Consider the following 57,671-nt stretch of genomic DNA (forward strand, 5'->3'; position numbering starts at 1 on the left):
GTTATTGCTGCGTGTTATGGTGTATTCTTTTTCTTGAAGGCGCGTAACACTCCGAAGGGCTCAACTTACTTTAAGCCAAAGAAGTCCGGCGGACTGGAGGTCACTTCAAAGCGCGACTTCTACTTCCTGATCGGTATGACGATCCCGATGTACGCTTGTTTGGCGGTTCTCGCTTGGAAGCTTTCTCCGTCCGGGGTGGCTCTCCTTTCTCAGGGTGCGACCTACGGCATCTACGCTGGTCTCGCGCTGCTCTTCGTTGTTCAGATCACTTCGATCTATAAGGTAAACAAGGAGATGTTGCAAAACGGAGTGGAAGAGGAGCAGCAGTACAAGTTCAAGCAGGTCGCTATTCTCGACATCAACTATTTCGTAACTTTCGGTTCTGAGCTCGCGGTTGTATCCATGCTTCCAGGTTTCTTTATGGATACCTTTGGCCTTTCTCCTCAGGTTGCGGGACTCTTCGGTGGCGGATTCGCTCTCATGAATCTTCTCGCTCGTCCGTTCGGTGGGCTTGTATCCGATAAGTTCGGACGTCGCATGACGATGCTTATCTTCATTTGTGGTCTTGCGGTTGGTTACTCTCTGATGGGTATGGTTGACAGCTCTTGGCCGATCTTCCTCGCGGTGGGTGCGACCATGCTTTGTTCCTTCTTTGTCCAGTCTGGTGAAGGTGCGGTATTTGCTCTCGTGCCGCTCGTAAAGCGTCGCCTCTCCGGTCAGATTGCTGGTATGGTCGGCGCGTACGGAAACGTGGGCGCGGTGACTTTCCTAACGGTTTACAGCTTTGTCGACGCTTCCACATTCTTCTGGGTAATTGGTGGATCTTCCGTTCTCGCGTTCGTGGCTTCTTTCTTCCTCGATGAACCGCAGGGTCACACGGTGGAAGTCAATGAAGACGGCACGGTCGAGAAGATCGAAGTCGCCTAATAACTCTTTAAAACACTCTCATCTGGTTTGTAGCTAATTTAGCTACAGCGGGCGCCCTCTGATCAAGGGCGCCCGTTTTTGCTTTTTCTCATTGAGATGGATATTGCGAATACGCCGCCATTCCTTCTTTCTCAAGTGGTTAGACCTCCTGCTTTTTAAGGTGCGGCAACGACGGAGCGTTGCCCTCCTGGAATCGAAATGGAGGGCAACGATCCGTCGTTGCCTCAACATCTCGTAAAATCTTGTCTTCCTAGACCTCTCTCCGGTTCCCGACCCCATGCAATTACAGTCCGCCCTCAAAATTGAAGCTGGCATGTCCAGCGATGCTGGTCCCAACGAGCAGAACGACGACTGCCTCGGCGTGAGAGTTCCGGAGGGAACGGAGCTGACGACCAAGGGGGTGACGGCGGTGATAGCGGATGGCGTGAGCGCGGCTGAGCATGGCAAGCAGGCCGCGGAGATCTGCGTTCAGGGCTTTCTTAACGACTACTACGATGCTCCGGAGGCCTGGACGGTGGCGACCTGTGGAAACAAAGTAATGCAGTCGCTCAACCGCTGGCTTTATAGTCTTGGGCAAAGCAATTCGGTCGATGGTAGGGGGTATGTAACTACGATGAGTTGTCTCGTGTTTAAAGGGGAAAGCGCTCATATCTTTCACATTGGCGATACGAGAATCTATCGTTTGCGAGAGGGCGATTTTGAGCAGATGACACGTGATCACTCCTTTAGCTACGGTCGAAAAGGGGGGACGGGACTTGCTCGGGCGATGGGAATGGATACGGGGCTCGATGTTGAAACAAGGAGTTCTCCAGCTCGAGTGGGGGATCGCTACCTGATGACCTCTGATGGTATTCACGATTTTGTGACAATGGCTGAATTGAAAGCTGCTGTTGCGGAGGCGAACGCTGAAGATTTTGACGGTGCTTGTGATCAGCTTTGCAAAAAGGCTCTCGATGCGGGGACGAACGATAACTGTTCCGCTGTACTGATCGAGGTGCAGGGAATTGGTGCAGCGAGCAAAAGAGAGCACGAGCGTAATTTTAAGCGCCTGCCGTTTCCGCCGGACCTTGCTCCGGGTATGAAAATGGATGGCTACGAGATCGAGAAGGAGTTACAGGCGACGAGCCGGAGCCAGACGTATCTCGCTCGTGAGTTGGTAGAAGATCGCTTGGTGGTGATCAAGACGCCCTCGGTTAACTTCGAAGACGACAACGGGTACATCGAACGTTTCGTGATGGAGGGCTGGATTGGTAAGAAGCTGAAGCATGAGCGACTGGCTCAAGCCTTCGTGCCGCCCAGTGGTCAGAACTTTTTGTATACGGTGCTCGAATACATTGAAGGCGATTCGCTTGAAGATTGGATGAAAGCGAACCCGAAGCCTGATGTTCGTCAAGTGACAACGATTGTACGCCAAGTGCTGCAAGGGCTACGGGCAATGCACCGCTCCGAAATGCTGCATCAGGACCTGAAGCCGAGTAATGTGATTCTACATCCTGAACGTGGAGCAGTGATTATTGATTACGGGTCGACGTATGTAGCAGGGATTCAGGAAATCGATGCTCCGTTCGAGCGAGAGCTCGCTCTTGGAACTTTAGGCTACAGTGCTCCCGAGTATTTCTTGGGCCGTAAGGGGAATCGTCGGTCGGACCTTTTCTCTCTCGGTGTTATGTTGTACGAGATGCTGACTGGGAAATTGCCGTACGGTGAAAAGTACGAGCGTTGCCAGTCGGTGCGTGACTTTGCTGCCCTGCAGTACACGCCTGCGACCAAGTATAACTCGCATGTGCCAGTGTGGCTGGATGGAGCCATTAAGAAGGCGGTGGCGATCAACTCGCAGCTGCGTTACGAGTCGTACTCCGAGTTTGAATACGATCTCGAACACCCGAACCCGAAGTTTCTGCCTGAGAATGCGGGCGCGTTTGTAGAGCGAAACCCAGTGTTGTTCTGGAAACTTGTCGCGGGTGCTTTGGCAGTCGCCGAGATTGCGACGCTCGTTTGGTTTTTGAGGTAGAGCCCGTTGTCCCCAACGGGCATCGGGTGGGTGGTTGCTTCATGGCCGTTGGGGACAACGGCCGCTATCTGTTGGGGCTGTGTTTTCCAGAAGTAGGCTTATACTTCTGGGCGAACTCTGATGAACACGCTTTTTTCTGCTGCTGGAATTTCGATTGCTACGTCGTGATTGCTTCCGGCTTTTAGGGATTCGGGACCGTTTTCGATCCAGGATTCGGGAATCTCTTTCCAGCTTCCTGCTTGCAGGTTGGTCGAGTACTCGATGATGATGTCGGCGTTTAGGGTATCGGAGTATATGTCTAGTTTTCGTTTGCCGGCACTTGTTCTCCAGTTGAATGGGTAGGTGTGGGTGTCTCCAAGGTTTGGAGACAGGTTTAGGGCGTAGGAAAGTTCGATTGGGATTCCCTTGTTACTAACGGTTCCTCTCTCGTGGGATGGAAATTCGTCGCCGGTTCGCGAAAACCAATTGGCGAATTCCGAGGGGCTTGAGTGCTGTCCAGTCAGGGTGAAGCTGCCCTCGTCGATTCCGTTTAGCGTAGTGCCGAGTTCGGAACTGGTTTCGTTTGTTTCTTCTTTGAACTCAAAGTCGAAATGGAAGAGGTATTTATCTACCATCAGGTTATCGACAAGCTTCTCGATTCTGATTCTTGGTGTTTGGGAGAGTGAGAGTGTCGTAATGCTGTCCGAATAGTCGCCTGATTCGGAAATGGATTCACCATTACCTTTGAATTCAACCGAAGCGGTTCCGCGATATATGTACAGTTCAGCATCGAATTCGCCGTTTTGTTGGTTTACGGCAAGACTCGAGTCTTGAGGGCCGATGTTCACGATGACGTCTTTTGTGGAGAATTTCCACGTGGAGTCGAACGCTGGTGCGTTAGGGGGCTTGAGGCGTGTGTCTACGGAAAGCGCCCAATCCTCCCAGAGGATACCGCCGTAGACTACGATCGATGTGGTATGGAATCTGACGCTGATGGGTTCGAGAGTCTCGTCGTCCCACTCGACCCATGCGCTCATGTATCGGGTTTGCAAACTGGGGTTTGCTCTGGCGGAACCACCTGTTGAGAACGAGATCGAATGTTCTACTTCGTGTTGGGAAACTGCCAGGTCTATGTGTGTGTTCACCACTTCGCAGATGGCTTGTGGCGAGAGTGCTAGGAGGGCTGCGAGAATGGCTGTGCTCGGGAGAGAATTCACTGCCCGATAAGTAACTGTGACGCGAGGGCGGAAAGGCAAGCTATTGGGTTGCCTGGAGCTTTTGTGGCCGTTGGGGACAACGGCCGCTACCTTCAGGTGGTGGGCTGCCAGCTGTGAGCTGGGTTAAGGACGCGGGCTAAAGCTCCGCGCTACGAAGGTCTCTTACCCAAATTGAATTAGGACTTTGCCGTCTTCTTCTTTGACGGGGTAGGTCTTTAGGCAGGAGGTCTCGTTGTCGGTGATGCACTCTCCAGTGTTTAGGGAGAATGAGCGTTTGTGGAGCGGGCAGGTGATCTTGGGCTCTCCGTTGGCGTCTCCAGTGAGTCCGCGGGAGAGAACCATCTTCTTCTCGTGCGGGCACATGTTTTGGGTGGCGTACCATTCGCCGTCGCTGAGTTTGAAGATGGCGATTTGCTCGCCGCCCATCTCGATACAAGAGCCAAGGTCTTCTGCGAATTCCTCGGCTTTGCCGACTACGGTCCAAAGTGTGGATGTCGATTCTTCTGACATTTTCGAAAAGGTGTTTAGCTATTAGGTTTTTAGGCAGTAGGTGTTTTGTGACTACGCCTTTGCGAGTTCTTCCTCGTTGGCGGGACGGATCTGGTCACGCTCGAGGACTTGCTTGATTGTCGGATCGTGGGACTCGCTATTGCTGAAGTGGCGGAAGCGTTTGAGCTTTTCGGGATCCTCGATGGCGTCCTTCCACTCGCAGTGGTAGGTGTCCACAAGGTGCTGCATTTGCTTGTCGAGCTCGTCGCAGATACCGAGGGAATCTTCGATAATGACGTCGCGGAGGTGGTCCATGCCGCCTTCGAGTGACTCTACCCAAACGGACGTACGGGTCAACTTGTCGGCGGTCTTGATGTAGTACATCAGGAAACGATCGATGTACTTGATGAGCGTTTCCTTATCCAGGTCGGAGGCGAAGAGATCCGCATGACGTGGTTTCATACCGCCGTTTCCACCGAGGTAAAGGTTCCACCCGTTTTCAGTTGCGATGATACCGAAGTCCTTGCTTTGTGCTTCGGCGCACTCGCGCGTACAGCCCGAGACAGCGGACTTGAGTTTGTGCGGTGCACGGATGCCTTTGTAACGGTTTTCAACTTCGATGGCGAGGCTGGTGGAGTCTTGAACTCCGAAGCGGCACCAGGTTGAGCCGACGCAGGACTTAACGGTACGAAGGGCCTTGCCGTAGGCGTGCCCGGATTCGAATCCAGCATCGGTAAGTTTCTTCCAGATGGCTGGGAGGTCGTTAACCTTGGCCCCGAAGAGGTCGATGCGCTGACCGCCGGTGATCTTGGTGTAGAGATTGTACTCTTTGGCGACTTCGCCAATGACGATGAGCTTGTCGGGAGTTATTTCTCCGCCTGGTACGCGCGGTACCACGGAGTAGGTGCCGTCCTTCTGGATGTTGGCAAGGAAGCGGTCGTTCGAGTCCTGAAGCTTGTGGTTGTGCTTGGCGATGACCTTGTCGTTATGGACGGAGGCGAGGATCGAAGCGACTGCTGGTTTACAGAGTTCGCAACCGCGTCCGCCGTTGCCGTGTTCCGCGAGAAGGGTATCAAAATCTTCGATATCGGTGGTGCGAACGATTTGGTAAAGCTCTTGGCGGGTGTGGCTGAAGTGTTCGCAGAGGTCGGTGTTAACCTCGTGGCCCATCTCCTTGAGCTGGTGGTTGAGGAGATTTGTAACAAGAGCGGCACAACCGCCACAACCAGTCGCTGCCTTGGTGCACTTCTTGAGTTCCGGTAGGGTGGTTGCTCCGTTTTCGATGGCGGAGCAGATGTCGCCTTTGGTGACATTCTCGCAGGAGCAGATTTGGGCAGAATCGGGGAGGGCTCCAGGGCCGAAGGCGGGTGCGTCGCCGGAACCGGCCGGGAGAATGAGTTGCATCGGATCCTCGGGGAGCTCGATGTTGTTGAGCGTCATCTGGAGGAGGTTGCCGTATGCGTCGGCGTCGCCGATCAGGATGCCCCCGATGAGCTGCTTACCGTCTTCGGAAGTGATGAGGCGCTTGTAGAGGCCCTTGACTGGGTCGGTGATGACGATGTCCTTGTGTGGCTCGGTGGTCTCGATGTTGCCGAAGCTGGCGACGTCGGTTCCGATGAGTTTGAGCTTGGTGGACATGTCTGCACCGGTGAAGGCAGCTTCGCTTCCGGTCAGTTGGTCAGCTACGATTTCGGCCATGTTGTAGCCAGGAGCTACGAGGCCGTAGATGAAATTGTTATAGAGAGCGACTTCGCCGATGGCGTAGATGGATGGGTCGCTGGTTTGTAGTTGGTCGTTGACTACGACGCCGCCGCGGGGACCGACTTCGAGACCGGATTCGCGAGCGAGTTCGTCGCGCGGGCGGATGCCGGCGGATACGACGATCATATCGACGTCGAGTTGTGAACCGTCCTTGAAGGCCATGCCTTCGACCTTGCCGTCGCCGAGGATGTCGGTGGTGGCTTTGTTGAGGTGAACGGAAAGCCCGCGGGACTCGATGATGTCCTTGAGGATCTGGCCGCCTTCTTCGTCAACTTGACGTGGCATGAGGCGAGAGGCGAATTCGACGACATGAGACTCGAGTCCGAGGTCTTGAGTTGCCTTGGCTGCTTCCAGGCCGAGAAGACCGCCACCGACGACTGCTGCTTTGGTCGCCTTTTTGGCGTGCTCCATCATGCCCTCGAGGTCTTCGATGGTGCGGTAGACGAAGACACCTTCTTTTTCGATGCCTGGAACTGGCGGAACGAATGGGGTGGAGCCGGTGGCGAGGATGAGCGTGTGGTACTCGACTTCGAGGCCCTTGGCGGATGTGACCTTCTTGTTTTCGCGATCGATGGATACGGCTTTGTCCTCGAGGTGGATTGTGATGCCGTTGTCAGTGTACCAATCGATCGGCTGAAGAGTTAGGTCTTCAGCGGTCTTGCCGGAGAAATATTCGGAGAGGTGGACGCGGTCGTAAGCAGGGCGTGGCTCTTCACAGAAAGTGATCAAATTGAATCGGCTATCGACGTCCTTCTGCAGCATGGCTGCGAGGAATTTGCAGCCGACCATGCCGTTTCCGATTACTACGATGTTTTCTTTGCTCATCTATGCAGGGTTTTGGTGCTATGAATGAAAAATACTTATCAACCTTGTTTAAAAAGGTGAATAGCATTCATAAGCGGGAACCGTGCCTAATTGAGTTAATTGGCGAAATTGAGCAGCGTAAAAACGGAAGCTTATGTCCGTAGCGCGGTGCTTTAGCCCGCGTTTTATGCCTGCTGATCCTGCATTGGGGACGCTGGCTGAAGCGCCGCGCTACGAGTTTACCCAACCACGATTTGGTCGCCTTCGATGCTGACTTTGTAGCGGGGGAGAGGGCGTGGCGGCGGTCCAGAAATTACGTTGCCGGTGAGGGCGTCGAAGTAGCCGCTGTGGCAAGGGCAGACGAGCTGTTGCTTTGGCGCGTCGTAATGCACTGGACACATGAGATGGGTGCAGGCTTGGCTGTAAGCGGCGTAATCGGTCTCGCTCAATCGAATGAGGATGCAAGGTTGCGTCTCTGGGTATTTGAAAAGCTTGTATCCACCGACCTCGATTTCGCTTGTGGTGGCGACTGTGGTCTTCGGCCCGGAGATCGGGTGAGTAAAGAGCTTGTCCTTTATCAGGTAGCCGCCAGCGGCTGCGAGGAGTGAGGCGCCAATGAGTTTGGTGAATCCGCGGCGCGAAGTCTTGTGTTCAGCGGTCCGACGGATCGGGTACTGAGTTTTCCACGTTGGTTCGCTGGTTGTTGTATTGTCGGACATTTGGAAAATGGTGTCGTTGTTTGCTTAGGCGATGCGGCTCGCCCGGCGGTCGAGCCCTACCTTTTAAACTTGGAGTTCTTCGACTGGCTCGTTTTTGGCGAGTTTGACGATTTCTGGGAGATCGAAGACTGCGGTGTTTGCGACGTCTGGCGCGCCAGTGCGTGTTTCGGGAAGCGTGAATGTTGCTCCTGCCATGAAGTCAGCGACGTCGACCGGGATGTTCTCGTTTTCCTGTGCGGTCATCATGTTGACCTTGGTCTTCACGGTTTGGAGACCGAACTGGAATTCGTTGACTGGCTTCTCCTGGCGGATGCGTTCGATGTCTTCGCGTTTTCCGAAGTAGAGAGCGTCTGATGGGCAAACGGTGGCACACATGGGCTTTTTGCCAAGTGAAGTGCGGTCGTAGCACATGTCGCACTTCATCATGAGCTCGTAGCCGTTGTTCATCTTCGGGACGCCGAATGGGCAAGCGATTACGCAGTTGGAGCAGGAGACGCAGCGTGGTTTGGCAGCCGAGTGAACAATGCCATCGTCGTCTTGCTTGATCGCATCCGCGGGGCAGACCTGAGCGCACGTTGGGTCTTCACAGTGCATACAGACGACCGGTGCGGTTTGAACCCCGGTTGGACGGTCGATGTATTCGAGGTGAATCATCGCGTGGCCACGGTGAGTGTCACACTCGGCGCAAGCTTGCACGCAGGCTTGGCAGCCAATGCAGCGCGACTGATCGAGGAAGAATTCGTTTTCTTGGAAAAAGGAAGGTGAGACCACGGTGAAAAGGGCTTGGTGTAATTCGGGTGGCGTTGCGTATCCGTTTATCGGGCACTCAAGTGCTCGGGCGGCTTCGGGTAGAACTTGATCGGAGAGCTAGGCGGCTTGCCTGCGATCTGTCCGGCGAGTTCGTATTTCTTGTTCGGTGCGTCTTCGATCTTCTCAACCTTGCAGGCGCAGACCTTGAACTCTGGAATCTTGGAAGTCGGGTCGAGCTCTCGGTTGGTGAGCTGGTTGGCGGCTTTCTTATCGGCCCAGTGGTAAGGGATGAAGACGGTGTCCGGGCGGATCGTCTTCACGACTTGGGCGGGCAGGATGATGTGGCCGCGGCGGGAGGATACCTTTAGGATATCGCCATCTTGGATACCTAGGTGATCTGCGAGCATTGGATGGAGTTCGCAGAGTGGCTCTGGGTATTGGTCGACCAGGCTTCCGATGCGACGTGTTTGAGTGCCGCTGAGATATTGGGAAACAACGCGACCGGTGGTGAAGATGATCGGGTACTCGGCGTCCACGTCTTCAGCTGGTGGACGGTACTCGAAGCCCTTCATCTGAGCCTTGCCGTTTGGCGTGTAGAATTTCTTGTCTTCGAAGAGGCGAGGGGTGCCTGGATGGCTTTCGCCCTTACAAGGCCAGAATACGCCGTTCTCCTGCTCGATGCGTTCCCAGCTCATGCCGGAGTAGTCATTCACGCCGCCAGCTGAGGCTCGAGCGAGTTCGTCGAAAATTTGCCCGGGGCCGGTGTAGTCGAAGTAGTCCTTCTTGCCGAGGCGTTCAGCGAGATCGCAAATGATCTTCCAGTCAGCCTTGGCGTCGCCTGGAGGAGTGACGGATTGGTTCAGCTTAACGCAGCGACCTTCGCCGGTGGTGACTGTGCCTTCGTCTTCTTCCTGTAGTGAGCCCGCCATTACAACGTCTGCGTAGCGTGCGGTCTCGTTCATGAAAAAGTCGATACAGCCAAAGTATTCGAGTTTCTCGAGGGCCTTGCGAGTGCGGTTCGAGTCGGGAATCGATACGAGTGGATTGAAGCTGATAGAGAGGAGGCCTTTGATTTTGCCTTCTTCGATGGCGTCAATGATTTCGCAAGCGGTGAGGCCTTCGTAAGGGAGAGAGCTTTCTTCGACGCCCCAGAAATTGGCGATGTGTTCGCGGTGATCCTTGTTGTTGATGTCGCGACCGCCTGGGAGTTGGTTGCAGCGTTGGCCGTGTTCGCGTCCTCCTTGGCCATTGCCTTGTCCAGTGATGGCTCCATAGCCGCAGCCTTCGCGGCCGATGCGGCCGGTGGCGAGGACGAGGTTCATGTAGCTCAGTACGTTCTCGACGCCCTTTGTGTGGTGTTCGATTCCGCGAGCGTGGAGTAGCATGGAAGTTTCTGGAGGTCCCCAGAGTTCACCTGCCTTGATTATGCTGGCAGCTGGAACGCCAGTGATCTTCTCGGTGTATTCAGGAGTGTATTTTTCGACGGTCTCAGCGACTTGCTCCCAGCCATCGGTGTGGTTGGCGAGGAAACCTTCGTCGGTCCAGTTGTTTTTGATCAGCTGGTGAAGGATGCCGTTGGCGAGGGCGCTGTCGCGACCTGGCTTAACGGGGAGGTAAAGGTCTGCGGTGCGTGCGATCGGAGTGACGCGTGGGTCGATGACAATGATCTTCGCTCCGTTGTCGCGAGCCTTCCAGATGAACTTAGTAAGAACTGGGAAGCACTCGGCGAGGTTTGTTCCCGCTAGGATGATTACTTTGGCCTTGGGGATGTCTTCCCATGGGCTTGCCGCACGGTCGATGCCGAATGCGATCTTGTTGGCGGCACCGGCGGAGACCATGCAGAGGCGGCCGTTGTAATCGATGTTTGCGGTTTGGAGAGCGATGCGAGCGAACTTGCCATTGAGGTAGGCTTTCTCGTTGGTCATCGATGCACCGCCGAGGAAGGCGAAAGAGTCCTTACCGTACTTTGCTTGAATGCGGTTAATCTCGTCTACGGTTTTTGAATACGCTTCGTCCCAGCTTGCCTTGCGGAAACCAGTGAGTGGGTCGGCAATGAGCGGGGACTTCAGGCGGTCCGGGTGCTCGTTTTGCATGTAGCGTTTTACGCCTTTCGGGCAGAGCTTACCTTCGTTGACGGGAAAGTCTTCTCTCGGCTCGAAGCCGATGACGCGGTTTTCCTTAACCTTGAGGGTGATGCCGCACTGAACGCCGCAGAAGCAGCAGTGTGTGTCGACGAGCTTGTCTGGTTCGCGGGTGTCCCAACCGCCTTCTGGCGTATAGTTAAGGTGTGGGCCGAACTGGTCAGCGTAAGATTCTTCTGGAAGTGCTAGTTTTGCCATCTGGAAGGAAAAATTGAATGATTGGGTTGATGCGGCGGCCTCGGCGATGCCGCCCTACCTTTTTAGGAGCTTGCCTTGGTTGAGGGCGATGAGGCGGCGGCGACCTTGTGGGCTGATGTCCTGGTAGTGGACTTCTTTTCCGTCCTCCGTTGTGAAGCGGTAGTTTAAGCCGAGTTCGTCGAGTACTATTTTGAGGTCATCGACGTGACGTTGGGAGGCGAACTCCTCGCCAGTTACGAGGCAGGTCGCTTGCTCTTCCTTCGCTCCCTTTTTCTTGTAGGCAGTGACGCAGAGGGCACAAGTGCGTTGGAACATGTGGAAGAGTTTGCCGAAGGGGATGTAGAAAATGAGGGCGACAACGCTGAGAAGGTGTACCCAAACCATGGATCCATGGTAGAGTCCGTCGAAGAACTTATAGCTAATTGTCAGTGCGATCCCGGTAACGGTGACTGCGGCGATCAGTATAAGAGGGAGGATGTCCTCGTAGAAGGTTTGTGTCGCTCGTTCGCCCGCATCGGTGAGGCGTCGGTAGCCAGCCATGAAAAGTCCGATCAAGACGAAGACGGCTGAGATGTTGAGGGCGTTGAAGGCCAGGGTCGCTTCGATGCTGTGTATCGAGAATGTTCTTACTGTAACACCGAAGGCCACGACGTTATAGATTTCCGCGTTATCCGGCGCGGTCGTGAAGTGTAGCCAGCCAAACACGAGCGGGAAGGTGACAGCGAAGGCTAAGGTGCAACCACCTGAGAGGCAGAGGTGCATGATCCAGCGGAAATAGCTGCGTTCGCGTATGAAGTTCTGAGCGGCAAAATTTGTGGCGGCGGATTTCGCGATTTCGCCGGCGGCGGATGGTGCGTTGTTCGATTTGTACTTGGGGCCACCACCGAATATCATTTGCATGCCGCGCTTAAAGTACATGCGAGAGGGTGGGCGGCTTGCCCACAGGGTGAAGCGGTAGCCGACCGCGTAGGCGGCAAGGACTGAGGCGACGGCGTACCAGAAGAGGGCCGGGTCGAAATGCTCAAGCATGCCGGAACCGAAGTAGATGCCCGCGACGGTCGCGAGCGACAGGGAGGTGCCGACTGTGAAAGCTCTAGCTTTTGGGTTTTGGCTCATGTTGTTTTTCGGAAGTCTTTCTGGCGTTTGGCGAGGCGCTCAAACGACAGGTTTGGGCTTTTAGCAAATCGGGGGCCATAGCGACTTGTTTTCCCGAAAAACCGGCTGAAATCCTGAGAATTTCTCTCTTTTTACGAAAATGAGCAAAATTCATTGATCTGATAAAAATGGATAATTCGGTGCATGGAAAAAGAAGCGCACGTATTAGTGCTTTTATGCAAAAGGGTCGCTTAAAATGAAGCGTATTTTCGTTTCTGCACCTATTCGATAATTTTCATGAATTGAGTAAGGTGTTGATTATTAGTGTTAAGCATGGCGGCGTGTGTGTGTGTAGACTCGAGTTGGTCGAAATCGTGGCCTTTTGAGAAAAGAGTTTCCATTGGGTTGGCATCGCGGCTGCTAATTGGTGGATGACAACATAGTGCGGCGAGTTTCAGCCAGTGGAAAACCCCCTTGAAACTGTGAGATTCGCCTTTCTCAGATGACACAGAACCAAACATTTACACAGGAGCAAAAGGAGTATCTCGCGGGCTTTTTCGCGGGTGCTGGCCAACGTGGTTTCACTCCCTACCTCGGCAAGCTCTCTGATGGAACGTATACAGGTGATTCGAGCTCGGCCGGGTCCGAGGTGGAGACCGTTTATGGTACCTCGACGGAGGATCTTTGTAAGGAAGAGCGTTGGAAGTTCGAAAAGAACGGCCTCGATTGTTACGAAGATCTACGTGGCTACGCAGCCGCAGATAAACTGCCGGAAGGTGCGGATATGTTCCGCATCAAGTATTACGGACTCTTTAATGTATCTCCCGCTCAGGAGTCGTTTATGCTCCGTTGCCGTATCGCTGGTGGTGTAATGCAGGCTCATCAGCTTGATGGCATGGCAGAGATGGCGGAAGATTGGGCTGGTGGATACGCTCACATCACGACTCGTGCTAATTTCCAGTTGCGTGAGATCCAGCCGCGCAACTCGGTCAAGGTACTAGAAAAACTCGTCGATCTCGGACTCACCTCTCGAGGTGCGGGAGCAGATAATCTGAGAAACATCACGGCGTCTCCAACAGCTGGACTCGATCCGGATGAGATTTTCGATGTACAGCCGCTTGCGAAGGCGATGCATCACCTGATTTTGAATACGCGTGAATTCTACGGTCTTCCGCGAAAGTTCAACATCTCCTTCGATGGTGGCGGTGCGATCAGTGTCTGTGCGGATACTAACGACATCGCATTCTATGCGGTCCGCATCGGGGAAGGCCAGTCGGTCGAGTCGGGTGTTTACTTCAGAGTCCAACTTGCGGGGATCACTGGGCATAAGCAATTTGCGAAGGACTGTGGAATCTTGATTGAGCCAGACCAGTGTTTGGCGACTGCCGCGGCGATGATTCGTGTTTTTGTCGAGAATGGGGATCGCACTAATCGTAACAAAGCTCGCCTCAAGTACCTCATCGATGCGTGGGGCGACCAGAAGTTTGTCGAAGAGACTGAGAAAAAACTCGACTTCGATTTTGTGAAAATGGACCTCGCCGAGTGCGAAGTGCGTCGTCCGATCCGCCGTCATGGCCACCTCGGTGTACATGCTCAAGCTCAGGAGGGGCTCAACTTCATTGGTGTTCGTATACCTGTTGGGAAGATGCTTCCCGATCAGATGCGTGGTATCGCGAAGATCGCTCGCCGCTACGGCACCGGCGAGATTCGCCTGACCGTTTGGCAAAACCTTTTGATTCCCCACGTAAGTAGTGAGGATGTAGATACAGCTATCGCTGAGATTGCGACTCTTGGTTTCGATTGCGATGCCGATCCGATTTTGGGTGGCCTTGTCGCTTGTACTGGAAACTTTGGTTGTAAGTACGCTTCTGCCGATACGAAGGCGAATGCTGTCGAGCTGGGCGACTACCTTAAGGAAGAGGTAGATATGGATACGCCGATCAATATCCACCTGACCGGTTGCAAGCACTCCTGTGCTCAGCACTACATCGGGGATATCGGAATGCAGTCCGTAAAAGTGAAAGTCGATGGTGAAGACCATGAGGGCTACAGCGTCGTGATCGGCGGAGGTGTCGACAATGAGCAAGCGGTAGCGAAGGAAGTATTCAAGGGAACAGCTTTTACGGAGATCAAACCGTTAGTCGCGAGCATCCTGCGGGGTTACCTCGCTGAGCGAGAAGAAGGCGAAACCTTTGTTGAGTTCGCTAGCAAGAAGAGCGTAGAGGAGCTGCAAGAGCTCGCCGCCGTCCCAAGCAAGTAGTTAGAATAAAAATACAGAAAGATTTTCAAGTGAGTGCACCTTACATTCCAGAAACAGCACCTTTTTCCACCGAGCAGCGAGCTTGGTTGAACGGCTTCCTAGCCGGTATGTTCTCCTCTCAAGACGGAGGGCAGGGGACTGCTGTTGTTGAAGCAAAGCCTCTCAGCATCCTTTGGGGATCGCAAACGGGCAATAGCGAGGGCTTGGCCCGCAAAATTTCCAAGACGCTTGGTGGCAAAGGCTTTGTGCCGACCGTCTATGATATGGATGAATACGACGTCTCCAAGCTGAGTGAAGAGTCACTGCTCCTTATCGTAACGTCCACTTTCGGAGATGGCGAACCGCCAGACAACGCCGCGGCCTTCCACGCTTTCTTGCATGGAGACCAAGCTCCGAAGCTAGAGAAACTCAAGTATTCCGTACTTGGTCTTGGCGACTCGAACTACCCGGAGTTTTGCAAGTGCGCGATCGATATTGATATTCGTTTGAAGGCTCTTGGAGCAACTTCGATCGTAGAGCGTGTTGACTGTGATGTTGATTACGACGACGACTTCGACGCGTGGCTTAAGAATGTTGAAGAGGCTGCGGGTGCGGCTGCTTCAGAATCGACTGAAGCTGAAGAAGCGTCTCAAGAGCCTGAATACGGCAAAAAGAACCCTTTCCCTGCGAAGCTAAAAACCAACTACAATCTCAATAGCGAGGAGTCCGCGAAGGAAACTCGCCACATTGAAATTTCGCTCGAAGGCTCGGGCCTCAGCTACGAGCCAGGTGATGCCCTTGCGGTGGTGCCAGTTAACGACGCTGCCTACGTCGATGATTTGCTGGCCGCCGCAGGGTTCACCGGAGGCGAAGAGGTAGAAGGTTCAACTCTCCGAAAACTCCTAATAGAGGAGTATGATGTGACGACGCTCACGATTAAGGGCTTGAAGGCCTACGCTAAGCTCAGCGGAAGCGAAACGCTCGCTGGGATTGCGGCGGACAAGGAAGTGTTTAAGGAGTACGTCTGGGGGCGCCAGTTTATCGATTTGCTGACAGAAGCTCCGGTCACGTTCGAGAACCCAGAAGCCTTACTTGGATTACTTGGTAAGCTCGCCGCTCGCTTGTATTCCATTTCATCTAGCCCGAAGGCCCACGAGAATGAGGTGCATGTAACTGTCGGCGTGGTCCGCTTTGATGCGCACGGCCGTGCTCGCAAAGGCGTTTGCTCGAACTTCCTCGCTGATCACGACGGCGAAGCTCCGGTTCGCATCTACTTCCACCCATCGAAGACATTCAAGTTGCCGGAAGACCCGAGTGTCCCGGTTATTATGGTGGGACCAGGGACGGGGATCGCTCCCTTCCGCGCTTTCCTTGAGGAGCGTGCGGCTGTCGGAGGAGCTGGGCAGAACTGGCTCTTCTTTGGAGACCAGCACGCGGCCAGCGATTTCCTTTACCAAGATCAACTTGGCGATTTCCAGAAGAGCGGATTGCTCAACAAGCTGGACACAGCCTTCTCGCGAGACCAAGCGGAAAAGGTCTACGTGCAAGATCGTATGCGAGAGAACGGCGCCGAGCTCTACAAGTGGCTCGAAGCGGGTGCCCATTTCTACGTCTGTGGAGATGCGTCCCGAATGGCAAAAGACGTTGATTCAGCGTTACATGAAGTGATCGCAACCCATGGCGGCAAGACGGAGGAGGAAGCCGCCGCCTATGTTGAGGGTATTAAGAAATCTAAACGATACCTGCGCGATGTTTACTGATTAATTAATACTATTACGGAATAGTAGCAATTTTTATAAGAATTTCTCATCTTACGATGAGGGGCTGGGCACTTCGTGCCTCGAAAGATCAAAGACTACGAAAAATAACACCAGATGAATACACATATGATCCCGAACCTCGCTAAGAGAACGGTAAAGATGATGACAGTCGGCTCCTTGGCTGCTGTTGCGGGAATGGCTTACGGCCAATCCTTTTCCGACGTGCTCGAAGGGCTAAAGGAAGGCAGCAAGGCCAGCCTCGATGCTCGTGCTCGCTACGAGTACAACGATACCCCAACGAGCGAAGTTAACGGATACAGCATCCGTACCCGTCTCGCCCTGACTACTGGCGAGTACGAGGGCTTCCAGGCTCTTGTTGAAATGGAAGACGTGAGCTTCGCCAACAACGACGATCGCCCCGCTCTCGACGTGCCAACGACCGAGTTGAACCGTATCTGGCTCAGCTATGGAGGAGCCAAGCTCGGACGTCAGCTCGTGGCTTGGGACGACCAACGCTTCATCGGCCACGTTGGTTGGAGGCAGAACATCCAGACTTTCGACGCAATCACTTATGGTGTGGACGTGGCTGACAACACAGCCCTCAAGTTCGGTTATCTCGATGCGGTTCACCGCGTGAACGCAACGTCTCAGGACTTGACTGGACTTTTGGTTAACTCAGCTACCAAGTTCGGCAGCGACTTCACTCTCAACGCCTTCGCTTACATGCTCGACTTCGACCGCATGGTGCTGGCTTCGAGCGACACCTACGGCATCCGCGGTGTTGGCAAGATCCCAGGCGATGAGATCTCTTACAACTACAGCTTCAGCTACGCGAAGCAGGTGGACAATAGCGGCAGCCCGACTGATTTCGATCTCGATTACTACGCTGGCGAGTTTGGCGCTTCCTTCGCGGGCATGAGTCTCGCGGCTGGTCTTGAGGTTCTGGACGGCGATGGCGTGACAGGTTTCACAACTCCACTCGCGACCGTGCATAAGTTCAACGGTTTCGCGGATGCGTTCGCGGGTTCTTCGCTCGGTCTCGGCGGCGGTTTGCCTGAAGGTCTCGAAGACTACTATGTAGTGTTTGGGTTCAAGGCGGGCGATGTACCGATCAAGGTTTTCTACCACAGCTTCGATGCTGCTAACGTTAGCGACTACCTCGGTAGCGAAATTGACGTAGTGGCTTCGTATAAGCTCAACGACTACGTTACGCTCATCGGCAAGTTTGCCGACTACAGCTCCGACGGTGCTGAGAACGTCACTTACGGTGGCGTGGACAAGCAAGTTCTCACCGTAGAAGCTAACCTTAAGTTCTAGAGCTTAGACCGCTTTTTCGACACATTTCATTGATCTGTGCCCTCGTGCCGCTTTGGTGCGAGGGCTTTTTTGTGGTTATACCAACGGCCATTTGCTTTGAGGGTGTCCGTTGGGGACAACGGACGCTACCTTTGTTGCTAGAGCTTTTGTCTCTAAAAAGTGGATATGGTCCCTTTGGAGATTTCTTACAAATGTTACGATTTGCCCTGTTGGCGGGTTCTGACTTGAGAAGTTACATTAATGTGACGATGTTACGGAGGTGTGACAACGTTATCTTAGAAAGGACCCCAAACTCATGAAAACAAGATTCATCTCCTTCTGCGTTCTGGCATTGGCAATGGCCAGTGGAGCGCTTTTCGCCTCTTCCCCTGAGGAGGTCGCCATCGATTTTGGAATCGAAGACAAGACGGATGCCTATGTACTTGAAACCGTAAAGCCGCAGTACCCGCAGGAAATGCTGCAGCGAGGGATTCAAGGGAAGACTTTGCTATTGCTGCGAGTGGATGAGCGAGGCGAAGTGAGCGATGTCCGAGTTGTATCCACGTCAAATGATTCGTTTGCAGATGCGGCTATCAAGTCGGTCAAAAACTGGTACTTTCAGCCTGGGACTCAGAATGGAGTGCCAGTGCCACAAACCGTAACGGTCCCCGTAAGCTTCTTAATTGAAGATCTTAAAACGCCAGCTCTTGCCAGCCTCTAGCCGAGGTTAGACAAAGCAAAGTTTCCGAGGAGGTTCTGCAGTTCGCAGACCTCCTTGTTTTTTTGGGGGATGGGTTAGTTCGACTTTGCTTCGGCGAGTGATGCCGGTTTACTGCGGATCTTTGGGGCGCAGTTGTCGCAGCGGTTTCCGATGAAGCCGACGATGGTCTTGTTCTCGTAGAGGATGGTCAGCTCGCAGCGGTTGTCGCATCCGTGCGCTGAGAAGCTCTTGGTACGAAGGTTGAGCTTGCTGATGTCGCCCCTAAAGTTGCTTCGTTTGGGCTCGGCCTTTCGAGCGAAGATGGCAGCTCCGATAGCGCCCATGAAAGGAGCTTCGTCGGGAACGATCACTTCGCTGTCCAACTCTTCGCGCAGGGCTTTCACCAAGGCTTTGTTTCGTGAGGTGGCTCCTTGAAAGACGAAGGGCGGCTCGAGCTGCATTTGTTTTCCAAGCATCAGGTAGTTGGATACAAGGGCTCGTAGTACGCCCATGAGGATGTCCGACTTGTTAGCGCCGGAATTCAGTCTGCTGACGACTGAAGATTGGGTGAAGACTCCGCATTTGCCAGGGAAGGAGAGGCGGTTCTTGGACTTTAAGGCTATATCCCCCACGGTTTCGATGGGGATACCCATTCTGCTTGCGATCGAGTCGATGACGGAACCAGTACCTGCTCCACAGACCGAGTTCATGATATAGTCCTCGAGGATCCCGTTGCGGATCTTCATTATTTTGCAGTCTTCACCTCCAATATCCAAAATCGTTTGGGCTTGCGGGTGGCGGGAGAGGGCTCCGATGGCGTGGGCAAGTATTTCAGTTTTCACTACATCGGCTCCGACGAGCAGATTGACGAAGTTTCGCCCGGAACCCGTGACTCCGACAGCCTTGATTTCGGAGTGATGGTCGATGACCTCTTTAAGGCAGTCTGATACTGTATCCAAAACGCCTTGATTTCTTAGATAGTGAGCTTTTAGCACTCGGTCGTTCGCATCGAGCAAGACTGCTTTGACTCCCACGCTGCCGCAGTCGATTCCTAGATATGCCGCGTTCATGATGCCTTTCTGAGTTTTATCATCTCGACGAAGGTTTCGATGCGGGTTTCGAGATTGGCTTCGGAGTTATTCTCGTCGATAGGAATGCGCAGCAGAGGGATGCGATGGTCGGCGCAGATGCCGTTTATGTAGGGCTCTACAGTTGTTTCTGGCATGCATGAAAGGGGGAGGAGGTGTACGATGCCGTCTACGCCGCGATCCTTGAGCCAGAGTAGGCTTTCGACGTTGGGGATCGCGTGTCCTCCGAGCTCGCCGGTGAACAGGCTTTGGGCCTGTTTTTTGTATTCATATTTCTCGTCACGCTTGAAGCAACGTGTTGCCAGCCTGAGGAGGCCCAGGGGGTTGAATGGGTTGTCGTTGAGGATCCTGGCGAAGAGGTCGGTGACGTTTGCTGTGTTGTACGGATTGGCTCCGAACTTTCTCAGTTTCTGCTCGAGCTTGTAGTTTACGGTTTCGTCGCAACCGCAGTAGATCTCGGCGAGGATTCCGATGTTGATGCCGTCGTCGTCCCAGTGCTGCTGGTCCTCCAGCTCGAGGGAGTTCAGGGTGCGAACGGTGAGGCGAGTGGTTTCCCAGAATGACTTTCCTGAGATTTTCGACATTACCTGGATGAGCTTACGGATATTCACTCCGTGCATTTCGAAGTTTGTGTAGCCGACGCGACGGAGCTGGTAGGCTTGCATGGCCGCGAATTGCTTCTGCCGGCATACCGTCTCATGATGGCACTCTTGTTGCAGGATGGTGTTCGCTCCCTTTTCCAGGCACTGCATGATGCTGCCTAGTGTCACTTTGTAGGGGAAGCAGATCATGTCGGGGCTCAGTTTCACGCCCCTTCGAATTGTCTCTTCGGTGATCGGGGGAGGCTCGACTACTTGCAAGTTGAGGTCCGTCAAAAACCGTTTGATGATTTTTGAGATGACGCCTCCCATGACAGGGAAGCCAACCCGTCTTTCGTCTGGGGTCACTTTTCGAGTTTAGGTTCCCGCTCTTTCGTTGATTGCGAAGGAGAGTTTACTCGGAAAAGCGAAGCGTACAAGAATGGGTTGTACTGAGTAGCTTTGGTAATTCGCCAATTAGCGAACCTACCATAGGAATTTACATCGGTAGCAGGGCGAAGGCTCCGATTCGCGCATCCTTACGTGGGTATGACTACTTTATAGCCTTTGCTGGCTTTGATGTAATAGACGTCACGAACGCGAAAGTAAGTTTTTCCGCGGAGAACGACTCGTTTGTAGCCGAGGGGGAGTCGGCGAATGATCGCCCCACGCGGGGCTTTGACGACCTTGTAGCCGTGAGTTGTTTTACGGTAGTAGACTCCTTTGTGGGTGTGGTAGCGGGTGTTGCCGACTTTGATCGTGACCGCGCTGGCGGGAAGCTGGTAGCCAATGATCGTTCCGACTTGTAGGCTTGCTTTCGCATCCGCTTCCGGAACCGCGATGGGGGCGAGTGGCGAGGAGACGATCAAAACGGCGGCGAGTAGTTTGGTGCTGAATCTTATCATGACAGCAATCGTACTCGGGCTAGATGAGGCGGGCATGAGAGAAGAATTACAGTTTCGTAATGGAATCGTTTCCGATCGTTTGAGAACAGCAAATGAAACTCACTCTCAATATTGTCAGCTAACGAAAATGATATTTGATTGGGTGTGGATTATATAAAAATTAAAATTTATATAATTTGGGGTTGACGGAAGGGTGTGCTCCTGTATCCGTTCTTCATTCACAAAATGATCAAGAGAAACCTACAGTGTATCCAAATAACCGATTCGGTTCGTGCCTCCCAGCTAGGGGATGCATTGCCAACGGTAGCGTTTGGTTATGCGGAGAGTGAAGCACGGAGGGCTGTGTATCGATAGCGAAAGACGCTAGTTCGATTCCTGCAGCCCGTACACTCCCAGTGAGTTACGGGCCTTTTTGTGCTCGGAAATTTTAAAATGAAGAAACGTAATAGAAAGATGATCAATGAGATGCAGATGTATATCGGTTGGTCCTTACCTTTAGAATAACCGATAGAAGACTTCGAAGAGCTCTGTCAGAGCCATTACGAAGAAAATGAGCAAGGGCCCAGCGGGCAGACGGATGAGCAAGATGGCTAGACCATCGAGTCCATCGATCTGTATGCCCGCGATCCAAACGACGCGGGCCTTTTTGTACCCAGATTTATGTGGCTTTTAATATTGTGCCCACGTGAAGCAATAGAACGACCGGACAAAAACCGCCGGCCGTCCAAACCGTTGTGCAATGATATAACGAGAGGGGTGAAGGTGTGTGTTCTTTTAATGGATATTATATATAATGATTTAATGGGAGGGCAATGCTCCGTCATTGCCGCCTTCGTCAAGGTGCAGCAAAGGAAATGACGGAGCATTGCCCTCCAGTTTTTTCATCTGTCTGAGGCCGAGAAGTGAGGCACTCGTTCTGGGAACGAGGGGGAGCAGGAGCGTTACCTGCCAGGCAGACGCGTTTTTATGAAGGTGTAGTTCACATGGGTTAAGAACCCCGGTCCTTTAAACCGGTTCGCGCGGACTCCCGATCCGCCGCCTTCACCATAAATTGATTCGGGATCGTCAAATAGTAGGACTCGGGACTTTGGATCCCGCAATGCTGGTGCGACCCCAGCTCCCGAAGCCAATCGGAGTGTTGACTTAAACAATTCTCATTTTTTGCCCACGAAGTGCACTAAGATTCACGAAGGATTTTTTTGAGAGAGTGCTTTCGTGCTCCTTCGTGTCCTTAGTGGGCAGAAATTTGTATCAATTTCACGATCGATTCCAGCAGCGTTGAGGCCCGCCTTGTGCGTCGGTACTCTGCGTCCTGTGATTGGTCTTTAAGCGGCCGTGAATGCCACATCGATGATGTTAGCTCAGTAGGGTAGAGCAGTTGACTCATATTCAACCTGTCGCCGGTTCGATTCCGGCACATCCACCAATGGTATAGGAGAAGTCCTAGAGGTTCGAGTCCTCGCCTAACTCGCAATTAGGAATAGCGAATACTAACCGAGTCTCCAAGGGACTGCCCTTATCCAATCTTGCGGGATGTAGCGATGATCGTTGCGTCTGGCAACAAGTGGAACGCCTGGAGCTGCTGGATACCGATCTGTTTAGGTATTGGACGGCATTTAGACTTCAAGTTCGATGAACACTCAATTTTGAGTGAACGATGATCTGAAGATCTGACTGCCGGAAGCTGCTTGGCAGTTCTCAAAGCAGTGCCCGCGGAAAGCTTGGAGAGTGGGTACCAGTGGTCCCTTGGTGGCTCACATTATTTTAAACGTTGCGAATGGTAGGGTGCGAGTGGCGCGTGAGCCGTTTCGGCTAGTGCATGATTATGCGGCTCGCTGGGCCAGCGAGCCCTACCTCAATTTAACCCGGTTGGAATGATCCGACCCTATTAGAAAGGAGCCAGCTATGTTGCTACCTATACGGAAAACAGTGAAGTATGACGAACTCGGTCTCGTCTTTAAAAATGGCCGTTTCATCAAATTGGTAGGCGAGGGAAAGCATTGGCTCTTCGACTTCCAGAACGTCCTGCGCGTGGACGTGCTAAACCAGCGTGATCCTTGGATCCGTTCCACTGAGCTCGACCAGCTGAGCAAGTCCGAGCTGCTCGAGGACAAGGCCGTATTCGTTGACCTGAAGGACAACGAGCGTGCCTTTGTTTGGGTGGACGGTCGTCTCGATTCAGTGCTCGGTCCTGGCCTATACGGTCTGTGGAACCAGCTGCGAAAGGTCGAGATCGAGCGTTTCGATGCGAATGATCTGAAGCTCGTCCGTAAGGATCTCGTGTCCGTCCTCAAGAACCTGTCGGCGCTTCAATTGTTTGAAGTGGTCGAGGTGCCCGAAGGTAAAGTGGGTGTACTCTTCGTTGATGGAGCGTACCGAGAAACTTTGCCTGCCGGTAAACACGCGTTCTGGAAGAATGTAGCCAAGGTTAAGATCCAGCTCGTGGAAAAGCGTGAGCAGGTCTTGGACGTATCGGGGCAGGATATCATGACTCGTGACAAGGTCACCCTGCGTCTGAATGCCGTTCTCGCGTACCGTGTGGTCGACGAACGTAAGTCCGTTGAAGCCTCTCAAGACGCAAGCCAAGCTCTCTACCGTGAGACACAGCTAGCTCTGCGTTCCGAGGTGGGTGTACGCGATCTGGATACATTGCTAAGTGGCAAGGAAGACCTCGCTCAGAACGCGAAGGAATACGTGGCGAAAGTTGCGAACGACTTCGGTCTCGAGGTGGTTAGCCTTGGCGTGCGCGATGTGATCTTGCCCGGCGATATGAAGAACTTGATGAACCAAGTGATCGAGGCTCAGAAGGCTTCCGAAGCGAACGTCATCAAGCGTCGTGAAGAAACCGCGGCAATGCGTTCCCAGCTTAACACAGCAAAGCTGATGGAAAGCAATCCAGTCCTCATGCGTTTGCGTGAGCTGGAAGTTTTGGAAAGCGTATCCAAAACAGCGAACCTACAAGTCGTTCTCGGCGAGAAGGGCTTGGCGGAGTCGCTGACAAAGCTGATCTAAACGGTCGTCTCTCCTGAAAGGGGAGGCGACTTTTGTTTGATTCTCGTGGGAGCGTGCTTGTCACGCGATAGACATAACTGTGCCCGTGCTCAGAATTATCGCGTGACAAGCACGCTCCTACACTTCGAGTATCCATTAAAAGAACACACGCTTTTATCTCTTTCCTAAATAGGAAACCGAGATGATAGACATAGATAAGGCAATTGTGCTGACGCTTAATCGTACCTGGCGTGCGATTGGCCAACGTACAGTGCGGCAGGCATTCTGCGATCTCATGGGCGGGACCGCTCTGGCGATGGATATTCGCTACCCGCTCGATGAGGATGGGAGGGCAGACTTGTCCGGGCCTATCGACTGCGTCCCGGTGGATGGAGATGCTTGGATGGAGCTTCCGGTACGCTCCTTCGACCTCTCCATCCGAACTCCTCGGAGAAAGGTCCGCGTCCCGACCGTGATCGTAGTTTCCAACTACTCCGGAATGCCCTTGTGGAATCCCGGCGTAAACCGGCGCTCTATCTTCGAGCGTGACGGTGGAATCTGCCAGTACACCGGTCGCCGCGTCCCATGGTCCAAGGGAAATCTCGACCACGTTATCCCCCGTTCTCGGGGTGGTCAGAATTCCTTCGAAAACCTGGTTTGGTCCGACAAAGCCGTGAACACGCGCAAAGCGGACCGACTGCCAGAAGAAGCAGGTCTGCGTCTGCTTCGAAAACCCAGGGCTCCCGAAGCCCAACCCATCTCCCGTCGAATCCAAGAAATGAAACACGCCGACTGGAGGTGGTTCATTAAAGATGAATCCTAAAACCTAGCTCGTCCGCCAAGCCGTAAGATCGGTGGCGGGCGGGCTTCTCTTTCCGATTATCCGCTAAGCTAGATTAAGAATCTCAGTTCCGCTGCCCCTGTCGGGCTGTCGCTCGCGACACGCCGCATTGCAGGAGGTGGCACTGCGGCACGTCGCAAGCGACGGCCCTACAAGGTTGGCATCCGTTTCAACTGACTTGGTTGATGCAATTAATTTCCCCCAATGAAAACTGAATTGATAGAGGAGATCGCCGCGATCTTACCTGAAGGACGTACAAAGTATTTCTATTTTAAGGAGAAGTATGCGGTGGACCTGATGCGGTATTTCGCTGCTGGACGTTCCGTTGCTGACGTAAAGGCGTCTCGCTTTGCTGGCCTTTTGAAGAAGGCGGTTGTCAAGGATGTGCTATCGGGAGTAGGGACGGGTCGATTGAACGCTCGTGACTTCGAAAATGTTTGGGGTAATGAAGTGTATCCATTTTTGCTGACGATAGGGCAGTGGGGACATAACCGACATGCCGAACGTAATTGGTATCAGACGACTGGATGTGATGCGAATCTCGTGCTTCAGCTAAACTTCAGCAATTTGCACAATGCTCCGTATCAACGAAGCATCGACGACCGATATCGTCCGTTCGAGTTTTCAGCTCACCCGGTTGCTCGCCCGCCGTATAGAACTTTGGCGTGGGCTCGTATCGATTTGAGTTTCGAAACCGACGAAGCCTTGATCGAGGAAGTTCAGACGGACTGGGTTCGCTATGCGAAGAATCGCTTAACTCGGATCAGTCACATGAAGCTCGAGGAAATGGGGGAAGAGGATCGCAAGTCGATTCCCTACTTTATGGAGGTCTTGCCTCCATACGCTGGTATTTGGCAAGAGGCGATCTTGGCGGCAGCGCTCTGGTTTATTCGGGAAGAGCTGGGGTTGAGCAAAGTGTATTATCACACGCATGCGAGCGGGTGTAAGCTCAAGCGAATCGATACGAATCTGCCTCCGCGCTCCTTGTACGAGTCGCTGCCCCGAAAGTTCTGCTTCAAGCGAACGGGCGAGGTGCCGCGCTTCTTGGAGCGGTACATGAAAAGGAAGGCCAACGCGGAGTTCTACCGGTTGGACTTCAAGAAAGGATTAGAACAGTAATATGGGTAGGAGCGTGCTTGGTGGCGAACGAGCTAATGTGTTCGCGTGACAAGCACGCTCCTACCTTCTCGAAAAATGAATAACGAAACACAGTTTGTGCCACGTGAGGCTCCGGCTCCCTGCAGGCAATGGGGAGAGGACTTGGACGAGATGTCGGTACAGCAAATGAAGAATGCCTGCGATTTGCCGGTATCGGTACGTGGGGCGTTGATGCCTGATGCCCATGTTGGATACGGTCTGCCGATCGGCGGGGTGCTGGCTACCGAGAATGCGGTGATCCCGTATGCGGTGGGAGTGGACATCGCCTGCCGCATGAAGCTGAGCGTGTTCGACATCCCAGTTAAGCGGTTGCTTCGCGACGAAGGGAAGGGGCGATTCACGGAAGCCATTCAAAAGGAAACTAAATTTGGTGTCGGCGCGTTCTTTCGCGAGAAGCGTGAGCATTATGTGCTCGACCGTGATTGGTCGGTTTCGCCAGTGACTCAGGAATGCAAAGACAAGGCGTGGAAGCAGCTGGGTACTAGCGGTAGCGGGAACCATTTCGTGGAGTTTGGCGAAATCGAAATCCGCGATGCCTCGCTTGGTGTTGAGCCCGGAACTTATGTTGCTCTTATGAGCCATAGCGGAAGTCGTGGGACGGGCGCGAATGTGGCTTCGCATTACTGTAAACTCGCTCGAGCCGCTCATCCGGAATTGCCAAAGGAGTTGCAGCACTTGTCGTGGTTGGACCTCGATTCCGAAGCTGGGCAGGAGTACTGGGCGGCTATGGAGCTAATGGGCGAATACGCAGCTGCGAATCACGCCTGTATCCATAAACACATTGCGGAGAACCTTGGACTCGAGCCCGTCCTCGACATTGAGAACCATCACAACTTTGCTTGGAAGGAAACTCATGACGGCCAAGAGGTGATCGTGCATCGTAAAGGTGCGACTCCAGCGGGCAAAGGAGTGCTAGGTGTTATCCCAGGCTCGATGGCGAGCCCGGCTTATGTGGTTCGTGGGAAGGGGAGTGTTCAGTCTTTGCATTCCGCTTCGCATGGAGCGGGACGCGTGATGAGCCGCAAAAAAGCGCAGTCCAAGCTGAAGTGGAAGGATGCTCAACGTTTGCTGAAGGATCGTGGAGTGAACTTGCTGTCGGCGGGACTCGACGAAGTTCCGTTTGTCTACAAGGACATTGATCAGGTTATGGCTGCCCAGTCTGATCTGGTTGAGTCGGTGGCACGCTTCTTCCCTCGCTTGGTCAAGATGGCTCCGGCTGGAGAGCGTCCGGAAGATTAAAAAAACGAGAGTCTGGATAGACTCTCGTTTTCTGTGAATTTGGACTCTGTGAATTTGGACTCTGGGGAATGGCCGCTGGGGACAGCGGCCGCTACCTTTATGGGAGATTCTATTGTCCTAGGATCGCTTGGAGGAGCTCTGTATCCACTTTACCTGACTCGTAATCCTTGATGCCGAAATTGCCTTGGTAGTCCCAGATGGCGTGGTTGATGCCTTCTTCGCGAAGGATTTCGCCCACGTCGCGATACCAGACGAGAAGATCATCGCGATCGACGGTTTTGAGGCATCCCCATTCACCGAGGTAGAGGGGGAGCTGGTGGATGCGGGCGTACTCCATCGCCGGCATCATTTCTTGCCGCATCGCCTCTTTGCCATGAGGTCCTTGGTTTTCTTCGAGCATGGCTCGGATCTCTTCATCTTCTACTGCGGCGAGCTGCTCGTCGGTGACGAGGAGACCGGGGTAGTTGATCGGCCCGTTGTAGTTGTAGTAGTGGCCGACCCAGGATGCTTGGTAGTGCGTGAAGCGGAACGGGCTGTAGAAGTGGTAGCTGAGAATTAGGTTCGGGTCGTTCGAGGGGAGTCGGAGGAATGGGAAACTGCTGGCGAGTTGCCAACGGTTGGATCCGACTACGATGGGGCGGTTTGGCTCCAGCTCTCGGACTGCGTTGATCGCTTTTGCGATTACGAAATTCCATTGGTCGTGCTCGTCCGCTACTGCTTCGTTTAGCACTTCGTAGGCGAGGAAGTCATTGTCCCATTTGTTTAGGAATGAGGAGAGATCGCGCCAGAGGTCGCACAGGAGCTCTTGGCTGGCTTCCGAGGTGAAAAGAGTGTTTTCACCTCCGTCGTGCACTGCGTTGAAGTGGTGGGAGTTGACGATGTGGAGGTCGACGATGGCCTTGAGTCCGGCGGCTTCGATCCAGGTGATAACTGTATCCAAAGTTTCGAACGCTTCCTTGTTTCGCTTCCCGTTCTTTTTCCACATGATGGATTCCTCGATGGGGAGGCGAACATGGTCCCAGCCTTGAGAGGCGAGGAGCGCGACGTCTGCCGCGGTGAAGAAGTCGTTTGAGTCGGGCCACTCCCGGTCTGGACCGCGTTGTGAGAGCCAGTGGCTGAGGTTGACGCCTTGACCGAGAACGAGACCGCTCTGAGTGCTTTGTCTGAGTTCGCCGTTGGCGGAACGTAGGGCACTGAGCTCGAGGTCGGAGATCGAACGAATGCTCATGTTGCGGAATTCGATTGGTGCTCCGGCGTGTTTGCCTTGGAAGCCGATCTTTCCGACGGTGGGGAGTTCGGCCCATGGTTTGCTGAGCCATTCGGGGATTTTCGTTCCGTCTGGCGCTTCGGTCGCGGAAGTGAAGTCGCCGAGGTCGATGCGGTTGACGAGTTCGCCATTCATTTCCACGACGATGTACGGCCCGCTTGCAGTCACTGTCATGCGATTCCAACTACCTGCTGGTGCGACTACGTCTTGTTGGATGGCTGGCTTGTGTCCGAAAAAAGCGCCTGCTTGCCAGCTTGGATCGGCTTTGGCCCATTTCTCGGAATGGTCGTCGGCGATTTGGATTTCCACGGAGTTGGGGATCCAGTTCTTGGTGTCCGAGCAGTAGATGATGACGCCGCTGTTGGTGCCGGCGGAATTGCGAAATTCTAGGTCGAGAACGAAATCCTGGTATTCGTTTACGGTCCAGATGCATTTGTCCTCGCTGGCGGAGAGTATGCCGTTTTTGACCTTCCAAACTCCTTTAGGGAAGGAGGCGTTGGAGAGGTTTTCCTCGAAGAGCGGTGTGGTGGCTTGAGTGCTCGTGGCGAGCAGGCCGAGAGTGAGGCCGCTTGCGCTGGCGATTCGCTTGAGAGCTTTGGAGAGCGATCTGGAAATCATGCGCCTAGGGTGCAACTCGGCGCACTTGATTTCAATTGAAGTTCGACTCTTCTTTTAGAGTAGAAAGGAGGGATAAGCGTGGTTGATGGGAGGTATTTGGTTTTCTTGCCAGTCAGGGCGTTTGCCAGCGCCTCGATGTCGTCTCAGCGCGGCGGCTTACAGTGTTGTCTAGGCCTTGACTAGTTCCACTCCCTTACAGTCCGCGCAGTGGGTGGCGGGGGGGGTGTAGCCTGAATGGCAGCAAGGGCAGTAGAGTGAGCCGTCGAGCGTTTTTGGAGCGTCTAGCCAGTCTGAAGGGTCTAGATCGACTTGTTTGAAGGCGGCGGCAAGGGCTGGGGCGGGGTACTCGGGCTTGGGGAGGAAATGGGCGTTTCGCCAATGCTGCTGAAGAAGGGCGAGAGTGGCTTTGTCTGCAGCGTTTGCCGCCAGAGCTGCGATGGGATCCCAGCGTAGGGAGCAACGCAGGGTTAGCTCGTCGTAGCAGCGTGGAGCGTGCCAGGGGAGCAAGGCGGTGTAGAGTGTGGTCTTGAGGCGGTCGGCTTCGAAGCTGGGGAGGAGGCGTTTGTGTAGGACTCGGTAGTGGAGGGCGGTGCCGAATTGGGTGGCGTAGCTGTAGGCCAAGGTGAGCAAGATCATGCCTTCGTCGTAGGTCCTGATGTAGACGAGGGGGAGCAGCAGGAAGAAGTTGATCAGGTTTATGACAGCGAGGGGCCTTAGCTTTCGGGTTACGTCTTGGATCAACTTCTGGTGTCGCCGGATTCCTGATACGGTGCTTATACGTCCAAACCCTTTGCGTTTCTCGGTATAGGATGAGACGAGATAGATGGCTCCAGGCCAAGGGAGGAAGGGCGCTATGAAGACTGTCTTCTTGAGTCCCCAAGCCATCATGAGAGGAGGGCGAGGGGCGCAGCGACCGAAGGCTCCGGTCCGGCCGACGAGGGCGATGGATCCAGGAGGGGCGAGTTTGATGCACTCGATCAGGTAGAAGATCGAGAGCACCAGGTAAAATGACTGTCCGTCAGTCATAGTCGAGGGGAATGCCCGTTTGGGATAACGGGCTCTGCCTTCTACTGGTTGGTGTCCTCGCGGATTTCGCGACCGGCCATGCGAGCGAAGAACTTCTTGAAGGCCATTCCGATGGCGACTGCTCCGGCGATGATGAATTTGAGGAACTTCTTGCCGAAGGCCATGATCGAGCCGAGCAGGCCGAGCTTAGCGGCGCCGTACATGGCTCCGCCAGCGATGAGGGCGGTGAGTCCGTATTCGGCGATCTTGTCGCCTTGGCGGTAGTCGGCGTAGGATTTGCCTTCTTTGTAGACGTGGCCGAGGAGGAGGTCCTGGTAGTCTGGGAGTACGTAGTCGAGCTGGTCGGGGCTGCAGACGAGGGTGACGTCCATGAGGCCTTCGCGGCCGAGGAGTTTAGTGCGGTAGTTGACGGACGGGCTTGTGGAGGACTGGCTGCGCACGAGTAGGCCCCACTCGAGGTTGTTGGTGCGTTCGTTGTAGCGTGGTTCCACTTCCCAGCCTTCGATGTACATCGGCTCCATGCCTTGCTCTTGGCGGTACTCGTTTTGGTAGACCTGGATTTCGCGGAGATCTTCGAGAAGCTTGTCTGCGTCGAGCTCGTCCTTTTCGTCATCTTTCACGTAGCCGGACGGATCGAACTGGAAAATGACGAACCAATCGAGATCACCGCGGGAGATGAGGCCGTCGTATTCGCTTCTTGGATTTCCGAGGGCTTGAATGAGGTCGGATGCCTGGCCTCCGCTGAGGAACGCGTAGCCGTTGGGGATCTCGAGAGTCGCCCATTCGCCGAGCTCTCCTTCGCCTTCGGTCTGCCAGCTGAATCCGTCGAGGAAGGCGCGGAGTTGAGCCTCTGGGTCTTCTTCTTGAGGGAGGGCGCCGGAGTCGTTTTGGGCGTAGCCGTTAAGGGCTAGGAAAAAAGTGAGGACAGCTGCGAGGAGCGATTTCTTGTTCATTTGTGGCTGGGTTCGGGACGGGTTGGAAAGAGCTGGGACGAGAGATGTCCGAGCGAGTGGGGCAGACAGAATAGAGAGCCGCGAACAAGGTCAAGGCGCTTAAGCAATGGCGCGGAGTCGCTGGGGAGCTAAAACGATCGATCTCTTTGTTGGGCGGAGTCGCTGCAGAGCGGTTTTATTGCTTGGGACTTCCCGGGGCGCCAAGACCGACTTTTGTCAGTTTCGCTCCGCTGCCCGGCAGGCCGTAGACTGCTCCTCCTATTCCAATCACGAAGAGGTGCTTGCGGTCCTGGTTGCGAGCGCTGAAGGCGAGACTGGTAGGGAAGTCGAAGTCGTTTGGTGGTTCTGTCAGGACAGGAGTCAGTCCTGAGATCTGTCCGGTGGTCGCGTTGATCTTAACGACGGCGGATTGGGGGATTCCGGTCCAGCCGCAGGGCGGGTTGACCGTGTAGAGATTGCCTTCCTGATCTGCTGTCAATCCGTCCGGCGAGAAAAGCTGGCCTGGCGGTCCCAGTGGAGGGTAGCTACCGGCTAGGATTTGGACGGGGCCTGCGTTCCCGTTCGGGCCGACTTCGATTCGCAGGATCAGACTCTTTTCTGTATTCGCCACGTAGATACTGTTGGGTGGCACGAAGACGATGCCGTTTACTCCGGGAGCTTCGACGGGTGGGGCGGGTGGCGGGGGACTAAGGGGATTGTTTATGGGGTCTGGGGCGAGAAGAGGGGAGCTCGCCCAGATCTGGAAGCGGTTCGACCCCCGCGTGTATCTCCAGACGAGGCCTGGACCTTCGCCGGCTTTGGGGAAACTGTCGGTGACGTATAGATTGCCGAGTTGGTCGAAGGTGAGGGCGTTTGGCACGTTGATCTTCTCGGAGCCATAAAGCCGTTGCTTTTCTCCGTTTCTATTGACCTTCCAGACGCCGTGGTTTTTGTCGCCCGACGCGAAAGCGGCGTAGAGGTTGTTTTCATGGTCGGTGGCGAGTCCGAGTATGCCTTTGGCCCCAGGGGGGGCCGGACCGAAGTTGGCCAATCGTGACAGCTTGCCCGCCGAGCTGAGCTTTAGCAGTCGGTTTTCTAGATGCTGCCTTCCGTCAAAGATACGAAGGGAGAGGTAGGCGTTACCATTGTCGTCGAAGGCGATTCCTTCCGGGGAGGGGATGAGCCCATCCGATGTTTCAAATACGTGCAGGATTTCGGTCTCCCCTAGGCCGAGGCTGGAGGCGAAGGTGAGAGTGGTCCAAAGAAGGGTGAGGGCGGCTATGGCTGCCGGAGCCGGTTTTTGTATCATGGGAGCGGCTGGTGGATGCATGCTAATTTTCCGGTTCGGTGATGGTCAGGAACTGCTTGGCTGGGACTTTTTTGAGCTCCTGGAGATGTCCGAGGGGCCATTGGATGCGGATGAGATCGATCTTTCTGGCGTTGCCCAAACCGAAGTGGACGCGGAGGTCTCCGTTTGACCCGTTTCCGGAGCAGTGAATTTCCCGGAGCTGGGTGACTTCGTTTCCGTTGATTCTTGCGCTTGCCCAAACTTTGGCTCCGATGGCGTCCCGGTTGGACCGAGTGCCAACGAGAGTGAGGACTATCCAAGAGTTTCGATGATTGTCGTTTCGGAAGAGTTCGTTGGTTTCGCCAAGCTCCTTGTAGAAGCCGTTCGTGACGAAGAGGTCGAGGTCGCCATCGTTGTCGTAGTCGATCCACTTGCAGTCGGCGCTGCTTTTGCCAAGTTCGGTGAGCGGCGAGTCGACGATGAGGCGGAATTCCCCGTTTCCTTGGTTGTGGTAGAGCAAGTTCTTGCCTCCTCGGTTGGTGATGTAGAGGTCGATCAGGCCGTCGTTGTCGAAATCGCCCCAGGCCGGGCAAATGCATCGAACGACGCCGGGGGTCTCGAGACTGTGGCTAGCGTTGTAGAATCGAGTTTTCGCCCTGTTTCGATAGAGCTGGGGGCTGCTCTCTTTTTGCCAGGTTGTATAGAGGATATCCAGGTCGCCGTCGTTGTCGTAGTCGGCGGCTCCAAAGGTGACGTCTACATCTTCCTGATACGCTGCAATACCGCCGTTTTCTGGGGATACCCATGTGAAGCCTCCTGAACCTTCGTTTCTGAACTGGAGCATGTCTTGCCCGCTCACGAACAAGTCGAGGTCTCCGTCCATGTCGTAGTCGGACCAGAGGGCTCCGTGGGAGCGGCCTTTGAGCTGAGTCGTAATGGAGTCGACGCGAGACATGGTTCCATCCCCCTCGTTGTGCCAGAGCTCATTATAGCTGTATTCAATCAGTGGATCACCGTCGTTGGGGAGGTAAAGATCGAGAAGTCCATCTTTGTCGTAATCTCCCCACGCTCCACTGTTTGACGGGCTTGGCGTATTGACCCATTCGCCTTCGGTTTCTCTAACGAAAATTCCGTTTTCGTTGCGATAGAAGCGGTTGTGCAGTTTGCGGACTGCACTGTAGTCTTCTGTGGCGAGAAAAATGTCTTGATCGCCGTCGTTGTCGTAGTCCGCCCAGAGTGATTCCATGGTGGAGATCCCGTCGGAGGCGATGGGAGTGTCGTGGATTCGCGAGAAGGTCCCGTCTCCATTGTTTCGGTAAAAGTTATTGGGGGAGTCGTCCTTTTGGTTCGAGACGTAGAGGTCGATGTACCCGTCGTTGTCATAGTCTACCCAGTTTGCTCCCACGAAACTGCCTCTGTCTTCAACGATCGCCCCGTGAGTGATTTTGGTGAAATTTAGTGTGGGATCTATCGGTGGCGCGAGTAAGTGGTATGCGGATACGGCGACAGCTATGCCTATGGCTCCGCTTGTGGCTAGTTTTCGCTTACGAGATTGCTTCCATGTCGATGACAGGCTGGGGCTCGTTGGCATGCTTTTGGATTTTGCAGCAATGAGGTCTTCGCGAAGAACGCTGGCGTCTGGGTAGCGTTTTTGAGGATCCTTTGCGAGGCATCGACTGAGGATTGAGCTCAAGGTTGGCGGAACCTTTTTGTCGTTTCTGTTGGGGAGGGGAGGTTTTACCTCTTGGATGTTTCTAAGAACCTCTTGGATGGTCTCTCCTTGGAAGGGCCTGATACCGGTAAGAAGTTCGTAGAAGACGACGCCGAAGGACCATATGTCCGCCTTTTCGTCTACTGTTTCTCCTCTCGCCTGTTCTGGAGACATGTAGGCGCACGTTCCTAGGATTTGACCTTGCATCGTGTATCCGGATTCGTGCGACAGTTTTGCGATCCCGAAATCCAGAAGCACGAGGTCCCCTTCAGCTGAGAGGATCAGGTTGCTTGGTTTTATGTCCCTGTGGATGACGCCGTTCTTGTGAGCGACTTCAAGAGCTCTCGCGAGTTGGATGGCGAAGTCGATCGTTTGGTCGATGTCGAGCGGGCCTTTTTCGATTAAGTCACCTAGGGTCCCGCCTGGGTAGTATCCCATGGCGATGAAGAGTTGTTGGTTTTCGGTTTGGCCTATCTCGTGAATTGTAGCGATGTTGCGATGATCGAGAGCGGAGGCGGCTTTGGCTTCGTGAATGAATCGCTCTTGGGTCTTTTTGTCTGAGCCGAGCGAAGGGGGAAGGAACTTCAATGCGACGTCTCGATCTAGAACGATGTCTCTTCCACGGTAGACGGTGCTCATGCCGCCGCGACCGATCAGTTCGTGTATTTGAAAGTGAGATACGTTTGATCCTATCAGTGGATCTTGAGCTATGACGCTGTCTAAGTTTGTCTTGTCTAAGGCTGTTTGAAGGAGAGTGGGTGATTCGCTTAGTGTGTTGAGTGCTGGCCAGACTGAATTCTCCAATAGTTGCTGAAAGCGATCCGAGTTCTCGCTCTGTTTTCCCAGCAGGTCGCTTAGATTCGCTGCGGTTTGGGGCGATTGCTTGGAAAGCTCTCGTAGGTAAGCTCGTTGCTCTGAAGAGCTCAGTTCGCTGGCCGCTGAGAAAAGCTTGCGAAGTGTTTTTAGGGACTCGCTCATGCTTGTCTTGGAGGAGCGGAGTTTATCGCTTGATCACTCATCTCGCGTCCGAGCCAGGCTTTGGCGAAGGCGAGACGCCTTTGAGCGGTACGCTCGGAGAATCCTAGGAACTCGGCCGCTTCTTTTAAGGTCAGTCCGGTGAAGTAGTGGAGTTTTACCAGTTCGGCGGTATCGGAGTCGCCTTGATTGAGCGTTTCGAGGGCTTCGCTTAGGGCGAGGGTTTGGTCGTCGATTTTGGCGACGCTAGCGGTCTCGACGTTTTCCCAGTTCCAAGTGTTGAGGTCGACCCGTTTGAGGGCTCCGCCATGGCGAACGCGTTTACGCCAGCGAGCGCGATCGATCAGAATGTGCCGCATCGTCTCAGCGACTGCGGCGTAGAAGTGGTTCGGGTTTTTCCAGGCAGGTTGCTTGTCGCAACCAAGTCGCAGCCATGCTTCATGTACGAGGGCCGTGGCCTGGAGGGTTTGCGGCGCTTGCTGGCCCGACATGCGAGACTGGGCGAGTTTACGCAAATCTCCGTAGAGGGTCGTAGTCAGCTCAACTCGACTCTTCTTTCGTTTAGGAGCGGATCCCGGAGCGGCCTGTTTTGTGCGGAGCATGAGAGCTTCCGCGTCGTTTCAATCGCTTGGGGGTAGTCTATGGATTTTTGTTGTTGGGTCCAGCGTTCGCGGTCGAAACTGGGCGAAGACACGTACTCGGGCGTGTCTTTAGAGATGCTGATCGATCAAGATCGGATTTCCGTCGGGATCGGTGAGCATGATGTGGGCGGGGCCGGTTGTAGATTCGTCAGCTTCTTCGGCTAGGTCGATCCCGTCTGCTTTGAGCTGTTTCTGAATGTCGCGTACGTCGGTGAATTCGGGAAGAGGGTTGGCGTCGGCGTCCCAGCCGGGGGTGAAGGTAAGCATGTTTTGCTCAAACATGCCTTGGAATAGGCCGATGATCGTGTCGCCGTTTTTTAGGATGAGCCAGTTTTGCTCGATATCGCCGCCGAACTTGGTGAAGCCGAGTTTCTGGTAGAAGGCGAAGGAGACCTGGATGTCTTTTACCTTGAGGCTGAGTGAGAAGGCTCCGAGTTGCATAGTTGGTTCCGGGGTTGGGGTTGTGGAATGGGAAAGAAGCGTTACCACATTCTATGAAAAAGGACGAGCATCGTGCTCGTCCTTTGGGGGTAAATTATCTATCCGGCAGGCTCGGGTGCAGGTCCAGCTGGAAGCTGAACGGGTTCTGGCGTCGGTTCAGACTCTGGGATGTCTGCGAGCAGAGTATCGAGGGATTCGGGAGCGGCGGTGTAGAGAGTGCTGCTTGCCGTGAAGGCGGTGCGTGACATGTATTCGTTTATTGGATCGTCGCTCTTGCTTGAAGATAGGACTACAAATACGGAACCTGCATCTGTTTCCACTTCCTCTTGCATTTCGGTGACGGTCTCTCCTGCATCGTTGGTGGTCTCTACTTCCTTTTCCACCCGGACTTCGGGGCGTTGGCCTGCAAGTACGGTGTATGTCGTTCCGTCGGCGAGGGTGTAGTCGATAGTGTAGCTGTGAGACTTCGCGGCGACGTAGTCGGGGTCGGTCAGGTCTGCGAGGTTGGTGAAGCGGATGCTCACGAGTCGGTTGAGGGCTCGGGTGATCGCTCCTTGGTCGAGTTGCTTGCCTTCGGGAAGCGTGTCGACGCTTGTCCAGTCTGCTTCATCGGACTCGCGTGTGACGGCGAGGGTGTCGCCGTTTTCTAGCTTGAAGTTCGCGGAGCGGATCTCGTCGCGTTCGACGGAGAGCAGTTCTTTCTCGAGCCAGGAAACGGGGTCGCCGTCGACGCTGAAACTTTCACTGGAGATGAAGGCGACTTCTTCGTCGGCGAATCGGACGAGCTGTTTCCCGCTTTCGGTTTCGCGGCCGAGGTCGAGGGAGAGGACGCTTTTGTCGGAGTCGTCGATCAGGTTGATGTAGTCGACCTCGAACCCGAAGTCGGCGATGCGCTTGGGGTTGCGCGAGGCCACGCGTTCGAGCTTGGCCTCTTTGAGTTGTGTCACGAGATCGGTGACTTTTTGCGAGTCGGCTGGGAGGGCGTACTTTTCCTGTAGGAGCCAGGCGGATACGGTTGAGTCGTACTGAAAGGTTAGGGACTCGTTGCCGCTGATCATTTCGAGGGTCGAGACTTTGTCTAGGTCTTCGTTTGAAATGATGGATGTGCCGACTCGTGGGTCTTCCTTCTGGGAGTTGTCGGCGTTGTTGATGAAGTAGGTTATGCCGGCTGCTACTGCAAGGGCGGCGGTAGAGATGTAGAGTTTGTTGAGATTCATTTGCTTACGCTGGGTGTTTGGTTGTGCTGTAACGGCAACGACGGAGCGTTGCCCTCTTAGGCTGCTTTGCGCATGCGGTTGAAGAGGAGGGCGAAGATGAGCAGTCCGATGGGAGCCCAGAGGAGGTTGATCGCTCCAATTACAGTACCCAAGGTTTCGATACCTTGGCGTAGCTCGCGGCGGATGTTGCGTATTTCACCGCGGAGTTCGGCTTGCTTTTGCTGGTTTTCGGTGATCATGGCGGTCATTTCCGGACTTGCGTAGATGACGCCGGATCCGGCTTGTTCGCTGAGGAGCTTGGTGAGCTCTGCGTTGATCGCCTGCAGCTCTGCTTCGACGAGTTCGAGTTTCGCTTGGTATTGCTTTTGGGCTTCGGCTTCCATCTCCTGCACTACTGTGAATGGGCGGGATGTGCTGGCCTTGCCGCGGATGCCGATCAGGTCGCTGCTGCCGCCGAGGTATTCGACGAAGTTGGATACGAAGTTTTGGTTGTCGTTGAGCGACTGGACCTGTTCCATGCCGAGGAAGTTGCTCCGTTGGATGGAGAACTGGTCGAGCAGGAAGTCGGAGTCGGCGACGATGAGGATAGTCGCGTTTCCGGTGGCGAGGGATTCCGAGGCTGGTTGCTCGGCGGACTCACCTTCTTCGCTTTCCGAAGGACGCCCTTCTGGGAACGCCGTCTTGATTTCACCGGAGAGCAGGCCGGCGACAGTGGCTTGTTCGCCAATTGGCTGCGCTTGAGCGAGCAGCTGTTGCGGTTGAGAGAACTGTAGCATCATGGCCTGCGCTTGCAGGCTGTCGCTGGAGGTGGTGAGGATCGGCTCCCAATTGGCGGTAGAGGTGTCGCTTTGCTTGAGCTGTCCCGCTTCTAGCATGAGCAGGCCTTCGAGCTCGGAAGAGGGCAGAAGGTCGCGATTGGTGAAGGAGTCCTGGAAGACAAGCCAAGCCGGTTGGGAGAAGGTGCCGCGTCGCAGGGAGTTGGTTTCATCGAGGAGGACGAGGCTTGGGTCGTATTCGATGCCCCATGCTGCGAGGAGCTCTGGAAGGTCGCTTGGGGTGGCTTGGCTCATTTGGCCCATCATCATTTGCTGGCGACCTTGTTCGCGTTCTGTGAACGAGGAGGGGTCGAGGGCGAGGAAGATCGGCTTGCCAGAAAGTGCGTATTGGTCGATTGAATACTGTAGGGAGGGACTGAGGTCTTTGGGGTGGACCATCATGAGAATGTCGAGGTTGGCGGGGAGCTCCTCTTCTGCTGGAGTGACTTCCACCACTTCGAACTGGTTCTCAAGTTGGGTGACCACGAACTGGTCCTGAGGCGCTGGCTGACCTGGCATTGCGGGGTAGTCTGGAGCGCTGAGCGGGAGGGAGCTGATCAGGCCGAGGCGCGGCTTGGTGAGCAACTGGGTTTCGTAGATCGTTTTCGAGATATCGTACTCGAGGAAGGTTTCTCGGTTCCAGTTGAAGAAGGGGTGGATCTTTTCGGTGTCGCCTTGAGCGACGACCATGCCGAGGAAGACGCGATCTCCGTTGGGGAGTTCCGTTCCGTTGAGTCCGGCTGCGGTGGCTCGTTCTTCTTCTTCGGTGTCAGGCTTCGGATCGATGACGTTGAGATAGATCTTGTTGCCGGAGGCCGACTGGTATTGTTCGAGCATTTGCTCGACGCGGTCGGAGAAGTTTTTGAACCAGGCAGGGAGTTCGGTGACGCTTTTTGAGGAATAGAAGTCGATCGTGATCGGATCTTCCAGTTTCTCGAGCATGGACTTGGTGCTATCTGAGAGCTTGTAGATTCCTTCTTGTGTGAAATCGAATCGTATGGGGAGAGAGGATACGATGTAGTGGAGAAGGACGAAGTTTATCAGCAGGAGCGCTGTTGCGATTATCTTTTTGGAAAGTGTCATTTTGAATAGGTGCTTAGGCCTTTGTTTTTAGGCGTAGGTCTCGTTTAGCGTTCAATGACGACCATGTTGATGCCGAGAAATGCCAAGGTCAGGGTCACGTAGAAGGAGATGGCGCTGATGTCTATCAAGCCTCTCGACATGGCTTCAAAATGTTGTTCGAAGCTGAATAGGCGGAGTACGTCGAGCATTCCGGTTGGGACTTTGTTGGCGAGGAACTGGGCGAGCCAGTCTGAGCCGATGAGTGTGGAAAGCACGCAGATCAGGATGCTCAGTACGAGAGCGATGACTTGGTTTTTGGTGAGAGCGGAGCAGGCGGCGGTGATTGCCAAGAAGGCGGCAGAAGTCAGTGCCGCTCCGATGTATCCGGAAAATATTACACCCCAATCAGGATCGCCCAGATAGCTGGTTGTAATGGCGAGGGAGAATGTGAGGCAGAGTCCTACGCAGATGAAGCAGAGGGCGGCCAGGAATTTGGCGACGACGGCGGAGCGTGGAGAGATGGGGAGGGTGAAGAGGAGTTCTATGCTTCCCGACCGTTTCTCTTCTGACCAGAGTCGCATGCCGACGGCTGGGATGAAGATGGCGAGCACCCAGGGGAGTCGGACAAACAGAGTGAAGAGCGTGGCTTGGCTGTTTCTGTAGTATCCGAAGTAGAGGGCGAGAGCGATGACTGCGAAGTGGAAGGCTGCGAGGATGACGTAGCCTACGGGAGAACGGAAGTAACCGAGAAATTCTTTCTTAAAGACGGGTGTCATGAGAAGAGTGAATTTTGAAGGGTGAAAAGTGAAATGCTAGGCGAGGATGTTCTTGTTGGTGATGTCGCGGAAGACCTCGTCGATGGTGGCTCCGGGCTTGCGGGCTTTGAAGGCTTCGGGCGTTTCGTCGACGAGGACCTTGCCTTGGTCGATGATGATCACGCGATTGCAGATGGCTTCGACCTCTTCGAGGATGTGAGTGGAGAGCACGATGGCTTTGTCCTTAGCCATGGCTTGTATCAGCTTTCTCACTTCGTGCTTTTGGTTGGGGTCGAGTCCGTCTGTCGGCTCGTCGAGGATGAGAACCTGCGGGTCGTGAATGATCGCTTGAGCAACTCCTACGCGTTGGCGGTAGCCTTTGGAGAGGTTTTCGATGGTCCGGTACTTGACGGAGTCGAGGTGGCATTTGACGATGACGTCGGCGAGGCGGCTCGTCACTTCTTCCTTATCGGTGATGCCGCGCGCTTCTGCGACGTAGGTGAGGAACTCGACGACGGTCATTTCTGGATACGCCGCGCTGCTTTCTGGCAGGTATCCGATGCGTTGCTTAACTTCGATCGGGTTTTCAGTGACGTCGAATCCGTCGACGGTGGCTTTGCCCGAGGTGGGAGTGAGGAAGCCGGTGATCATCTTCATGGTGGTGGACTTGCCGGCCCCGTTCGGTCCGAGGAATCCAAGGATGTCACCCTTGTTGATGGTGAATGAGACGCCGTCGACGGCGCGGAGAGTCCCGTAGTCTTTTACGAGTCGATCTACTGTTACCATAGGTTGTTCAGTTTCCTTTGATCTATTGGGTTGGGATACGCGAAAGCTCCTCGAGTGGTACGGGGAGCTTTCAAAGCGGGAAATCCAGTATGAAACAGCGTGGCGGAAATCAAGTTCCAGTTTACTGAAATCGAAGGCAGGCGGGCGAAAATTGGAATTTGTGAGCGGGAGCGCTAGCGTAGTTCAAGCAATGCGGCGTTGATGGTTTGGGCGGCTTGGCGTTGTTGGGGCTTGCTTTGGCAAGGGGGCTGGTGTCCGAGAGCGGCGAGCTCTTTGAGCAGTTCCGCGGCGAGTGGCTGGCAAACGGGTTGTTGGCGAGCGGCCTGGAGTTCTTGTTGGAGGGCGTCGATGGCCGCTTGCAGGGAGGCGTGGGGCGAGCTTGGGGATTTTGGGTTCCGGCAATAGCGGAAGTGCACGACTTTTGCGTCTCGGGCGTAGGCGATGACGTCGCTTGCGAGTTGGGAGAGTTGGACGTCGAGCGATGGAGAAGGGGCGGGCGGAATAGAGGATGCGGCCCCTGCTTGGTTTTGAGTGCTTGTTGGCATGGTGGTGTTTTGGTTTGGTTTTGAGTGATGAAATGCAAAAAGCCCGAGGCGTGATGGCCTCGGGCTTTTTAAGAAAGTGTCTGCGATCGATGCTAGATGTGTCGACGCGTGCCACCGGCCCAAGGCGTGTTCGCTTTGGTCATCATAATAATGGTGGTGGCTTTGATGAGATTCATTGAAGAGTAGATCGACGCTAGGGAGGGAAAATGAAGTGTCAAGGCGAGCTTGCGTACCCGGCGCATCCTCGCGAGCTTGAGATGCGTAGATAGATTACTGGTGAAGAGAAGTTTCCTGAAGCAAGTCGCCCCGTTGTTGGTTTCCCTCGTGATTGTGGGAGGGCTGACTCTGATGTTGCGTAAATACGAGGAGGAAGCGCCGCGTCCCTTCGATCGGCTCATTGTGGAGGTCCTGCCGGAGATCCCTGATTTGCAGGGGCGGCCTGAGGCTTTGCTCGAGCGGTTGGAGTTGGCTCACGGGCAGCTGGAAGATCGGGCGACGCAGCGGGAGGCTTTGGTGGAGCTGGCGTATCTGTATCACGCCAACGGTTTCGTTTCGCAAGCGGAGTCCTGCTATCTGGGATTGGAGTCGTTTGAAACGGATAGTGCTCGCTGGCCTTACTTGTTGGGGGTGTTGAAGGAGGATCGCCGGGATCAGGCCGCGGTCGCGAAGCACTTTGCTCGGTCTCTAAAGTTGGACCCTACCAGTTCGCTGGCGTACTTGCGTCTCGGTCATGCGTATCGGGAAGGTGGATTGCTGGACGAGGCGAGGACGGTCTATGAGTACCGTTTGCTGGGGGCTCCGGGGGACGGTTGGGCGCAGGCTTATCTTGGTCTGCTTTCGGTGATGGAGGAGGATTTGCCTAGCGCTCGCTCGTTTTTGGAGGCGGCTCGAGCGGCGATTCCCAATCTCTCGCTGGTGCATGACGTCTTGCCGGATGTGTACCGGGAGTTGGGCGATTTCGAAGCGGCTCGAGCGATTCGGGTGGAAGGGGCTGGATTGGCTTTGATCCAAGAGCCCTGGGATCCGGCGATGGCGTTTCTGGGCGAGCACTGCTATGATGCGGACCGGCTTTTCGGACTTGCGAAGGAGGCGCGTTTGCGGGGGGAGTTTGAGAGAGCTCTTGGGCTGTTGCAGCGTTCGGTCGAGTTTGACGTGGAAAACGCGCTCGCGGTTGAGGAGCTGAAGACTCTGGTCGCCGAAATGGAAGGGCAGGCGGAGTTCTGATCGCAAAAAAGCAGGTTGGGGCAGGGCTCGTATGCGTTTGCGCAGAATGATGTCGAACGTTCGACATTATTTTGCGCAAGCTCGGGGGAGGCGTGTGGAGTTCGTCACCTAATTGGGTGGAAGAGTTGCCAAGCTTCAGGCCGGCCGGCGATATAGGTAGCGTCTTATTTTCCTCGTAGCGTCTATTTTCCCCGCTAGACTCCACAGCCTTGGCCATCGAGAACCCTGGTTGTCTTGGCTATCGCAAGGAGTTCTTTTCCGTTGTATCCACTGCTTTGGGTGACGAGCAAAAAAAGATCCCCGCCGGTGAAGGCGGAGATCTCAAAGTTGTTTAACGGACTGAGGTTCTTGGCTTAGAAGTAGGTGCGGAAGGCGGCCCAGAAGGTGAAGCCTTCGATGCCCTTGCCCGGCGCTCCGTCTACGGATTCGTATTCTACGCCGGTCATCACCTTCACGTAGTTTTCTTCGATGTAGTAATTGAGACCTGCGTAGACGGTGTGGTTTGTGTCGCCAGATCCGGTGCCAACGCCTTCGTTCTTCGCTACGCGACGGAGACCGCGGCTGCTGCTGCTCTTTGGTACGCCCGTCTCGTCGGTCGAGTGACCGTACTGGTAGCGGAATGCTGCCTCCAGCTTGTCGTTGATGTAGAAGCTAGGAACGACTACGAAACCGTAGATGTCTTCGTCGCCCTCGTTTCCGTAAGTGACGTTGGCGAGAACGTTGACGTCGCCGTAAGTGCGGTTGTAGGTGATGGAGGTCGCCCAATCGAAATCGAATACGGACTGGTCGTTGTCGCTATCGTCCGCGTAGATGAAGTCGGTCGTGATGGTGCCTTCGTAGGCGTCGAATACGGCGCCTGCCTGGAAGGCGATGCCATCATCCCAGCCAGCCCATGTTTCAGAGTCCTTCTCGGTGGAGAAGATGCCGAAGACGTATTCGACGTCGCTTTTCTCTCCTTTGAGCACGACGCCGGTCGGGCGCAAGCTGCCGAAGCGGTTGTTAATGCCGCTGCGTTCGACGGTCTTGATTTTCTTCGAGGAGACGCGTTCTTCGCCGCCGAAGAGGACCTTGTAGCGTCCGTAGCCGATGGTCGCCTTGTCGAATCCGAGGAGGCCGTCCTTGCCGTAGTCGAGGTAGAGCTCGTCGAAGCTGTTGTAGCCGATGCTGGTATTGCGGAAGCCGCCTTTTTCGAAATTTGCACGCCCGAGCACCTTGAATCCGTCGAGGAACTTGACCGATACGCCAGCGCGAAGACGTCTGAGCTCGTCTCCTCCGCCGCTGAAGTCTTCGCCAGCGCTTTCGCCGTCGGCGTAGGCCCATTGCTGATGAAGGCGTCCGAAGAATTTCACCTCTTGGATGTTAGGGTCGTTTTTGTCTGAGTAGACTTTCCCCATGGTCTTAAGGGTGTCCGCCCAGTTTTCCTCGGCGGAAGCCGTCGGAAGGGTGGCAAGCAGTCCAGCTGCTAGCGTGGTGATTGCTGCGTTTGTGAGTTTGTCCATGATTTCGTTCTTGAGCGTGTTTTTTTTGCGAGATCAACCCGATAACGTGAAAAGCGTCGAAACGTAACTCGGCCGTAACAAAAGATACCTCAAATGGCGCGCAGAGGGTATTTGTTACGCAAAAGAAGCTCTGCTGTTACAATTGTGGCTTGGTTGTGACGGAATCTACTAGCGGATCTCCCGATTCGTTGAGGTCGCATTTTGAGGCGGTATTCGCATGGAAACTACCGGTTTTGAGGGGATTTTGTGGTCTTGCAGGGGCTTTTGTTACGGAGGGGTTACGGGATTGTTACGCCGAAGTGAAGAGTGTGATTCGGGGGCAGAATCCACTCGCTTTGCTTCGATTGGGTCTGTTCGTCTGCTTCCGTCATCAGGCTAGGTCGCGGCGATTCTCTTTCTCTTTTAAAGAGCTACCGGGGTGATCAGCTGAGTCCTTATTTGAACAAGTTGTATTACAGTTATGAAAACGAAGCTCTCTAAAGCCCTCTCTTTGAAACTCGCATCCATTGCGCTTGCCTTAGGCCTATCCGGCTATGCGTTCGGAGCGGAAAAAATCGTCATCAAGGGATCCGATACTCTCGGAGCGAAAATGGTTCCTCAGCTCGCGGAAGAGTTCAAGGCCATCAAGTCTAAGCAAGGAGTGGAAGTGATCTTCGAAATCGCTGCGGAAGGTTCTTCCACTGGCGTAGCGGCTGTGATCGACGGTACAGCTGACCTCGGCATGTCGTCTCGCGAGGCGAAGAAGACTGAGGAGTCCAAGGCTCTGCTTAAGGGAGTGAAGATGACTCCTATCGAAGTTGCGAAGGACGGTATCGCTATCGTCGCGAACCAGAAAAACCCGATGGACGGGATCTCTTCCCGCGAAGTGGAGAAGATCTTCACTGGCGACGTGGAGGACTGGAGCTCTATCAACGGCGTTTCTGGCGGCATCTCCATCTACACGCGTAACACTTCGTCCGGTACCTACGCGGTCTTTCAGAAGATGGCTCTGCGTAAGCGTGACTACGCTCCTGCTTCCCAGAAGATGGCTGGAAATGAGCAGATCGCGTCTGAAGTGGCGGAGAATCCGAATGGCATCGGCTACGTGGGCCTGGCTTACCTCGGCACTCCAGGTATCAAGACCTTGCCAGTTGACGGCGAGACTCCTGAGAAGGCCAGCTACCCGTATGCTCGTCCGCTCTACTACTATTATAATGGTAAGAAGGAGATGCGTCCTATCGTGAAGGAGTTTGTTGACTTCTGCTTGAGCAAGGAAGGCCAACAGATCGTGAAGGACGTGCACTTCATCTCTATCCTCTAATCGATGGAGTTGATCTGATTTTAAATCCTGCGGCGTTCTCAGCTCGTTTTGAGGACGCCGCTTCTGTTTCCGCCGAATGTTAATTTAATGGCGCAATTGTGTTACGGAATTCAATTTCGGTTGATTCGAATCTATCCTCCTTCACCACTGTCGGCCGTTAAAACCTGATCGAAAATGACTCAAAAAGGAGAGACAAATCGTTACGACCTGCACTCGCGTCGCAGGAGGTTTCTTGGCCTTGATAAGGACCAGGCCCTCAAAGGGCTCTTCGGGGGGAATGCCTTGGTTTCGATCATCGTGCTCGCTCTGATTACCTTCTTTCTTTTCAAGGAAGGCGTCGGATTTTTTGGCCAGTACCGTCAGGATATCGAGCTGCACCGTCGCTCCGGTATCGAGTACGTGGAGATCATGAAGGAGCAGAGCGCGGCCTTCACGGACCTAAACCGTTATCTCAATTCGATCCGCGGCGAGCACGCGACTTTGTTGCAAGAGCAGGGCATGGCCTTCAAGGACGCTCGGGCCGAGCTCAAGGTCTACGAGGAGTTTATCTACGCGTTTGAAGACTTGGGGTATCCCGTCAGTGAATACGCCCTTGAGATGGCGGAAGTAGCGATTGGCGCTCGAGACATGTACGAGGAGTCCGCCAACCTTCGGGAGCACCGTGAGAACCTTCTCGCTTTGGGTCGCGACGAGGAAGCGGCGGATGTCGAGGTGCTGGATGTAGACCTCTCTTTGTTCGTTGGCATGCTGAAGGAAGGGGAAGCTGACTTTCTGGCTCTCAACGATGCGTTGGCTGCAGGCCTGCTAAGCCATATCGAGAAACTGCCTGTTATCGGTATCGACTCTTTGGATGCGAAGATGCAGCGCTTTGCGGAGCTATCCCGCATGTTTGTCGGTGAATTGGAAGGCTACGAATCCCGCTTGGCGGAGTGGGATCCTGATCTGCCGGTAAACATGGTCTCGGCCTTTGGCTCCTTTCTTTTTGGAAAGAACTGGGTGACCAACTCCTCGATCCAGGACTGGTACGGGATTTTGCCGCTTTTCACTGGGTCGCTGCTGGTTGCGACAATCGCTATGTTTTTCGCGATTCCATTGGGGGTCGGAGCGGCGATCTACGTTAATCAGGTGGCGAAGCCAGCGGAGCAGAATTTCATCAAGCCGTACATCGAGTTCATTTCGGCGATCCCTTCGGTGGTGATCGGCTTTTTCGGCATTGCGGTGTTTGGCCAGTTCGTGCGCGAGGTTTCCGGTTGGACGATTTTGTCAGGTTTCGATATCTTCCCGATCAGCGAGCGTCTGACTGCTTTTACGGCGGGCTGTTTGCTGGCGTTGATGGCGATCCCGACGATTTTCACTTTGGCTGAGGACGCCATTAACAACGTGCCTAAGTCCTTTAAGGAAGCGTCGCTGGCGATGGGCGCGACGCGTTTGCAGACGACGCTCCGTATCATCGTGCCAACTTCGCTTTCCGGCATTATCTCGGCGGTGCTGCTCGGTTTCGGTCGCGTGGTGGGCGAGACGATGGTGGTATTGCTTTGCGCGGGCAACCGTATCGAGATCCCTAATTTCACCAACGGTATCGGCACCTTCTTCGAGCCGGTGCACACCATGACGGGCATTATCGCTCAGGAGCTGGGCGAAGTCGTAAACGGCAGCATTCACTACCGCGCTCTGTTCATGGTCGGGATGGTGCTCTTCCTCATTTCTCTTCTCATCAACTACCTCGCTCAGAAGATCGTGCTCAAGTACCAGATCTCCCGCGGCTAATCTATCAAGATGTCTACCAACGCCATACTTTCACGGGAGCGTCCGAGCCAAGGGTTGGGCTTCCACAGCAAGCCTTCGAAAGCTAAGACTACGGAAAAGTTCGTTTTCTGGGTTTTCCGTCTCGGTACCTATTTCATCTTGGCCTGCGCCTCGGTGATCTTCCTCACGATCTTCTTTAAAGGGAGCCAGACGGTGTTCCAGTCCGAGTTTCCTTTCATCAACACCGAGTTCTTGCTGGAGGCTCCGCAGACTTTGCATGTGTTCGAGCACGAAGGGCAGAGCTACGAGATGAGCGATACCAACTTCCGCATTTTCGAGGAAGAGCAGGGAGTGGACATCAAGACGTCCACCTACGCTTACTCGGGCGGGGGCATATGGCCCTGTATCGTAGGCACCGTTTTGTTGGTCTTGGGAGCGATGGGGATTGCGTTAACGCTTGGTGTTCTCAGCGCGATCTTCCTCAGCGAGTATTCCAAGCCGGGCAAAACCTTGAATGCGATTCGGCTGTCCATCCTGAATTTGGCCGGCGTGCCTTCGATCGTGTTTGGTATTTTCGGTGTGGGATTCTTCGTGTTGGCCGCTCCTCAGTTCGCGTTCAGCCAGGATGCTGCCGGTTCGTTTACCGAGTTGGGAAACACGGGCTTCTACTTTAAGTTTGGCTGGGGCGTTTCTCTTCTGGCGGGCTGTTTCACTTTGGCCTTCATGGTTCTTCCGGTGATCATTTCGGCGAGCGAGGAATCTCTAAGAGCCATCCCTCAAGGCCTCCGCGAGGCGTCTCTTGCGCTCGGTGCCAGCAAGTGGACGGCGATTCGCACCAATGTTCTCCCGTATGCGATGCCAGGCATCTTGACCTCTTCCATCATCGGCGTGGCTCGTGTGGCCGGTGAGACGGCTCCGATCATGTTCACCGCTGCGTATGCGATGCGCGACCAGTTGCCCTGGGAAGGCTTAGAGAAATGGTCGGACTTCTTTTTCCAAGGTGTAATGGCGCTGCCTTACCATATCTACGTGGTGAGCGCTAAGATTCCTCAGAACGAGTACACGGAAAGAATGCAGTACGGTACGGCTTTCGTGTTCCTCGTCATCGTGGCGGGAATCGCCCTTGCTTCCATCCTTCTCAGAATCCGCATGCGGAAAAAATATCGCTGGTAATGACACTGCTAACAGACACTCTCAAAGACTCCGCAATATCTCCCAAGGCGACTACGTCCATGTCTTCCGAAACATCCGATCCTTCACGTCCGCTCATTCGCGTTTCTGATTTCGACTTTTTCTACGGAGAAAAGCAGGCCCTTTTCGACATCAACATGGAGATGCTCGAAAATGAGGTGACTGCTTTTATCGGTCCGTCAGGTTGCGGAAAGAGTACCTTGCTCCGCTGCATCAACCGCATGAACGATCTCGTGGATGTGGCGCGTATCGGCCGTGGCAAGATCGAGGTGAATGATGCGGATATCTATGATCCGCGGGTCGACACGATCGAGCTGCGCAAGCGGGTGGGGATGGTGTTTCAGAAGTCGAATCCGTTCCCTAAGTCCATTTACGAGAACGTGATCTACGGTCTTCGGATCCAAGGCATCAACAAGAAGTCGGTTTTGGACGAAGCGGTTGAGCGCTGTCTGAAGGGGGCTGCCCTTTGGGACGAGGTAAAGGATCGTCTCGATACGAGCGGGCTGAGTCTTTCGGGCGGTCAGCAGCAGCGTCTTTGCATTGCCCGCGCGTTGGCGGTCGAGCCTGATATCTTGCTCATGGACGAGCCCTGTTCGGCGCTCGACCCGGTAGCGACCGCGAAGGTGGAAGAGCTCATTCACTCGCTTAAGGACCAGTACACGATCGTGATCGTGACGCACAATATGCAGCAGGCCGCGCGTGTATCGGACAAGACCGCGTTCTTCTATCTCGGCAAGCTGATTGAGATGGCCAAGACGGACGAGATTTTCATGAGCCCCAAGAACGAGCAGACCGAGGCCTACATTTCAGGCCGTTTCGGTTGATCTGCGACTGCTTCTCCTATTTCATCCACCCAACTCTCCCTTGTGTCCCTTACCTAATCCTAGATGAAGCGATATTTCCACGAAGAGCTCGAAGAAGTCAGATCTCACCTCATGCTAATGGGGGAGAAGGCGATCGCCAATGTGAATCTCGCCATGAAAGCGATGATCGATTCCGATCTAGCGACGGCCCAGAAGGTTCGCAAGCAGGACGACCGGATTGATGAGATCGAAAAGCAGATCGACGACGAGGTTGCCCGCTACATCGGTTTGCGTGCTCCGGTCGCCCGAGACCTGCGTTTGCTTTTCATTACGATCAAGGCTGCGAACGATCTCGAGCGCGTTGGTGACGAGGCGACCAGCATTGCCAAGCGTACGGCCAAGATCTTGAAGGCGGGTTATAGCATCGACGATCTAGGGCGATTGCCGCGCATGTGCGAGCTTGCGGTGGGCATGTTGAAGGATGCCTTGCACTGTTTCATCGATGAGGATTCGTCCCGCGCGGTGGCGATTTCCGAGCGAGACGAGGAAGTGGACTCTTTGAATCGCGAGAATTTCCGCTACTTCGTTGACCTGATGAAGCACGACCATTCCAAGATCTCGTTTTGCACGGAGATGGTCTTTATCTCCAAGGCGATGGAGCGTATCGCGGACCATGCCCAGAATATTGCGGAAGAGGTTTACTACTTGCTGACGGCTCGTTCTCTGCAGGAAGCGATTGACGAAGAAAACGCGGTCTAGCCTGAATTACCCGGAGAGGGGAGTCGTCGCAGTGTCTGCAGCCGAAATGAAGCCGGCCCATACTCATTTGCTTTCCGTGATCGGAGCTGAACTTCGCGCCCTCGAGCTCGGCTCGCTGGGGGAGCCCTTGCGGATTCTGGATATTGGTTGTGGCTACGGTCAACTGATGCTCGATCTGTTGGCGGAGAAATCGGGCCTGGGTTTCGGCGCTCGCGAGATCGAGATTTACGGCTACGAGGTGCATGACCATCGGGCCGGCGTGCCCGGGTATTGGGAGGCGCTGCATGCCGCGTTGGCTGAGGAGGAGAGCGGGGTCGACTGGTCTGATCGGGTTCGCTTGGGAGCGGCAGACGAGCCGTGGCCCTTTGCGGACGACTTTTTCGACTTCGCCTTTTCGAACCAAGTTCTGGAGCACGTCGAAGATTTGCCGCGTTTTTTCGCTGAACAGAATCGGGTGGTTCGCCCGGGAGGAGGGGCGGCCCATTTCTATCCTTCAAGGGAGACCCTTGTGGAGCCGCACAGTGGAGTGGCGTTCGCCCACTGGTTGGGACCGGAGCGGAGGCGTGGCGGCTTGCGCTTGGGGAGTCGTCTGGGGTTGGGGAAGTTTCGAGACTATCGGGAAAGTCGAGGCTACGAGCTCGAGACGTTTTGCGACGAGTTCGACAACTATCTGGAGCGGTACGTCTTCTTTCGGGAAAACGCGCAAATCTTGTCGCTCGCCCGCGATTCTAGTGAAAGAGCGGGGTTCAAGTACACGCGAGACTTGCTCAAACGGGCGTTTCGGGATGATTGGGAGGTCTTCTCGTATCCGCCGCAGAGCCGGTTCCGGTCGCGCTCCCTTTGCTCTCCGTTTGTTTGTACCACTTTGGTGCAGGGCTTCTGAGGCGAGGGAATTTCTTGCCAAGAGGGTGAGGCGGCTCCCAGTGTAGCGACCCCAAACCCAAAAGCCTTTTGAGCCCATTTCCGAACGTATGAAAATCCGTCTTTATCTGCCCCTTTGTGTCGCCTCGCTACTTGTCTTCGCTTCGTCCCTGACGGCTCAAGACGCTACCGATTCTCCCGAAAAGGCGGAAGCCCCAGCCCAGCTCTCGCCTGAGGTGGCTGCGGTTGTAGAGGAGCTGAAAGGAATCTTGAAGGACATCGAGGAAAACGGCGAGTCGTTGGAGAAGCTGGAGAAAGCGGGGGATTTGTATCTCAAAGTTGGAGACGTGCCGCGAGCTGTGGTGCTTTACGAAAAGGCGATCAGCAGCCACGGAGGTACCGAGGCGCTTTATGCCAAGTTTTCCCGTGTTTTGGGACTCTCGGGCCGTCCGCAGCTGACGGTTGATACGCTCAAGCTTGGCTTGCAGACTTTCCCCGATTCCGAGCTGCTGCAGTACGAGCTCGGCAAGCAGTACGTCAAGATGCAGAAGCCTTACGCGGCGGTGGCGAACCTGAAGGTGCTGGTGGACGCGTATCCGGAGAACGCGGAATACCGCTATCTGTTGGCCGACGCTTATCGTTTGCAACAGAAGTGGGAGCAAGCGGATGCCTTGCTGGATTCGGTCATCGAGAGCGAAGAGACGTTTATCCAAGCCAAGCTGATGAAAGGGGATATCCTTCTCGCGCAGGGCGAGTATCGGGACGGCGTGCGCTACCTTGAAGACGTTTACGAAGATAATCCCGACTCGAAGGCGGCCGAGAAGATGCTGGTGCATGCGTATCAGCTTTATGCTTACGACGAGTCTAATTCGGGCCGTATCAGTCGGGCGGTGCGCAGTGTACGTGACTCATTGGAGATCGATCCTGACAATCCCGAGTCGATGGTGGCGCTAGGCTCTTTTTTGCAAGAGCTGGGCGAGTACGTGGAGTCGGAGGAAACCTTCAAATCGGCGATGGAGAAGCATCCCGACTACTTGGAGGGCTACATGCTTTACGGTAAATTGCTCGAATACTTGGATCGCCCGAGCGAGGCGGCGGAACTTTATAAGGTGGGCTTGGAGAAGTCTCGCGAGCAAGGCGTAGTGCAAGCGGTGCAAACGTATCGCATGCTGCTCAGCGGCAAGCGTGGGTAGGGTTCCCATTGATCGCGGCGTGTGGCTCAGCGGGCTTTGCCGGTAAGTTCTAAGCCTGCTATTTCGTCTTCCAGGTTTTCAGAGTCGGTGGTGAACACGATGGCGAACTGGCCGGATAGATCACGGTTTGCCGGGTTGTAGAAGTTGAAGACGTAGTGCCAAAAGCCCTGGCGGTCTTCCTTTCTCTGGGTGGTGGGTTCGCCCATGACGACAGAGATTTCGCTCATGCTGGGGAAGTCGATTTGCTCCTGGCTGTCGCGACTCATGGCGGCGGTGGCGCTGCGGCGGAGTTTGTTGATCTTGGCCTGTCCGAGGGAGCGGAAGAGCTCTACGATGAAGTCTTCGGGAATCGCTTGCAGGAGTTTTGGGTCGAATTCGATTTGGGTGAGCATGCCCTCCTCGAAACGCGTCGTGAAAATGATGCTGAACGGGGCGCCGTCTTCTGTTTCCAGCTTCTTCTCAAACTGCCACTCCCAGTCCTCGACTCGGGGATTTCGGGTGATGGTGCGGACCTGAGTTGGCTCGGACTCGGTCACGAAGACGAAATCCTCGTCTCTTAGCACTGGGTCCGGGAATTGGAGCGAGAAGGGTTCCGCCTCATTCACCACGACATGCTCGTCGAAGTCGTGCAGTTGGTTTTTGAATTTGAGGAGGCGCAAGTAGACGCATCCGGATAGCAGAAAGAGGGCTAATCCGAGGGTGATCGCTTGAAACAGGCGTCGCTGGAGCATTCTTGGCGGGAGTCGGGTTGGCTGCAGGGATTTGGGGCAGGGACGAGTATCTCCCTAAATCTTGGCAAGGCAAGCTCCGTGGAATCCGGAAACGGGATTGCCGCGTAATCGATAATAACGGATCGATCCGGATTGATAGGTTGCGCGATCCGGCCTTTTCGGCCAATAATCATGGCTGCAACGCTTATCCCCAGCTCATTGCGTATGAATACCCTACAAACTTTGCAGCGAACTTTTCTTCTGCTTGGCGCTTTCGTTTTCGCCCTTCCGTCATCTGCTCAGGACGAGGAGCGTCCCATTTGGGAGCAGGAAGCCATGCTCATCTACCATGGGCGCTCGACCGAGTTTAACCGCTTGCGTTCCTTGGGCAAAGACAACAAGCGGCTGGCTCTCTACACGACGGCTTTGGATACCTTGAACGGCAAGACGGAGGTGGAAGAGGACGAGGAGCCCTATCGGGTGGCGCAACGGATCTTCAATATGATCATTGCCGACAACAACAGCGACGCGATCGGTTTGGCGTCGGCTTATTACCTTGCTCGCATCAAGCAGTCTAATCCTTACGAGCGCGATATCGCGGAGGCGAAGATGCTTTACTGGAATCTCTACGACCGGTGGCCGGAGCGCTTTTTCGGGCAAATGGCTTTCGTGAAGTACGTGACCCTACACATTTACGACGACGATGGTTCGGGCGAGGATGTGCAGGATCGTATCCAAAGTGTGGAGCCTTTGATCGAGGATATGACGATCCCGGAGCTCCGTCAGAATGTGCACCGTATCGTGGGCGAGGCTTACGCCAGCTTCGAATTGGATAGCGAGCTTGCGTACGAGCATTTGCTGGAAGCCTACCGGCTCGGAATCAAGGTGGATTCGATCAAGGTCGAGGTGTTGGAGCGGATCGCTGGACTGGGCGAGGAGCTTGGCAAGCAGGAGCGGGCGTTGAAGGCGTACGATGAGCTTATCATGATCGCTCCCTTCCACGAGAACGCGAAAGCGTTTTCCGAAGCGGCTGCCAGATTGAGGGTGGAGTTGGGCGAAGCTGCTCTACAGGACGCATAGCCGTGCGCCTTGTCCCTCGAAATTTGGATTCCTGCCAGCTTTGAGCTAATTTAAAGACATGGCCTAGAGCTTGACGCTGGGCGAGTGCTTGGCTCAAAAGGTGGCATGTCAGAAAACGAGCAGCCCGATGCACAAGAGATGCTAGCGATCAAGTCCCGCTTTGTACGGGGCAGGAACTTGCTGTATGCCAAGGCGGACTTTGGTCAGCTCTTCGTGGACTACTACCTCCACCTTAAGGACAACGAGTTGGAGTTGAGCTCTGAGCTGGATGATCGCCTGAAGCAGGGCTTGGCATTGTTTAGCCTTCATTGCATCTCCCGTCCGCGAAACGAAATCTTGGCGTGGACGATCAATTTCCAGGATCCGCTGGTGAATGTATTTCTCGCGGGCGACACCGGTACGAGCGATGTGGTCGGGCGCATCTATAGCGAGGGAGTCAAGGAGGCGGAGGAAAACGCGTTTTATCAGGATCTTGTGCGCCGCAATCGTGAGCCGCACCGCTCGGTAGTGGGCTTCCAAGGAGGTGGCATGATCCACGCCGTGGAGGAGTACTACAAGCACAGCGAGCAGCGTCCGGCCAAGTTTTTCCAGTTGGAGCCTGATGTCTTCGCGATCGTTCAGGCCCACCCGGACTATGACGAAAACTGGTTTGATAGCCTTACGATCGATGACGTGCGAACGATCGAAGAGACTGAGGAAGTCGTCGATCTGGAGACGCGATTTGTACGTTGGCACTGCGGCTGCAACCAGCAGCGAATTTTGGGAGCTCTGGCGGCTCCGTTCCACAACGATCCGGAAGGCTTGTTCATGGGAGAGGAGCTGATCGAGGTGAATTGTCCTCGTTGCGCTGGGAAGCACCGTATTTCGCGCGAAATGATGGAAGCTTACGTGGCGAGCAAGTAGTTGGAGTTTGCCCCGGGGCTTTCGGCGATGAGTTAGGCGCTTTACAGCGTCGCTCGAGGGGACTTGTCTGTGCGCATGCCGAAAAAGAAAGCCACCGCGAAACGAGCCAGTAAATCGCCAGCGTCGCCGCTGCTCTTTGCCGATACGAGCAAGAGCGCGGACCAGTTGTACGTGGGAGGTTTCGGAGTGCCGGACGCGTTCATCTCTTTTAAAAAGGGACGCAAGTGGTTCGCGGTGCTGAACCAGCTGGAGTTTGCCCGTGGCCTGAAGGAGTCGAAGTTTGACGAGATTCTCTCGCTCGAGGAATGGCTGGAGATGAGCCGCGAGAAGTTCCAGCGCGCGAAGGTCGGCTACCCGGAGGTGATTGCTACGCTTGCATCGGTTTTCGAAATCAGTCGATTCAAGGTGCCTGCCGAATTTCCAAGTTCGCTGGCATTCAAGCTGGTAGAGTTGGGCTTCGAGCTTGATGTGTGCGATGGGACTCTTTTCCCGAATCGTGAAGTAAAGTCTGAGGAGGAGCTGGAGAAGATCCGTGAGGGCAATCGTTGTAGCGCGATTGGAATTCGGGCTGCTGAAAAGGCGATTCGCAAGAGCGTCGTAAAAAAAGGAAAACTCTACTTGGACGGCAAGGTGCTCACTTCGGAGCGTTTGCGTTGCTTGATCGAGATCGCTTGCCTTGAAGCGGGGGCGGTTTCGGCGGATACGATTGCGGCTGGAGGCGATCAAGCGTGCGATCCGCACTGCGTGGGATCGGGACCGCTTCGGTCGAACGAATTGATAATCGTCGATGTTTTTCCTCGTGTATCCAGAACAGGATACCACGGCGATATGACCCGAACCTTTTTGAAAGGAAAGGCTTCCGATGCTCAGAAGGCGTTGGTCGCTGGCGTTTTTGAAGCTCAGCAAAAGGCGATTAAAGCGGTTAAGACAGGTGTCAATGGTCGCGATGTGCATGGCCAGGTGCTTGAGACGTTCGCGAAGCTCGGATACGAAACCACTCGGGACGAAAACGGGGCGAAAGGCTTTTTCCACGGGACGGGGCACGGGCTTGGACTGGAGGTTCACGAAGCCCCACGTGTATCCATCGCTTCGAACAAGTTGAAGCGGAACGCGGTGGTTACGATCGAGCCCGGCTTGTATTACCCAGGGCTGGGTGGTTGCCGCATCGAGGATGTGGTGGCCGTGCGTGATGAAGGCGCTGAGCTGTTGAGCGACTTGCATTACCGCTGGCAACTTAAATAGGGCTCGGTCTTCGTGCCTGAGCTAGCGGAGGTATTTTATCACTCGTCGATTTGGAAGGCCTCGGTAGGCGAGGTTTTCGATGTCGCTTGGGCGCACGATAAGACGCGTTGTTGCCGTCATCTGGATACTGCCGAGCTTCGAAAGCGCTTGAGCGGTTCGGAGCTGCTTGCTCGGTACACGCATGGGAAACGGATGCTGTTTTCTTTTGCGGGTGGCGTGTTTCTCGAGGTGCATCTCGGGATGACGGGTTCGCTTCATCGCGTGGGGCCGGATCGTGAAGAGGAGAAGCATGATCACTTGGCCCTTCGGTCGGCGGAGGCGGTTCTGGTTTTCAAAGATCCCCGTCAATTTGGAAAAGTGGCTCTGCACCTTGGGACAGGGGATTCTCTGCCTGACTGGTGGCAGACGCTGCCGCCGGAGCCTCAATCGGATGCCTTCTCTCGGCAGCGTTTCGAAACGATGTTGGCTCGTCGCAAGAGGAGTGTGCTAAAGCCGTTGCTGCTGCAGCAGGAGTTGTTTCCGGGAGTCGGAAACTGGATGGCGGATGAAATTTTGTGGCGGGCCAAACTCAAGCCGGACCGCCGATTGGCGAGCTTGACGGAGAAGGAGTGCGAGCAGCTTTTCCTGAAGACGAAATGGGTGTGCCGGAATGCTCTCGCGATTATCGGGAAAGACTACAGCGATCCGCCGAAGTCTTGGCTGTTTTTGCACCGGTGGAAAGATGGCGGAACGTGTCCGGTTTCCCGGAAGGCGCTGCGCCGAGATACGATTGGGGGCAGGACGACTTGTTGGTCGCCTGAGGTGCAGGTTTAAGGTCGCCTAAGGCGAGAGGCGTTCGATCTTCCAGCTGCCGTCGTCTTGTTTGGTGTAGAAGATCCGGTCGTGAATGCGGGACTTGCCCCCCATCCAGAACTCTATGGTTTCGGGAACGATGCGATAGCCGCCCCAGAAGGAGGGGAGAGGAACTTCGCCATCCTTGAACTTGTTTTTCATTTCCTCGAATTTGGCTAGGAGTATCGAGCGAGAGGATACAACAGAGCTTTGCTGGGAAACCCAGGCTCCGAGTCGGCTGCCGAAGGGGCGGCTGGCGAAGTATTTTAGGGACTCGGCGGTTGAGACGCGTTCTACGCTCCCGGTCACAATGACTTGCCGTTCGAGTTGTATCCAGGGGAAGAGGACGCAGGTCTTGGGGTTTTGGGCGAGTTGCTGGCCCTTGCGGCTATCGTAGTTAGTGTAGAAGACGAAGCCGTTGTTGTCGTAGGCTTTTAGGAGGACACTACGTTGCCATGGCTGGCCGTTTTCGTCCACCGTCGCGAGGCTCATGGCGTTTGGCTCGGTGACGTTTTGGTCCATCGCCTGCTTGAACCAGATGCGAAATTGTTCGATCGGGTTCGGATCTACCGAATCTTCAGTGAGGCTGTCGTGCCCGTATTCTTCTCTCAAATCGCCTAGATCTGCCATGCGAGAAGGGTCTACCGCGGGCTACGCGATGTGCAAGTTTTTGCCGTCTCGCTTTTTGACGGCCCGGCCATGGAACTGTTTAGCCGTCGATCTGCTTGAGCGATTTCTCCGCCATTTGGGCGATGGCTTCGAGGTTGCCTTGCAGCTTCAGCAGGGCGTCGTCGTCGAACATGTTCGAGAAGTCGGCTGGGGCTGCGGAACGATTGTTCGCGTCGATGGACGAGCTAGGCGTTGTCGAACCTTCCGCCGGAGCGCTCGGCTTTTGCGAAGCGACTTGGTTTTGGTAGAGTCTGGCGGAGTTGAAAAATGGGTTCGATTCGATTGGGTCCATCTGTCGTCGGTTGGCTGGTAACAAAATTTTTGGCGTGCTGCTGGCTTAGTTCGCTTGTGGCGGCTTGTGTTCCGCCCGGTCGGCTAAGTTCTTCTCGGGTGAGGCTGGACATGTTGAGTGACTTAAGGTGGAGCTCGCAACAGAATTCAGCGCCCCTAGAGTGAAGTCTCTATGCGCGCAGGGAGGACCTAGAGGGAAGAGATGGGGGCATGTTCAGTTGTCGCTTGTAAGGCTGTAGAATTTTCTCCACTGAATCTCCTGTTGACCCCTCTAAATGTAAAACTACGGTCAAGTTTTGCTAAATGAAGCTCTCGTTTCCCCTACATCGCAAACTTTTCGTATCCCACTTCCTCACGACCTTTATAGTCTCTAGCGCCCTTGGGGTGTTTGTGTATTTGATGGC

General features: G+C 54.6%; 50 protein-coding genes and 2 tRNA genes (2 of these 52 running past the window's edge). 26 read left to right on the top strand and 26 right to left on the bottom strand.

Annotated features, from left to right (window positions below; all coding sequences use genetic code 11):
• Both JIN87_RS10760 and JIN87_RS10765 read left to right on the top strand, forming a co-directional pair.
• Window positions 1-927, top strand: partial view of an MFS transporter gene (locus JIN87_RS10760; RefSeq protein ID WP_200355566.1) — the 3' portion only. The gene continues 543 nt to the left of window position 1, outside the view; 927 of the gene's 1,470 nt are visible here — the last part of the coding sequence; its start codon lies off the left edge, out of view; it ends in the stop codon at window positions 925-927.
• Between the two features lie 277 nt (window positions 928-1,204).
• Entirely contained in the window at window positions 1,205-2,938 is a 1,734-nt protein-coding gene (locus JIN87_RS10765) for a bifunctional protein-serine/threonine kinase/phosphatase (RefSeq protein ID WP_200355567.1), read from the top strand.
• Window positions 2,939-3,036: 98 nt separating this feature from the next.
• On the opposite strand, the gene JIN87_RS10770 is transcribed toward JIN87_RS10765, so the two are convergent.
• From JIN87_RS10770 to JIN87_RS10800, 7 genes are all read right to left on the bottom strand, one after another.
• Window positions 3,037-4,134 carry a hypothetical protein gene (locus JIN87_RS10770; RefSeq protein ID WP_200355568.1) on the bottom strand — a complete coding sequence of 366 codons (1,098 nt, stop codon included), beginning with the start codon at window positions 4,132-4,134 and terminating at the stop codon, window positions 3,037-3,039.
• Window positions 4,135-4,296: 162 nt separating this feature from the next.
• Window positions 4,297-4,644, bottom strand: a complete 348-nt coding sequence (nirD, locus tag JIN87_RS10775) for a nitrite reductase small subunit NirD (protein ID WP_200355569.1) — start codon at window positions 4,642-4,644, stop codon at window positions 4,297-4,299.
• Between the two features lie 51 nt (window positions 4,645-4,695).
• Window positions 4,696-7,209 (bottom strand): nitrite reductase large subunit NirB, encoded by a 2,514-nt coding sequence (nirB, locus tag JIN87_RS10780; RefSeq protein WP_200355570.1) that lies wholly within the window; start codon window positions 7,207-7,209, stop codon window positions 4,696-4,698.
• A 218-nt stretch (window positions 7,210-7,427) separates the two neighbouring features.
• Entirely contained in the window at window positions 7,428-7,907 is a 480-nt protein-coding gene (locus tag JIN87_RS10785; RefSeq protein ID WP_200355571.1) for a QcrA and Rieske domain-containing protein, read from the bottom strand.
• Between the two features lie 63 nt (window positions 7,908-7,970).
• The gene (locus JIN87_RS10790) at window positions 7,971-8,678 is read right to left on the bottom strand and encodes a 4Fe-4S dicluster domain-containing protein (protein WP_325176378.1); all 708 of its coding nucleotides are present in this window, start codon (window positions 8,676-8,678) and stop codon (window positions 7,971-7,973) included.
• 44 nt (window positions 8,679-8,722) lie between these two features.
• A complete protein-coding gene (locus JIN87_RS10795; RefSeq protein ID WP_200355572.1) occupies window positions 8,723-10,996 on the bottom strand; it encodes a molybdopterin oxidoreductase family protein in 2,274 nt (757 codons plus the stop codon).
• A gap of 54 nt (window positions 10,997-11,050) precedes the next feature.
• Window positions 11,051-12,112, bottom strand: coding sequence for a hypothetical protein (locus JIN87_RS10800; RefSeq protein ID WP_200355573.1), 1,062 nt, complete (start codon window positions 12,110-12,112; stop codon window positions 11,051-11,053).
• 481 nt (window positions 12,113-12,593) lie between these two features.
• Here JIN87_RS10800 and JIN87_RS10805 point away from each other — a divergent pair, with 481 nt between their 5' ends.
• The 4 genes from JIN87_RS10805 (at window position 12,594) to JIN87_RS10820 (ending at window position 18,107) form a co-directional block, all read left to right on the top strand.
• The gene (locus tag JIN87_RS10805; RefSeq protein ID WP_200355574.1) at window positions 12,594-14,351 is read left to right on the top strand and encodes a NirA family protein; all 1,758 of its coding nucleotides are present in this window, start codon (window positions 12,594-12,596) and stop codon (window positions 14,349-14,351) included.
• A gap of 107 nt (window positions 14,352-14,458) precedes the next feature.
• Window positions 14,459-16,090 (top strand): sulfite reductase subunit alpha, encoded by a 1,632-nt coding sequence (locus JIN87_RS10810; RefSeq protein WP_200355621.1) that lies wholly within the window; start codon window positions 14,459-14,461, stop codon window positions 16,088-16,090.
• Between the two features lie 114 nt (window positions 16,091-16,204).
• On the top strand, window positions 16,205-17,407 hold the full coding sequence (locus tag JIN87_RS10815; RefSeq protein ID WP_200355575.1) for an alginate export family protein: 1,203 nt from the start codon (window positions 16,205-16,207) through the stop codon (window positions 17,405-17,407).
• A gap of 295 nt (window positions 17,408-17,702) precedes the next feature.
• Window positions 17,703-18,107, top strand: coding sequence for an energy transducer TonB (locus JIN87_RS10820; protein WP_200355576.1), 405 nt, complete (start codon window positions 17,703-17,705; stop codon window positions 18,105-18,107).
• 74 nt (window positions 18,108-18,181) lie between these two features.
• On the opposite strand, the gene JIN87_RS10825 is transcribed toward JIN87_RS10820, so the two are convergent.
• The 3 genes from JIN87_RS10825 to JIN87_RS10835 form a co-directional block, all read right to left on the bottom strand.
• Window positions 18,182-19,156, bottom strand: coding sequence for an acyl-CoA dehydratase activase (locus JIN87_RS10825; RefSeq protein WP_200355577.1), 975 nt, complete (start codon window positions 19,154-19,156; stop codon window positions 18,182-18,184).
• Entirely contained in the window at window positions 19,153-20,121 is a 969-nt protein-coding gene (locus tag JIN87_RS10830) for an acyl-CoA dehydratase activase-related protein (protein ID WP_200355578.1), read from the bottom strand. Before JIN87_RS10830 ends, JIN87_RS10825 begins: the two co-directional genes overlap by 4 nt.
• A 170-nt stretch (window positions 20,122-20,291) precedes the next feature.
• Window positions 20,292-20,693 carry a DUF6515 family protein gene (locus tag JIN87_RS10835; protein ID WP_200355579.1) on the bottom strand — a complete coding sequence of 134 codons (402 nt, stop codon included), beginning with the start codon at window positions 20,691-20,693 and terminating at the stop codon, window positions 20,292-20,294.
• A gap of 189 nt (window positions 20,694-20,882) precedes the next feature.
• On the opposite strand from JIN87_RS10835, the gene JIN87_RS28575 reads away from it, so the two are divergent.
• From JIN87_RS28575 to JIN87_RS10865, 7 genes are all read left to right on the top strand, one after another.
• Window positions 20,883-21,011: a hypothetical protein gene (locus JIN87_RS28575; RefSeq protein ID WP_267909379.1), complete on the top strand. Its 129-nt coding sequence runs from the start codon at window positions 20,883-20,885 to the stop codon at window positions 21,009-21,011.
• Between the two features lie 614 nt (window positions 21,012-21,625).
• Window positions 21,626-21,704, top strand: a tRNA-Lys gene (locus JIN87_RS10840).
• Window positions 21,705-22,007: 303 nt separating this feature from the next.
• Window positions 22,008-22,079, top strand: a tRNA-Met gene (locus JIN87_RS10845).
• A gap of 483 nt (window positions 22,080-22,562) precedes the next feature.
• A complete protein-coding gene (locus JIN87_RS10850; RefSeq protein ID WP_200355580.1) occupies window positions 22,563-23,669 on the top strand; it encodes a slipin family protein in 1,107 nt (368 codons plus the stop codon).
• A gap of 181 nt (window positions 23,670-23,850) precedes the next feature.
• On the top strand, window positions 23,851-24,471 hold the full coding sequence (locus JIN87_RS10855; RefSeq protein WP_200355581.1) for an HNH endonuclease: 621 nt from the start codon (window positions 23,851-23,853) through the stop codon (window positions 24,469-24,471).
• Window positions 24,472-24,693: 222 nt separating this feature from the next.
• Complete coding sequence (locus tag JIN87_RS10860; RefSeq protein ID WP_200355582.1) at window positions 24,694-25,608, top strand: hypothetical protein; 915 nt, start codon at window positions 24,694-24,696, stop codon at window positions 25,606-25,608.
• Window positions 25,609-25,683: 75 nt separating this feature from the next.
• Window positions 25,684-26,886 carry an RtcB family protein gene (locus tag JIN87_RS10865; protein ID WP_200355583.1) on the top strand — a complete coding sequence of 401 codons (1,203 nt, stop codon included), beginning with the start codon at window positions 25,684-25,686 and terminating at the stop codon, window positions 26,884-26,886.
• Window positions 26,887-26,995: 109 nt separating this feature from the next.
• Here the strand turns inward: JIN87_RS10865 and JIN87_RS10870 are convergent, their stop codons facing one another.
• The 12 genes from JIN87_RS10870 to JIN87_RS10925 form a co-directional block, all read right to left on the bottom strand.
• Window positions 26,996-28,771, bottom strand: coding sequence for a cellulase family glycosylhydrolase (locus JIN87_RS10870; protein WP_200355584.1), 1,776 nt, complete (start codon window positions 28,769-28,771; stop codon window positions 26,996-26,998).
• 168 nt (window positions 28,772-28,939) lie between these two features.
• The gene (locus JIN87_RS10875) at window positions 28,940-29,797 is read right to left on the bottom strand and encodes a hypothetical protein (protein WP_200355585.1); all 858 of its coding nucleotides are present in this window, start codon (window positions 29,795-29,797) and stop codon (window positions 28,940-28,942) included.
• Window positions 29,798-29,838: 41 nt separating this feature from the next.
• The gene (locus tag JIN87_RS10880) at window positions 29,839-30,750 is read right to left on the bottom strand and encodes a DUF2167 domain-containing protein (RefSeq protein WP_200355586.1); all 912 of its coding nucleotides are present in this window, start codon (window positions 30,748-30,750) and stop codon (window positions 29,839-29,841) included.
• A gap of 175 nt (window positions 30,751-30,925) precedes the next feature.
• Entirely contained in the window at window positions 30,926-32,038 is a 1,113-nt protein-coding gene (locus JIN87_RS10885) for an SMP-30/gluconolactonase/LRE family protein (protein ID WP_200355587.1), read from the bottom strand.
• Window positions 32,039-32,060: 22 nt separating this feature from the next.
• Entirely contained in the window at window positions 32,061-34,706 is a 2,646-nt protein-coding gene (locus tag JIN87_RS10890) for a protein kinase domain-containing protein (RefSeq protein ID WP_200355588.1), read from the bottom strand.
• On the bottom strand, window positions 34,703-35,305 hold the full coding sequence (locus tag JIN87_RS10895) for an ECF-type sigma factor (RefSeq protein ID WP_200355589.1): 603 nt from the start codon (window positions 35,303-35,305) through the stop codon (window positions 34,703-34,705). Before JIN87_RS10895 ends, JIN87_RS10890 begins: the two co-directional genes overlap by 4 nt.
• A gap of 108 nt (window positions 35,306-35,413) precedes the next feature.
• A complete protein-coding gene (locus JIN87_RS10900) occupies window positions 35,414-35,785 on the bottom strand; it encodes a VOC family protein (RefSeq protein ID WP_200355590.1) in 372 nt (123 codons plus the stop codon).
• A 98-nt stretch (window positions 35,786-35,883) separates the two neighbouring features.
• Window positions 35,884-37,002 (bottom strand): DUF4340 domain-containing protein, encoded by a 1,119-nt coding sequence (locus tag JIN87_RS10905; protein WP_200355591.1) that lies wholly within the window; start codon window positions 37,000-37,002, stop codon window positions 35,884-35,886.
• Between the two features lie 56 nt (window positions 37,003-37,058).
• Entirely contained in the window at window positions 37,059-38,900 is a 1,842-nt protein-coding gene (locus JIN87_RS10910; protein ID WP_200355592.1) for a Gldg family protein, read from the bottom strand.
• Between the two features lie 44 nt (window positions 38,901-38,944).
• Entirely contained in the window at window positions 38,945-39,655 is a 711-nt protein-coding gene (locus JIN87_RS10915) for an ABC transporter permease subunit (RefSeq protein ID WP_200355593.1), read from the bottom strand.
• A 36-nt stretch (window positions 39,656-39,691) separates the two neighbouring features.
• Entirely contained in the window at window positions 39,692-40,420 is a 729-nt protein-coding gene (locus tag JIN87_RS10920; RefSeq protein ID WP_200355594.1) for an ABC transporter ATP-binding protein, read from the bottom strand.
• Between the two features lie 173 nt (window positions 40,421-40,593).
• The gene (locus JIN87_RS10925) at window positions 40,594-40,965 is read right to left on the bottom strand and encodes a hypothetical protein (RefSeq protein ID WP_200355595.1); all 372 of its coding nucleotides are present in this window, start codon (window positions 40,963-40,965) and stop codon (window positions 40,594-40,596) included.
• 276 nt (window positions 40,966-41,241) lie between these two features.
• Between JIN87_RS10925 and JIN87_RS10930 the strand changes: the two genes are divergently transcribed.
• A complete protein-coding gene (locus JIN87_RS10930; protein ID WP_200355596.1) occupies window positions 41,242-42,189 on the top strand; it encodes a tetratricopeptide repeat protein in 948 nt (315 codons plus the stop codon).
• Window positions 42,190-42,542: 353 nt separating this feature from the next.
• On the opposite strand, the gene JIN87_RS10935 is transcribed toward JIN87_RS10930, so the two are convergent.
• Window positions 42,543-43,688: a porin gene (locus JIN87_RS10935; protein WP_200355597.1), complete on the bottom strand. Its 1,146-nt coding sequence runs from the start codon at window positions 43,686-43,688 to the stop codon at window positions 42,543-42,545.
• Window positions 43,689-44,148: 460 nt separating this feature from the next.
• On the opposite strand from JIN87_RS10935, the gene JIN87_RS10940 reads away from it, so the two are divergent.
• The 7 genes from JIN87_RS10940 (at window position 44,149) to JIN87_RS10970 (ending at window position 51,541) form a co-directional block, all read left to right on the top strand.
• Window positions 44,149-44,988 (top strand): phosphate ABC transporter substrate-binding protein, encoded by an 840-nt coding sequence (locus tag JIN87_RS10940; RefSeq protein ID WP_200355598.1) that lies wholly within the window; start codon window positions 44,149-44,151, stop codon window positions 44,986-44,988.
• Between the two features lie 174 nt (window positions 44,989-45,162).
• Window positions 45,163-46,755 (top strand): phosphate ABC transporter permease subunit PstC, encoded by a 1,593-nt coding sequence (pstC, locus tag JIN87_RS10945; RefSeq protein ID WP_200355599.1) that lies wholly within the window; start codon window positions 45,163-45,165, stop codon window positions 46,753-46,755.
• 9 nt (window positions 46,756-46,764) lie between these two features.
• Window positions 46,765-47,907, top strand: a complete 1,143-nt coding sequence (pstA, locus tag JIN87_RS10950; protein WP_200355600.1) for a phosphate ABC transporter permease PstA — start codon at window positions 46,765-46,767, stop codon at window positions 47,905-47,907.
• Between the two features lie 59 nt (window positions 47,908-47,966).
• On the top strand, window positions 47,967-48,749 hold the full coding sequence (gene pstB / locus JIN87_RS10955) for a phosphate ABC transporter ATP-binding protein PstB (protein WP_200355622.1): 783 nt from the start codon (window positions 47,967-47,969) through the stop codon (window positions 48,747-48,749).
• 63 nt (window positions 48,750-48,812) lie between these two features.
• Window positions 48,813-49,487 carry a phosphate signaling complex protein PhoU gene (gene phoU, locus JIN87_RS10960; RefSeq protein WP_200355601.1) on the top strand — a complete coding sequence of 225 codons (675 nt, stop codon included), beginning with the start codon at window positions 48,813-48,815 and terminating at the stop codon, window positions 49,485-49,487.
• A gap of 46 nt (window positions 49,488-49,533) precedes the next feature.
• Window positions 49,534-50,370 carry a methyltransferase domain-containing protein gene (locus tag JIN87_RS10965; protein ID WP_200355602.1) on the top strand — a complete coding sequence of 279 codons (837 nt, stop codon included), beginning with the start codon at window positions 49,534-49,536 and terminating at the stop codon, window positions 50,368-50,370.
• A gap of 88 nt (window positions 50,371-50,458) precedes the next feature.
• Complete coding sequence (locus JIN87_RS10970; RefSeq protein ID WP_200355603.1) at window positions 50,459-51,541, top strand: tetratricopeptide repeat protein; 1,083 nt, start codon at window positions 50,459-50,461, stop codon at window positions 51,539-51,541.
• 26 nt (window positions 51,542-51,567) lie between these two features.
• Here the strand turns inward: JIN87_RS10970 and JIN87_RS10975 are convergent, their stop codons facing one another.
• Window positions 51,568-52,272 (bottom strand): hypothetical protein, encoded by a 705-nt coding sequence (locus JIN87_RS10975; RefSeq protein ID WP_200355604.1) that lies wholly within the window; start codon window positions 52,270-52,272, stop codon window positions 51,568-51,570.
• 204 nt (window positions 52,273-52,476) lie between these two features.
• Here JIN87_RS10975 and JIN87_RS10980 point away from each other — a divergent pair, with 204 nt between their 5' ends.
• From JIN87_RS10980 to JIN87_RS28750, 4 genes are all read left to right on the top strand, one after another.
• Window positions 52,477-53,331, top strand: coding sequence for a hypothetical protein (locus JIN87_RS10980; RefSeq protein ID WP_200355605.1), 855 nt, complete (start codon window positions 52,477-52,479; stop codon window positions 53,329-53,331).
• A gap of 105 nt (window positions 53,332-53,436) precedes the next feature.
• Entirely contained in the window at window positions 53,437-54,234 is a 798-nt protein-coding gene (locus JIN87_RS10985; RefSeq protein ID WP_200355606.1) for an Hsp33 family molecular chaperone HslO, read from the top strand.
• 75 nt (window positions 54,235-54,309) lie between these two features.
• Window positions 54,310-55,476, top strand: coding sequence for a M24 family metallopeptidase (locus JIN87_RS10990; RefSeq protein WP_200355607.1), 1,167 nt, complete (start codon window positions 54,310-54,312; stop codon window positions 55,474-55,476).
• 12 nt (window positions 55,477-55,488) lie between these two features.
• Entirely contained in the window at window positions 55,489-56,289 is an 801-nt protein-coding gene (locus JIN87_RS28750; protein WP_200355608.1) for a DNA-formamidopyrimidine glycosylase family protein, read from the top strand.
• Between the two features lie 6 nt (window positions 56,290-56,295).
• Here JIN87_RS28750 and pdxH read toward each other — a convergent pair whose 3' ends face one another.
• Window positions 56,296-56,937: a pyridoxamine 5'-phosphate oxidase gene (gene pdxH, locus JIN87_RS11000; protein ID WP_234033349.1), complete on the bottom strand. Its 642-nt coding sequence runs from the start codon at window positions 56,935-56,937 to the stop codon at window positions 56,296-56,298.
• 79 nt (window positions 56,938-57,016) lie between these two features.
• A complete protein-coding gene (locus JIN87_RS11005) occupies window positions 57,017-57,268 on the bottom strand; it encodes a P-loop NTPase family protein (RefSeq protein WP_200355609.1) in 252 nt (83 codons plus the stop codon).
• A gap of 302 nt (window positions 57,269-57,570) precedes the next feature.
• Here JIN87_RS11005 and JIN87_RS11010 point away from each other — a divergent pair, with 302 nt between their 5' ends.
• Window positions 57,571-57,671, top strand: partial view of a HAMP domain-containing protein gene (locus JIN87_RS11010; RefSeq protein ID WP_200355610.1) — the start only. Its footprint extends 748 nt past the window's final position; only the first 101 of its 849 coding nucleotides appear in the window; it begins with the start codon at window positions 57,571-57,573; its stop codon lies off the right edge, out of view.

This window comes from Pelagicoccus mobilis (assembly GCF_016595505.1).
GTDB lineage: Bacteria > Verrucomicrobiota > Verrucomicrobiia > Opitutales > Opitutaceae > Pelagicoccus > Pelagicoccus mobilis.

Coding starts and splice junctions, on each gene's coding strand:
- JIN87_RS10765 (WP_200355567.1), top strand. CDS start 1,205: ATGCAATTACAGTCCGCCCTCAAAATTGAAGCTGGCATGTCCAGCGAT.
- nirD (WP_200355569.1), bottom strand. CDS start 4,644: ATGTCAGAAGAATCGACATCCACACTTTGGACCGTAGTCGGCAAAGCC.
- nirB (WP_200355570.1), bottom strand. CDS start 7,209: ATGAGCAAAGAAAACATCGTAGTAATCGGAAACGGCATGGTCGGCTGC.
- JIN87_RS10785 (WP_200355571.1), bottom strand. CDS start 7,907: ATGTCCGACAATACAACAACCAGCGAACCAACGTGGAAAACTCAGTAC.
- JIN87_RS10795 (WP_200355572.1), bottom strand. CDS start 10,996: ATGGCAAAACTAGCACTTCCAGAAGAATCTTACGCTGACCAGTTCGGC.
- JIN87_RS10800 (WP_200355573.1), bottom strand. CDS start 12,112: ATGAGCCAAAACCCAAAAGCTAGAGCTTTCACAGTCGGCACCTCCCTG.
- JIN87_RS10805 (WP_200355574.1), top strand. CDS start 12,594: ATGACACAGAACCAAACATTTACACAGGAGCAAAAGGAGTATCTCGCG.
- JIN87_RS10810 (WP_200355621.1), top strand. CDS start 14,459: ATGTTCTCCTCTCAAGACGGAGGGCAGGGGACTGCTGTTGTTGAAGCA.
- JIN87_RS10815 (WP_200355575.1), top strand. CDS start 16,205: ATGAATACACATATGATCCCGAACCTCGCTAAGAGAACGGTAAAGATG.
- JIN87_RS10820 (WP_200355576.1), top strand. CDS start 17,703: ATGAAAACAAGATTCATCTCCTTCTGCGTTCTGGCATTGGCAATGGCC.
- JIN87_RS10825 (WP_200355577.1), bottom strand. CDS start 19,156: ATGAACGCGGCATATCTAGGAATCGACTGCGGCAGCGTGGGAGTCAAA.
- JIN87_RS10835 (WP_200355579.1), bottom strand. CDS start 20,693: ATGCCCGCCTCATCTAGCCCGAGTACGATTGCTGTCATGATAAGATTC.
- JIN87_RS28575 (WP_267909379.1), top strand. CDS start 20,883: ATGATCAAGAGAAACCTACAGTGTATCCAAATAACCGATTCGGTTCGT.
- JIN87_RS10850 (WP_200355580.1), top strand. CDS start 22,563: ATGTTGCTACCTATACGGAAAACAGTGAAGTATGACGAACTCGGTCTC.
- JIN87_RS10855 (WP_200355581.1), top strand. CDS start 23,851: ATGATAGACATAGATAAGGCAATTGTGCTGACGCTTAATCGTACCTGG.
- JIN87_RS10860 (WP_200355582.1), top strand. CDS start 24,694: ATGAAAACTGAATTGATAGAGGAGATCGCCGCGATCTTACCTGAAGGA.
- JIN87_RS10865 (WP_200355583.1), top strand. CDS start 25,684: ATGAATAACGAAACACAGTTTGTGCCACGTGAGGCTCCGGCTCCCTGC.
- JIN87_RS10870 (WP_200355584.1), bottom strand. CDS start 28,771: ATGATTTCCAGATCGCTCTCCAAAGCTCTCAAGCGAATCGCCAGCGCA.
- JIN87_RS10875 (WP_200355585.1), bottom strand. CDS start 29,797: ATGACTGACGGACAGTCATTTTACCTGGTGCTCTCGATCTTCTACCTG.
- JIN87_RS10880 (WP_200355586.1), bottom strand. CDS start 30,750: ATGAACAAGAAATCGCTCCTCGCAGCTGTCCTCACTTTTTTCCTAGCC.
- JIN87_RS10885 (WP_200355587.1), bottom strand. CDS start 32,038: ATGATACAAAAACCGGCTCCGGCAGCCATAGCCGCCCTCACCCTTCTT.
- JIN87_RS10890 (WP_200355588.1), bottom strand. CDS start 34,706: ATGAGCGAGTCCCTAAAAACACTTCGCAAGCTTTTCTCAGCGGCCAGC.
- JIN87_RS10895 (WP_200355589.1), bottom strand. CDS start 35,305: ATGCTCCGCACAAAACAGGCCGCTCCGGGATCCGCTCCTAAACGAAAG.
- JIN87_RS10900 (WP_200355590.1), bottom strand. CDS start 35,785: ATGCAACTCGGAGCCTTCTCACTCAGCCTCAAGGTAAAAGACATCCAG.
- JIN87_RS10905 (WP_200355591.1), bottom strand. CDS start 37,002: ATGAATCTCAACAAACTCTACATCTCTACCGCCGCCCTTGCAGTAGCA.
- JIN87_RS10910 (WP_200355592.1), bottom strand. CDS start 38,900: ATGACACTTTCCAAAAAGATAATCGCAACAGCGCTCCTGCTGATAAAC.
- JIN87_RS10915 (WP_200355593.1), bottom strand. CDS start 39,655: ATGACACCCGTCTTTAAGAAAGAATTTCTCGGTTACTTCCGTTCTCCC.
- JIN87_RS10920 (WP_200355594.1), bottom strand. CDS start 40,420: ATGGTAACAGTAGATCGACTCGTAAAAGACTACGGGACTCTCCGCGCC.
- JIN87_RS10925 (WP_200355595.1), bottom strand. CDS start 40,965: ATGCCAACAAGCACTCAAAACCAAGCAGGGGCCGCATCCTCTATTCCG.
- JIN87_RS10935 (WP_200355597.1), bottom strand. CDS start 43,688: ATGGACAAACTCACAAACGCAGCAATCACCACGCTAGCAGCTGGACTG.
- JIN87_RS10940 (WP_200355598.1), top strand. CDS start 44,149: ATGAAAACGAAGCTCTCTAAAGCCCTCTCTTTGAAACTCGCATCCATT.
- pstC (WP_200355599.1), top strand. CDS start 45,163: ATGACTCAAAAAGGAGAGACAAATCGTTACGACCTGCACTCGCGTCGC.
- pstA (WP_200355600.1), top strand. CDS start 46,765: ATGTCTACCAACGCCATACTTTCACGGGAGCGTCCGAGCCAAGGGTTG.
- pstB (WP_200355622.1), top strand. CDS start 47,967: ATGTCTTCCGAAACATCCGATCCTTCACGTCCGCTCATTCGCGTTTCT.
- phoU (WP_200355601.1), top strand. CDS start 48,813: ATGAAGCGATATTTCCACGAAGAGCTCGAAGAAGTCAGATCTCACCTC.
- JIN87_RS10965 (WP_200355602.1), top strand. CDS start 49,534: ATGAAGCCGGCCCATACTCATTTGCTTTCCGTGATCGGAGCTGAACTT.
- JIN87_RS10970 (WP_200355603.1), top strand. CDS start 50,459: ATGAAAATCCGTCTTTATCTGCCCCTTTGTGTCGCCTCGCTACTTGTC.
- JIN87_RS10975 (WP_200355604.1), bottom strand. CDS start 52,272: ATGCTCCAGCGACGCCTGTTTCAAGCGATCACCCTCGGATTAGCCCTC.
- JIN87_RS10980 (WP_200355605.1), top strand. CDS start 52,477: ATGAATACCCTACAAACTTTGCAGCGAACTTTTCTTCTGCTTGGCGCT.
- JIN87_RS10985 (WP_200355606.1), top strand. CDS start 53,437: ATGTCAGAAAACGAGCAGCCCGATGCACAAGAGATGCTAGCGATCAAG.
- JIN87_RS10990 (WP_200355607.1), top strand. CDS start 54,310: ATGCCGAAAAAGAAAGCCACCGCGAAACGAGCCAGTAAATCGCCAGCG.
- pdxH (WP_234033349.1), bottom strand. CDS start 56,937: ATGGCAGATCTAGGCGATTTGAGAGAAGAATACGGGCACGACAGCCTC.
- JIN87_RS11005 (WP_200355609.1), bottom strand. CDS start 57,268: ATGGACCCAATCGAATCGAACCCATTTTTCAACTCCGCCAGACTCTAC.